Origin of the sequence: Paenibacillus sp. VTT E-133280, from assembly GCF_002264385.1 — a bacterium.
Classification (GTDB): Bacteria; Bacillota; Bacilli; order Paenibacillales; family Paenibacillaceae; genus Paenibacillus_AQ; species Paenibacillus_AQ nitricinens.
Genome location: NZ_NFUX01000010.1, coordinates 57,672 through 115,342, shown reverse-complemented (window position 1 = coordinate 115,342; position 57,671 = coordinate 57,672). Strand labels below are relative to the sequence as shown.

Here is a 57,671-nt window from a genome sequence, read left to right as displayed (position 1 = left end):
GGAAATAACATTCGAGTATACAGGACTCAAGGTCATAATACTCCTTTTCAGTGCTTGTATAATAACAAGTTCTAGAAGGGGGTTTTTATTATGGTTAGAATTAAACAAATTAAGAACAACAAAGCAGTGGTATAGACAGAAGCGTTGTCGCAATTTTTGTTCTGGAAGAAAGAACAGGAAGCCAGCGAACAAACAAGGATTATGAATAACATGTGCGGCTTTTCTTCAAGAGGTGCAGCAACTCATTCGAGACTGTAGAACATCTGAAAAACAATCTGTTTGAATATCTTGGACAAGAAGGCATCAAGCCATGCACCTATAACAATCGTCAAGTTACGAACCTGCCCTGCAGCGAAAGGAAATACGCCAGTGTTTGTCGAATCGGTAAGGGAAAAGCAATGGCTCTGCCGGCGTTTACTATTAGGCGGTACGCTGCTGCAGGTGATAGTTATTGTGACCGCTGTGTTATGATTACACTGCTCAAACCAGATATTTTCTGATTAAAGCCGATTTAATGAGGGGAATGTTGTATTTTGTGCAGGAATTTAAATCGAAATAGTGAATTTGCTTTCTTCCCGTTCCATCGCAGTTACATCATTGCCAAAAAGGGGAAATAAGAGTTCAAAAGTTCAATGTTATAGTTCAAATAGATAGCAAAGCGGAGTGATCGATATTCTGGAATTATCCATGGAACATCTTGATGATCTGGTGAAAGTGACACATGCGCTGTCTACGGAGCTTAGATTGAGAATGCTGGAGTTGTTGAACATCCGAAGAATGAATGTAGTGGAGCTGGCTGAAGCGCTGGAGATACCGGTATCCACCGCCGCTTCGAATGTGAAGGTGCTGGAACAAGCCAAGCTGATTGAGACCGAGCTGCTGCCTGCTTCGCGCGGAGCCATGAAGGTCTGTAGCCGCATCTATGATGATATCAAGATCGTCATAAATGTACCGGAACGTCGTGCGCCGGCGGATCAAGGCGATTATTGCTATGAAATTGAGATGCCGATCGGTAACTTCACAGCTTGTGAAGCAGCGCCAACCTGCGGCATGGTTAGTGAGACAGGGCCGATTATTGTGGAGGACTCGCCGGCGGGCTTTTTCCATCCTGACAAGGTTCATGCCCAGCTACTCTGGCTGCGCAAGGGCTATCTCGAGTACCGCTATCCGCTGGAAATTCCGCAAGGGGCTGCCATCCGCCTGATTCAGTTCTCGATGGAAATCTGTTCCGAGGCGCCGAATTATGAGAATGACTGGCCTTCGGATATTACGCTGTGGATCAATAATGTGGAGGTTGGTACCTGGACGTCGCCCGGTGATTTCGGCGGCAGACGCGGGAAGCTGAATCCTTCCTGGTGGCTCGATACGGGAACGCAATTCGGCTCGCTCAAGACCTGGAGTGTAGACAACACCCGCAGCACCATTGACCACCAAGAGATATCAACCGTCAATCTAAGCCAACTGAGGCTTACTAAGCAGAACCATGTGGATCTGCGGGTGGGTGTGAAGGAGAATGCGGTATTCAAGGGCGGAATGAATCTGTTCGGCAAAAAGTTCGGCGATTATGAACAGGATCTGGTGATGAAGATTTTTTATACCGTACAGTAATCAGGAGTGATTGATTCTGACAGCAAAGTGATGAACATGCGAAGAACCTGATGCCATAGGCAAAGGTTCTTTTTTCTATGCATTCTACGATTGACATTTCAGAAGATTCTGTAATAATTAATACATAATTATTGTAATAAAACAAAAATATTGTTCATAAGGAGCGTGTGCAGTTTAATGGCAACCCAGCACTATATCAAGGATTATCCGCGGCCGCAGTTCGTCCGTAACGACTGGCAGAGCCTTAACGGGGAATGGGATTTCCGGTTTGATGATGACAACATTGGCGAGCGGGACAAATGGAATGAGCATCTGCACGGGGATTTGAAGATACAGGTTCCTTTCACTTATGAGACGCAGGCCAGCGGAATCGGCGAGACCGCCTTCCATCCTTATGTATGGTATGAGCGGGAACTGAAGCTTCCTGCTGATTTGAACGGTAAGCGAGTGATACTCAATTTCCAGGCAGTCGATTATACCGCTAAGGTATGGGTTAATGGCTGCTTCGCCGGTGGGCATCAAGGCGGTTATGCGGCCTTTTCGCTGGATATTACCGATTATGTGAACACTGGTGCAGGAGTGTACAACCGGCTGATAGTCAAAGCGGAAGACAGCCAGAGCTGTACACAGCCGCGGGGCAAGCAGCGCTGGGTGGATGAGAACTTCGAGTGCTTCTATGTGCAGACAACGGGAATCTGGCAAAGTGCGTGGGTAGAGTATGTATCGCCCTCCTATCTCAAGGCTGTCAAAATCACGCCGGATCTTGATAACCGCTCGGTACGTTTTGAATATCAGACACAGGCAGCGGAGGATAATCTCCGCCTGGAGACCCGGATCAGCACGCAGCAGAAGACATTTAAGCAGGTCTCGCTGCATGTAGACCGGGCCTGGCTGCAGCTGGATGTGGAGCTGACCCATGAAGCGAATGGCCCGTGGAAGCTGCAGTCATGGTCACCTGCGGCACCGGCGCTGTACGAAGTGGAGTTTATTTTATATAAAGATGATCTGGTCATTGACCGGGTATATTCCTACTTCGGCCTCCGCAAAATTTCCATCGAACAAGGCAAGGTGCTGCTTAACAATACGCCTATGTATCAGCGGCTGATTCTGGATCAGGGCTATTGGCCGGAAAGCCACTTGACCCCGCCGTCAGAAGAGGCGCTGATTGCCGATATCGACGCAATTCTGGCTATGGGTTATAACGGCGTGCGTAAGCATATGAAGATCGAGGATGCCCGGTTCCTCTACTGGTGTGATGTGAAAGGCCTGTTGGTTTGGTCGGAGATGGCGGCGACTTTCGAGTTCAATGATGAGGCAGTGGAGAGCTTTACGAATGAATGGACAGAGATTGTGCGCCAGCAGTATAACCATCCTTCAATTATCACCTGGGTGCCTTTTAACGAATCCTGGGGTATTCCGCAAGTCTACACGAATAAGCAGCAGCAGAAATTTACGGAAGCCATTTATCATCTGACCAAAGCTATTGATCCTAATCGTCCGGTCATTGTGAATGACGGATGGGAGCATACAATCAGTGACATCATCACCCTGCATGATTATGAGCAGAGCGGAGATGCCTTGCTAGAGCGTTATGCTGACTCCGGCAGCGTACTAGGCGGAGGATTATCTTTCAACAACTGGAAATATGTGATGGCAAAAGGCTATGAATACCGCAGCCAGCCGGTGATGGTCAGTGAATTCGGGGGCATTGCTTTTAATTCCGACGAAGGCTGGGGCTACGGAGAGCAGGTAAGTAATGAGGAGGCGTTCATCGGGCGGTTCAGCAAGATTACGCAGGCAATCAAGGACACGCCTTATATTTGCGGATACTGCTACACGCAGATTACGGATGTCCAGCAGGAAGTGAACGGACTGCTAACAGCGGACCGGACGCCGAAAATTCCTCTGGAAGTGATCCGGAAGATCAATTTGTCAGCAGCAGAATAATCATAACTTTGTTGCCCAAAAAACGGTCAATTATCGGTTCAATGACAAGGTGAAGCAGATTAGAATCTTGTTTGAAAGCACTTACATGTGAGTGTGTTCAACAGGTTTCATAATTGAAGATCAAGAGGAGGGGCTTATTTGTTGAAAAAATTATTCACCTCGCTGTCTGCTTCCCTGTGTCTGCTTCTGGTCCTTACAGCCATCCCGGCTTTTGCAGCGAATGGCCCGGTAGTGTGGGGCACATCATCCACGATTACCGATATTAACACCTTCACGGATGCTGGCACCGATGCCCGCGGGCTCAGACCCGGAACCTTCGGGGCTGAATATGCTCGGATGATTAAGCTGGCGAACGGGGATTGGCTGGCGGTGGCCGCCATTTACGACAACAACGGCTACACCAAAGTCTCCTGGGGCGGCACCCGGCTACAGGTCTTCCGTAGTACAGACAACTGCCGCACCTGGTCGCTGATGTCCACTCTATGGGAGGACGGGCGTGACCTGGACAACGGGCAGTTTGTACAGTTGGCAAATGGCGACCTTCTGCTGGCGATGCGTTCTGTCCGCTGGCAGGAATCGTATAAGCTCAGAGTGTATAAGAGTGTGAATGGAGGCGCGAATTGGAGCTTCTTGAGTACAATCGACGAGAATAACGGCACCGCAGGTTCTCTTGGAAACCCGGATAAGGGTGTATATGAGCCGCATATGCAGCTACTAAATGACGGCTCGGTAGCTGTCATGTATGCGAGTGAGAAGCATGTAACTGAGAATCCTTCCTACAGCCAGATCCTCTCCGAGAAAATTTCCACCAATGGCGGAGCCAGCTGGGGGAATGAGATTTATGTAGCCTGGGACCCATCTAACGCCGGAGCGCGTCCAGGTATGCCGGTTTGGAGCAAGATGACAAACGGACAGTATATTGTCGCTTTTGAAGTCTGCGGAACGCAGAACTGCAAAATTTTCACTAAGAAAAGTACGGACGGCAAGACCTGGTCCAGCGGCATCGGCACCCAGGTACCGACCAATCAGCAGGGCGGGCCTTATCTCCTCTCCTTAACTGATGGCCGTCTGCTGCTCAGCTCCAACTCCAATGTGCTGTCTTTAAGCAACGATTACGGCAATACATGGGTGGATAACGATGTACCGGCATTCGGGAATTCGTGGTGGACTGCAATGTACCAGACGGGTGCAAATGAAATTGCGATGGTTGATTCTGTGGAGCGGAGTGTCGGCGGGCATAATGTCCAGGTCCGTTTCGGTACACTCAGCGGTGCGTACAGCAATGATTTTTCTGCGAATGACAGCGGATGGGTTCGTTATGGGGGAACGTGGGCTGTGAGCGGCGGAACCTACAACCTGAGCTCGGTCAATGCGGATAAATCGGTCCTTACCCCATACCCTTCCAAAATGAACTACACGTTGGAGGGCGACATCAGGCTGAATAATGCGGGCCAGGGCAGTCTGATCTTCAATCTGACCAATCCGGGCACTGGAGCCGATTTGCAGAAAGGCTACGCCGCAGGTATTGATTCCGCAGGCCAGGTCTGGCTGGGACGCTTCAACAACGGCTGGACACCGCTGCAGACGGTAGCAACACCTATTGCAGTAAACACCTGGTATCATATGAAGGTGGTTGTGAACAGCGGGAACATTAAGTTATACGTCGGAGATATGACCACGCCTAAGATCAACATGAACGATGCAGTATATACCTCTGGTACCATCGGGGTGCGGGGCGGCTTTAACAACAGCGTCAGCTTCGACAATATTACAGTGAACTAATCTGAAAATTTTGGAGCCCTTAAGGGCTTCTTTTTTTTGATAACGCAAGTCTATCTCTGCACCGTACGATTCTCCACCTGCCATACGATCGTCTACCTTCTGGGGTTCCCCTCGTTATTAATATCTTTCGTTTGTTCACCAATGAGCGGCGGTTTGTCGGTTCAACACATGCGGTATTCCCTGTAGAGTAAGAGTCGAGAAAGCCCTTACATAAACGCAGAGGGGCTCTCGCATACAAACTTTTTTGACGAGAGGGTTGTTCAAATGAGGATGAATAAGAAGTTCACAAGTTTGCTGTCGGCCGGGCTGACGCTGGCCCTGATCCTGCCGGGATGCTCATCCGGTAACAAAGAGAACGGTGAGCAGGCCAAGGCGGTAAATGAACCGGCAAAAACAGAGAATGCAGGCGGCAGTCCGGTAGAGATATCTTTCTGGAACATGTTCGGCGGCGGGGAAGGGGATTTCGTAGACCAGATCATCAAGGGCTTCAATGACTCCCAGCAGGAAGTAACGGTCAAGCAGCTCCGTCTGGAATCCAACGAGTATTATGCGAAGCTAAGTACAGCGCTGTCTTCCTCCAAAGGCCCTGATGTTGCCATTGCCCACGTGGATCGGATCTCCCCGTTCGTGAAAGCACAGCAGATTGTGTCTGTAGATGAGCTGGCTTCCAAGGTTGGCTTTGACCTGAAGGAGATCTCTGAATCCAATATTAAGAGTGTGACCTACGATGGTAAACCTTACGCTGTCCCGCTGGATACTCACTTCCATATGTTCTACTACAACAAGGATATTCTGCAGAAGGCCGATCTGCTGAACGAAGACGGCACCCCTAAGCTGGGCGAAATGACACCGGCGGGCTTCGAGCAGACGCTGGCGGATATTCAGGCCAAAGTGCCGGATGTTCAGGCGATGGCGATTAACACTCCTTATTTTCAAGAGCCGTTCCTGAATATGTACTATGAAGCCGGCGGGGATATCCTAAATTCGGATATGACCAAAGCAAGCATCAACAATCCGCAGGCACTGGATGTCCTCAAATTCTACCTGGACATCTATAACAACAAATACTCCGATCTTAATGATAAAACGCCTTGGGATACCTTCCATAACGGCAAAGCTGCCTTCTGGTTCGGAGGGGTATGGGAAGCGGGACTGTTACTAGGAGATGAGTCACTGCATATCGGCGCTATGCCGCTTCCTCCGATCTTCGGCAGCCAGACGCATTGGGCCAGCTCCCATACGCTTGTAATCCCGTCTTATGTAACTGCTGAGAAGCAGGAGGCCGCAGCCAAGTTCATGAAGTATTTCTCTGAAGTTGGTGGAGAGATCTGGGGACAGGCAGGACATGTGCCTGCGAATAGTAAAGTAACCACCGGCGATGCTTATAAGAGCCTGCCTTACCGCAGTGAATTCATCGAAGCGCAGAAGACCGTGAAATTTGCTCCGCCGACAGATAAATACACAACAATCATTACTACTATTTCCGAAGAACTGCAGAACATTATTTTCGGCAGCGAGACTCCCGAAGACGGGTTGGCAAAACTGGAGAAACAGATTAACGAAGTGCTGGAGAACTAACTCATTCTGCCGGAAAGGGGAGGTCCCTGCCTGTAAGGCGGGGGCTGACTCCAGGCATAAGCGCCATTTTGATTGAAGGAGAGTATGACCGATGGAGCGGACTTTAAGAGAGAATAAGGCTGCTGCGCCTCTTCGCAGGGCAGAGCCTATACACCTACTGAAGGAACTGAAAGCCATTTTGTACCTGATTCCGTTCCTGGTACCATTTGCGGTGTTCTATCTGTGGCCGGTAATCCGCGGAGCCTGGATGAGCCTGCATGTTTGGGGCATTCAAGGGATGCAGAAGTACGCCGGTTTGGCTAACTATAAGAAAATTCTGGGGAATTCGGATTTCTATTCGTATTTGTGGAACTCTTTCTACTTTGTATTGCTATGCGCACCTACCGTACTCGTACTGGGACTCATACTGGCACTGATTATCAATCAGAGAATTTGGCTGCGGACCCTGATACGCTCCGTGTTCTTCCTGCCGTATGTCCTGTCGGTCTCCGTGGTCAGCTTCATCTGGCTGAAACTGTTCGACGCGAAGAACGGTCCAGTGAACGCAGCTCTGGATGTACTGGGCATCCATGCAGATATCAACTGGCTCACCGATCACAGATTTGTGTGGTGGGCGATTACGATTGCGACAGACTGGTGGAGCGTGGGATTTGTGATGGTGCTGTTCCTTGCCGGACTGCAGGAAATCCCCACCGATCATTACGAAGCGGCGAAGATTGACGGCGCCAATGCCTGGCAGCGATTCTGGAGCATTACACTGCCGGGGCTGTCGAGCGTAATGAAGATCCAGATCTTTTATCAGATTATCAACTGCCTTAAGCTGTTCGGACAGGTGCAAATTATGACCGGCGGCGGGCCGGGAGATTCCACCAATACCATGATCCGGTATATTTACGTTACAGGGTTCAAGAAAGACATGTTCGGCCTGGCCGCAGCGCAGTCGATGATCTTCTGCTTCATCATGCTGTTGATCGCCGTGGTTCAATTTAAAATCACAGACCGGAAAGACGGATAGGAGGGAGATATTCATGAAAAAGCTCGCTTTAAATATCGCTGCTGTTCTGCTTGCGCTGCTGTTTATTTTCCCGCTAATCTGGATGTTCCTCACCTCCCTGAAGCCTGATGGTGTGAACGTATATACGCTGGCTGATTGGGTGAAATGGTCAGATCTGAATACCGATAACTATGTCAAAGTCATACGGGAATCGCAAATTCTGCACTGGACATGGAACAGTCTGGTCATTGGTGTCCTCACGACCGTAATCTCCCTTCTGCTTAGCTCGCTGGCTGCATTCTCGTTCTCCAAGCTGCCATTCCGGACACGGGGAATATTCTATGTGCTGATCGTTTCAGGTCTGCTGATTCCGACGGAAGCAATACTCATTCCGCTTTATGAAACTGCGCTGCATCTGCAGCTGATTGATAACATCTGGGCGATTGTCCTGCCTGGACTGACCAACCCTATCGGCATTCTGCTGCTGAAGCAATTCATGGACGGGGTACCCAAGGATTACATTGAAGCCGCGCAAATCGACGGTAGCCGCAGCTTCCGGTTATGGTGGAGCATCTGTCTGCCGCTTACACGCTCAGCCATGGTTTCTGTGGGAATCTTCTTCTTTATCCTCTCCTGGAATAATTTCCTGTGGCCTTATCTGGCCATTACTTCTGAGGAAAATATGATTCTTTCGGCAGGGCTGCCCACCTTTTTGTCGAATAATAACATGTCGCTCAATCTGATTATGACGGCAAGTACAATCGCGGCGGTTCCGACAATCATTGTCTTTATTCTGCTGCAGCGGCATATTGTCCAGGGCGTGGCGATGTCCGGCGTCAAGGGTTAATCTTTAAGATTTCCAGTCTCAAGACTCTACAACGAGAAAGGATATAGGGCATGCTTAAATCTCCAGAGAGTACTGCCAGGCCCTTGCGCTTCCGCTTGATATCCTGGATCAAAATAATGAAGAGCAGCATGCGCTATAAGTGGATGCTGCTTCTCGTTCTCTTCTCCTTGACACCGCTGGTGGTCATGGGGATTATTTCATTTTCGATCTCCAAATCAACGATTAATCACAAAGTAACGGAGTATTCCGAGCATCTGCTGTATCAAACCGCCGACAATCTGGATACGCGGCTGGGTGTCTACAAGGACATGATGATGCAGGTGCTGAACAACAACGAGATTGTGGGTATGCTGCGGACTCTTGATCGGACAGACGCGGCCAGCTATGATGTGGATAGTCTGTCGCTGACGACAAAGCTGTCCACGATTGTAGCGATTAATCAGGATGTGCAGTCCATTTCTTTTGTATCCGGGAAACATTATATCAAGGGAATCTACCGCTGGAACAAGCGAATCCCTGCCGAGGTGGAGCCGTTCCTGCAGACCCTTGAGGGCGGCAGTAATTTCCGCTGGTATCCGACCCGTTACGGGACCTATGTGGACAGTTTGAATTCCCAGAGTACACACGTCTTCTCGGTAGCCAAGCAATTGTATAAAATATCCGATGACAGCCCACTGGGAATTGTTGCTGTCCTGGATATTCGTGAAGATGTCATAAAGGAGCTGATCTCGAAGGCGGTGAGCAACAACCGGGATCTGCAAAGCTTTGTAATGGACGGGCGCGGTATGCTGGTCTCGTATCCGGACAGCCGGCTGATCGGCAAAAGTGTGACTGAGGTGCTGGGTCAGGCGGGTTACGAGAGGCTCATTCATTCTGGACCGGAGGAAACGAGATTCCCGCTCACTTACAACGGCGACAGCCTGATCGTGAATGCCAAGAAGCTTCACACCAATGATTGGGTAGTTGTGAATGTCATTTCTAAGGCTGCGCTGTACCAGGATTCGAACCGTCTGCTGCAGATCTTTATCTTCGTCGGGCTGCTTTGTATATTCTTCTCGGTTATTGCCGCGCTTGTGCTGGCGAATTCCATCACCAATCCGATTCTGAAGATGATCCGTTTGATGCGGCAGGTGATGTCCGGCGAACTCAGCGTCCGCTACAAAGCCAAAAGCCGGCATGACGAATTCGATATCCTTGGTGATAATTTCAACTATATGGTTGCGCGGATAGATGAACTATTGAAAGCGGTATATCTAGAGCAGGACCAGAAACGGATGGCCGAGCTCAAGGCACTGCAGGCGCAGATTAACCCGCATTTTCTCTACAACACGCTGGATATTATTAAATGGACGGCCCTGATTCAGAAAGCCAACAACGCGGCAGAGATGGTCAGCTTATTGTCACGGCTGCTGCGGATCAGTCTGGGCAAGGGTGAAGAAACCGTTACGCTGGAAGAGGAAATTGAGCATGTGCAGTGTTATCTGGGCATTCAGAGATTCCGCTTCAATTTCAATATTGAGACATTCGTTGAAATGGACGATGAAGTCCGCCACCTGCGGACGCCCAAGCTGATCTTGCAGCCGATTGTCGAGAACGCGATTATCCATGCTTTTGGGGATATGGGGTCCGGCGGCAGCATCCGCATATCCTGCCGCAAAGCGCCGGGAAACCTTGTATGGTTCGAGGTGGCAGATAACGGTAAGGGGATGGACCCCGCATTTGCCCGCAGTCTGCTGACCGAGCAAGCGCCGGATGAGGATAAATCGGGAGGCATAGGATTGGCGAATGTGGATGAACGAATTAAGCTCATTTGCGGAAAAATGTACGGTATCGAGATCCAAAGTGAGCCCGGCACAGGAACGTCAATACGGATCAAGCTGCCTTTGATGACAAATGACATAAGGGGGAATCGCTGAGATGCACCGGGTCATTATCGTAGAAGATGAATTTATCGTGAGATATGGTATCCGGTCGATGATTAATTGGGAGACCATCGGGATGGAGGTCACCGGTGAAGCGTCGAATGGCCGGGAAGCGCTGGCGTTGATGGCAACCGGACTGCCTGATATCCTGATTACCGATATTAAAATGCCGGTGATGGACGGCATTGAGCTGATAGCCGAGGTGCGGAGGCTCTCAGCGGATATTAAGATCATCATCCTCAGCAACCTCGAAGATTTCCAGTATGCGAAGGAAGCAATTAAACACAGTGTATCCGAATATATGATCAAATCGGATATGATGCCCCGTGACTTTGAGCTAGTATTGCTTAAGCTGAAGGAAAGTCTGGAGGTAGTGCAGAAGAACACGGCAGTCCATTCTCAGGGTGTTCACCCGGAGCCGGTACATAAGGAAAGTTTCCTGATGGATCTGATTGATCGGGGGCCGGTTCAGGGTCAGATAGACAGACATAAACTCACGCAGGCGGGACTCACTGATTCACGGCCGCTGTATTTGCTACATATCAGCCTGAGCAGCGGCGTTGAGCCAAGGTATGGGCAAGGACAGACCGTGGTCCGCAGTATGCTGGAGCAGATTTGGAATGAAAATACCCTCGGCTACGAAATTTTCTCTGACAGGCAGGGTGAACTCAATATTATAGTGACCACAGACCTCACGGCAAAGCCTGCAGTTGCTGATCGGATAGACCTCTTGCGCAGCCGCAGTGAAGAGCTTATTCAATGCTTATCCAGACGATGCGGCTGGACGGCGACTATAGGCATTAGTGGTGTAACCAGGCAGTGGACAGAGGTGAAGATTGCCTATGCTCAGGCCGTGGATGCAGCCAAGCAAAAGCTGTTTATGGGAAACGGGCGTGTCCTGATTCACGGGAGCGATGAGCTGCTGGCGCAGGTGGCGCCGCCTCATGCGCTCCAGATCAGCAGCCACCAGATTCAATCCATGGTGTACGCTTTCCAGTCCAGAGAGCTGACGGAATATCTGGAGCAGCTGTTCGGACAGCTTGCCGTGCGCAGGGATGCAGATCTTGTGCAGATTATTTCACTTGAGTTGCTGATGATATTAACGACCCTATGGCCCGATGTATCCAGGGATGCTGAGCAGGTTCTGGAGCTCAAGAAGCAGTATTTTGACGAGCTGGCGATGCTGGAAACGCTTGAACAGAGCCGGTTATGGTTCATGCAGGCGTTCGAAGCGCTGGTACAGCATATGAAAGATATGTATCATAGCGACCGGAACAGCATTATTAAGGCAACCCAGTATATCCAGCAGTATTACTATCAGGAAATCACGCTGCAGTCGATCAGCCGGCTTGTACATCTGAGCAAGAACTATTTCGCCAATCTGTTCAGGAAGGAGGTAGGGGAGAGCTTTCTGGAGTACCTGACCCGGATTCGGATTGAGAAAGCCAAGAACTTGCTTACTGGAGAACTGAAGGCAGGGGATGTTGGAACCTTAGTCGGGATTCAGGACCCAAAATATTTCTCCAAAGTGTTCAAAAAAATCACTGGCGTGTCCCCGTCGGAATATCGTGGGCTGGTTCGGAAGATCAGCAAATGAACTTCGTGGAAGCTTCTGTAAACGCTTACGTATATTAGCCGAACTGGATTTGAACTAAAGGGGGTGAGTGAGATGAAAAATATGGGTCGGATGGTACCGGTTCTGCTACTGTGTCTGATCCTGCTGCCGGGCTGTGCGGATCTCTCTCCCGGGAATCAAAGCCTGCGGGAAAGTCCGGTACCTGTTGAAGTGTCCTTCTGGAATCCTTTTGGAGGCGGAGAAGGTGAATTCGTAGAGAAAATCATCAAGGATTATAATTCTTCCCAGGAAGAAGTATTTGTGAAGCAGCTCAGACTGGAATCTAACGAATATTATGCCAGGCTCAGCACTGCTCTGTCCTTCGGCAAAGGGCCGGATGTAGCCGTAGTCCATGCGGACCGGTTGTCGCCGTTTATTAAAGCCAAGCAAATCGTACCACTGAATGCTCTGGCGGAACAGGGCAGGTTCCAATTCAATAAAATCGGTGAACAGAACCTTCAGAGCGTCAGTTACGGCGGACAATATTATGCGGTACCGCTGGATACCCATTTTCATATGCTCTATTACAACAAGGATATACTGGCCAAGGCCGGATTGCTAACTCCCGAAGGAACGCCGAAGCTCGAAATGAACACCCCCGAAGAGTTCATTCGCTTGCTGCGGCAGATTGCTGCGCGGGTTCCGGGAGTACAGCCTATGGCGGTCAATACCCCTTATTTTCAGGAATCTTTCCTGGATCTGTATTATGAGTCAGGCGGGGAGCTGTTCAGTCCCGACATGAAACAAGCGGTGATTTATAATGAGAAGTCGGTGCGAGTCCTGACCTTCTACCAACAGCTGTTCGAAGAGGGATTAAGCGATCTGAATGACAATACGCCATGGGATTCCTTTTATAACGGCCAGGCTGGTTTGTGGTTTGGCGGGGTATGGGAAGCCGGGCATCATCTGAGCAATAATGCGCTTGACATAGGAATTATACCTATCCCGCCGATCTTCGGCAGCTCAGCCCACTGGGGAAGCTCACATACACTGGTTATTCCGGCTTACGTCAGCGAAGAAGAGCAGGAAGGCGCCATGGACTTCGTGAAGTACTTCTCGGAGGTTGGCGGTAAAATCTGGGGGGAAGCAGGTCATGTTCCGGCGAATCTTGATATCGCAGAGAGCCGGGCTTACCGGGAGCTGCCTTATCGGGATCGGTTTATTCAATCTAGGGATCAGGTGAAGTTTGCCCCCAAAACCGATAAATACGCGACGCTGTTCACGGCAATGTCTGAGGAGCTTCAGAATATTGTCCGGAACCGGATCGAGCCGGAAGCAGGACTGAAAGTGCTGGAGAAGAGTCTGAATCTAATTTTGGCGAATTAATAGTTGGTGAATGGCGCCGTGCCTTCTTAGTCTCGATTCAGTATCTTTAGGTTTCCATTCTTTTATCTGTTTTTTCAGTATATGGTATATTGAATTAAATGAAAAAATAACTAAAGGAAGGTTCTCGAATAATGAATTCAGATATTAACAATTTGGTTATCGTAACAGAAAAATTAGAGCAATTCGGCATTAACTATTCCTTGGGTGGGAGTGGTTTATTACTAAGTTTGGGTCTAATCAATTCCGTTTATGACTGGGATATTATGACTGACGCACCTAAAGAAACTGTCATAGATGCTCTACGAAACTTCAAAGTTGAGGAACTAAAGAGTGGGGATTATCCTTTCGGAAGTGAGTATAAACTATTAATTCACAAAAGAAACCCTCCGGTTGAAATATTAGGAAACTTCTCGATTCATTCTACTAAAGGGCTTTGTAAAATGCCAACAGTTCCGACTTCGAGTTGGAATAATGTTCAAGTTTCTGCTCCTGAAGTATGGTTTGTTGCCTATGCTCTAATGAATCGTACGGATAAGGCAAACCTGCTATTCTCATTTTTGAAGAACAACGGAGCAAGGAATGAAATACTTAACAAACTAATGAAAGAGCCACTACCTGATGAATTATTGCACAACTTAAATTCTCTTTTACATTAAGCGCAATGAAGGATTCCAATATGGAAAAAACTATTTCTCGAAGTGAATTTACTCATATTTATATTGAGCCAAACTTTTTAAGATCTTCAATAATCACGTATGAAAATACTCTTTTTCAGTGCTTGTCAATTCTCAAGTTCTGGAGAAGAGTTTTTTAATATGTAATATTTCATGAATCATCGTATATCGAATGGGACGTACAGTGGTGTGAGAGATTGGAGATCACTGTCGAATAACATCTTAATTTGTTGTATTATTGATTGAGCTAGTTTTCAAGATTCAAGGAGGGTTATAGTTTGCTTACACTGAGAAGAGCCGAGCCGCGTCAAAGTAAAAAGCTCAGTCTCACATCGCTGCTTACGGGCTTGGTTACGCTGGTGGTTCTACTAACCTCAAGCATTCTTCTGATCGGTTCTTACGAGTCCAAGAAACAATCATTGATGGAGACTACGCTCCATTTGAATTACTACAATGCTGACCGAATGACCAAGACAATGGATTCCTTATTTCAGTCCATGCGCAGCAGTTTGGAATACAGCGCTGCCACACTTTCCGAAGACGGTGGCTCAACGCCGAAGCAAGTAGATGATAATTTGGAACTGATGCGCAATAGTAGCAATTACTTCAATTCTATCGCCGTGGTCGATGCCGACGGGCTGGTCCGCAACGTAGTACCGACTAGTTTGGGGACAACAGGCGACCATATTACTTCTAAAGTCGGTTTGGAAGCTCTGGCGTTCAAAAAACCTTACATATCCTCCCCCTATATGACCCAAACCACCAAGAGACTAATCGTTTTTATGAGTCAGCCTATCTTCAGCAACAAGGGTGCATATCGCGGTATTTTGAGCGGCACATTTTATTTGCAGGAGAACAATATTTTGTCTATGATTTTTGGCGACAACAACGTGGACGATTCTGGTTCTTATTATTATATTGTGGATGCAAGCGGGCATCTGTTGTACCACCCTGATAAACAGCTTATTGGGAAGGATGTCAGCAGTAATAAGGTTGTGCAGAAACTTATGAAAGGGGAAAGCGGAGAACAGCAAGCGCGCAACACCCGCAGCATTGAAATGCTTGCCGGGTACTCCAGCGTTCCGGCCAACGGATGGGGGATAGTAGTCGTTTCGCCGATTAGTGTCATCCATCATCAACTGATGGGCCACCTTCGGACAATTCTCGGGTATTCGTTATTTCCCTTCATTATACTCCTGATGGGCGTCATTCTCGTAGCGCGCAAGTTGGCCCGGCCTTTTGTCTACCTGGCAAACCTGGTTAGCAGGATGGGCAAGGAAAAAATTGTATTACCAGAAGCAAAGCCGCAATGGAGCCGAGAGGCAGATCTGCTGACCAAGGCTGTGTTGCTTGCCGTGACGGATATTCAGAAGCAGACGGATCAACTGACCCAAGAAGCAGTGACCGATGCTCTGACCGGTTTATTGAACCGTAGATCGTTAGAGTATACGATGAACCAGTGGATTGCCGCAGGTCAACCGTTTTCGCTCATTGTGCTGGATGTAGACAAATTTAAACTGGTGAACGATACCTACGGCCATCTCATTGGCGACGAAGTGCTGAAACATGTAGCCAAAGTTATCGTTGCCTCGTTTCGCCCAGACGATGTTTGCTACCGCTACGGCGGCGAAGAGTTCGTCATCTTACTGGCCCACACTAGACCTGAGGAAGCTTTCAACGTAGCTGAAAGAGTCCGGCGGGCACTGGAACAAAGCGGGGGTCCAATCCCGACACAGGTTACGATCTCCCAGGGAATCGCCCATTATCCTTTTCATGCATTGGAGCGGGAGGGGCTGCTGGAGAAGGCCGATCAGGCGTTATACCTGGCAAAGAGCAGGGGAAGAAACCAGACGATGGTCGCTGATGTTTGAAATAATTGCTTGGCAGCACAGTGAAAACCTTGAGAAATCAAGTTTTTTTGTTTTATATGGAGCATGTAGAAGTTGAAGTCCTGTAAAAAAATATTACTCTCAAGTATAGATTGAGGAGAAATTGACGAGATACAATAATAAAAGCTATAATTTCTTTAATGCGCAAAAAATTTCCTGAAGATAGGAGGGAGAGCAAATTAAACTAAAAGAAATTGCGAAAAAGGCAAACGTGTCAATTAGCACGGTGTCCAGGATCATGAACAATCAGGGGAATTTCAGCGAAGAGACACGCAGGAAAGTACTGGAAATTGTTAATGAACACCTAAAACCAGGTGTCGCTCCCTCCAAACTGGCAAACATATCTTATAATATAGTCGTCATCGTTCCAGGGAATAATGACTTCTTCGACAATGATCCGTCTACCTCTGCCGACTTAAATCATTTAAAGGAAGAATTTGAGGATTATGGTCATCAGATTCATATTGTGAAGCATAATACGGACTTGCAGTCCTCGCCAGCGTATAAGCTGTTAAGTGAGGAAAAAGTGGATGCAGCCATCATTTTTGATCCATTTGTTAATGACAAGGTGTTTGAAGAGTTTGAGAAACTCGGCATTCCGTATTTGCTTACGAATGGAAGAACCTATAAGATCGGTCATAACTATATTGACTATGATAACCGTAAAGGCGCTTATAATGTGATTCGATATCTGCATGAATTGGGGCATCAGAAAATTGGAATCATTGCCGGGCCTAAGCAACATCTGGTGAATTTAAACCGGCTGGACGGATGCAAAGATGCATTTCGCGATTTTAAAATGCCATGGTCCGACACTAATGTCCTAATGGGTGCATTTGATCCTGCACATGGATATGAGGCGGTGAAGCAATTGATGAGTGAGGATCCGTCCATAACCGCAATATTTACGTTTAACGACATCATTGCTTTTGGTGCGATGAAAGGATTGGCTGAGATGAACATCCGTATTCCAAAGGATGTCTCGTTAGTTGGTTTTGATGATTTAAAGCTATCGGAGTTTATGGTTCCGCCATTAACTACTGTCCGACGGTTTAGATACGATATTAGCTCTATCATTGTAAAAGTGCTGACCGAGCTGATTATGAACAAGAATATAGCGGAAGTCCAAATCAGCCTGAAGACAGAACTAATTGAGCGGGAATCATGCGCAAAAGTGGCAAATAGGGGGTAGAGGCAGGCACTCTACGCTCGATCTGAACTAGCCGTTCTTTAAATGACTACAATTTGAGGACGGCTATTTGGCGTGTCTAGAGCACACGAAAGTTGCGAAGTTGTTGCGCGAAAAATTGCCTTAAATTTTTATCCGAACGGAGGGGAACAAAGTTGGCGACGTGAAAGAAGACCGGCCTGCAGTTCTGCGAGCCGGTCTTCATAATATTACTTACTAGGATGTTTGAACATGTTGTGTGCCGTTTGGAGAGGTTGTTGTAAGAGATTGGCGGAAGAGCTTCATGTCTATAACGGCGCCCTCCCTTCGTCTCGATTCCTCAGCGGCGAAGGCCATGAGATGACTTTCCAGAGAGGCTTCCGCAGAAGTCAAGGTATTCATATATCTTTCATTTCGGAGGTCGGAAAGGAATTGTTGCATGATCCCATCGTCGCCTCCTTGATGACCACCGTCACTGGTTGGGGTATGAATGATAGACTGTGTCCCTGATGAAAATTCGAATAGATCGATACAGCCGCTTAGTAAATCACCGCGAATTTCCCCTTTGGTCCCCATGATTTGAATGGTGCGATTTATATCGCGCGTAAACCCGCACATGCTGAAAATCACGGTAACTCCATTCTCGAATTCCATATTTACCGTTTGATGATCCACTACATTATTATCCGTCCGATAGACACATTTGCCATAGGGACCATTCAATATCGCGTTCATTCTATTCGTTTCGGTAGGCGGATCTGTTATGAGTGCTGCAAAGTGATTTAATGTAGGGTCTTTCATATAAAAGCGTAATGCTGAATAAGGACAAGTGGATTCCACCTCGCACCCATCCGTACATCGGTTGGTTGATCCAGCAGGCGCATTTTCGACGCGAAAGTGGCCTAAAGAACCAAAGGAACTAACTCTCTTGCAATCTGCATCGGCAATCCAACGGATTAGATCCATGTCGTGACAAGACTTGGCCAGTATCATTGGACTTGAGTGTACATCATTCCTCCAATTACCTCTGACAAAGCTATGGGCATAATGGAGGTACCCCACGTTTTCGTTATGTTGAATGGACATTAGGTTTCCGATGAAACCTTCATGAATGAGTTGCTTTATTTTTTTCCAAAAAGGGATATACCTCGAGACATGACAGATTGAAAGCAACCGCCTTTCTTCACGTGCGATCCTCTCCATTTCAATGCACTCAATCGGGTTGTTGGACATAGGTTTTTCCAGAAGAACATGATATCCCTTCCTGAGAGCGGCAACTGTGGGCAGGTAATGATTCTGATCCTGTGTGCAGATAAGGAGCGCATCACAAAGCTTAGGCCCGTTCAATAGATCTTCCCATGTTGAATAAATTTGCTCCGGGGTTAGGTTGAATGCTTCCGCAAATCGCGTTCTTCTCTCGTCGTTTGGTTCGGCAACTGCGACTACCTCCGTCTCGTGGGGAAACCTCTGGACATAAGGCATGTAGGATAAAAAACCTCTTGCTCCTGCCCCTATTACAGCTAATTTGATTTTTTTCATAGAATTATCTCCTGAATGTAAGTATTTAGATTTTTCGATACCATGGCAATCGGGAAAGCGGGGCATTCACTTCGACCTGAGCCGGGCCTTCAACGATGCTTCCGTCATCACCCAGCCATTGTCCGTCCGGGAATTGTATCCTTCTAGCTGTTTGACCTTTATTCATAACTGGGGCTACCAGAATGGTCTCGCCAACCATGAATTGATCTTGAATCGTATGGAAGCCTTGATGCGGAAAGACGAATTCCAGACTACGCAGAATTGGAAGCCCATCCTCTGCAGCTTGGCTGGCAAGCTCGGATAGCAGAGGCCCTAACTCTGATCGTATCCGTACGGCGTCCATACACCAGGACAATTCATCACCATTCAAAACCCGCCAGGGCGCCATAGAAAACTGCATCACGGGAAATAAAGCGGAGCATTGAACAAAACGGATAAAAAGTTCAGCATCAAAACGGAAATCGGGTGAATTAATGTCCCCATCCATTCCTCCGCCTACCATATCAGGGCAGTTGTAGGCATATCCCATCAGGCCCTGGGCAATAGCATTAGGGATAAGTCCGCCCAGCCCGGTCGTAGCATTCCATGTGTGCGTTTTATCGCGTTGTCGCTGAATGAGCGCCTGTCCCCCGAGTTTCCAGCACATGCGCAGTTCACTAAGCGCGTATCCGATTCCTAATCTGGCATATGACTCACAATCTTCCATTGGGCGAACAGGACGTGACCAAGCGATCTCTTTTGTAATGTCATCCATTAGGTCAGGTAATAGAGGTTCTCCTGCATCGAGTTTGAATCCGTCAACTCCATAATCTTCAATCAGCCTGTCTAACTGCTGCCTGAACCATGCCGAGCCTTCTGTGCTTGTATAGTCAACGATTGCGCTGTACCCGTTCCACCATCTCCTCAGGACAGGGGCACCATCAGCATGCTTCATCAAGATGCCGAGTTCCAGTAATTGACGGAATTTAAGGCTATCGGGACTTACATACGGGCACACCCAAAGCATGATCTTAAACCCTAATTCGTGTAAGGATTTGATCATTCTAGCAGGATCGGGGAATCGGTGTTTATCAAAGTCCCATGTTCCATAGTCTTGCATCCAATTATCGTCAATGATTAACACACCAGGGGGCATGCCATTTTTAATAATGGATTTTGCGTAATTGAGGAGCTTTTCCTGTGTCGGTTCGTAAAACATTTCCACCCAGGTACAATATTGTGGTGCCGTGAAGGCTAGTTTGTCAGGTGTAACGCCGGAAGGGGGGAAATGGTTTTTAGAGGCATGCTGGTACGCACCTTGAAGGGTTTCGTGTCCATCTTCAAGGCATAGCTTCTGTTTGTGATCGATGGTAAGACTGCTCTCTTTAAACGAAAAGGCAAACGGCTCTTCGCACCAAATATACCTTCCAAGATTAGAAATTAATAAGGGAGAAGCTTGATTATCATCCGTCAAACGTAAGTCACGTGTATGTGGCCGGTCGCCAAATGGCATTAAATGCCCTTCGTTTATAACACCTCCCCACCAGAACTCTCCGGTTTTTTGAGGTAATACAGTAATTGTCATCGCAGACACTCCAATCTAAGTTATGAAATAATTTGCGCAATTATTTACTAACATTATGGATTAATCTATATTTCAATGCAAACCTTTTTTATCTTAATATTTAGGCATCAAATCTTTAAAATGAGGCATTTAAAGGGGAGGTAAAATTGAATTAAAATCAATATGTAGGGAGGCAAAGTGATTCGTAGTGAGAATTTACGCAAATATTTGCCTAAATAACTAATTAGGGGGATGTCATTATGAAGAAAAGAAACAAGTTTTCATTTCTGTTTCTAACTGTCTTAACTGTTTTTGCTCTGGTCACAGCTGCCTGCAGCAGCAATACTAACAATACAGCAGATAATAGTCCGAAAAGCAATGCTGGTAATGCTGAGAAAGCGACTGATAAGCCTCAAAAAAACGTAACGCTTACCTATTCCATATGGGATAAAATTCAGCAACCGGCAATGGAAGCCATTGCAAAGGAGTTTACGGCAGAAAATCCAAATATCAAGATCAAGGTCGAAGTTATTCCGTGGGGTGATTATTGGACAAAGATGTCCGCTGCCGCTCCTGCCGGTACACTGCCTGATGTTTTCTGGATGCATGGTGGTCAATTTGTCAAATATGCAACAGGTAAATTCATTGAACCGATCACAAGCAAGATACAGGCTGGAGAAATTGATCTAAATAATTATGCGGCAGACCTTGCTTCCATATATACACTGAAGGGTGAAAATTACGGCATACCGAAGGATTTTGATACGATCGGTTTGGCGTACAACAAAGAGCTCTTCGACCAAGCTAAGATTCCCTATCCAGACGATACTTGGGATTATGCCAAGCTTGCCGAGGTTGCCAAGCAATTAAGTCAGCCTGATAAAGGCATCTATGGCTTTGGGGCGAAAATGGACACTCAGACCGGGTATTGGAACGATATGTTGGCTAATGGCGGGAGTATTTTATCGGCTGATATGAGTAAGTCAGGCTACGATGATCCGGCTTCCATTGAAGCTTTACAGGCCCGTTATCAAATGACTCTCGACGGCGCTTCTCCAACTCATCAGCAAATGACAGATACGGAAGCCACCGAAATGTTCAAGTCCGGCAGATTAGCGATGATTTTCGACGGATCCTGGCGGATCAGCGACATTGACAGCAGCGAAATTATTAAGGGCAAATGGGATTGGGCTAAATTGCCAAAGGGTAAAGTGAAACGAGCTAATATCATTAATGGTCTGGGCAATGTCATGTCCGCAAGTGGTAAAAACAAAGATGAGGCTTGGTTATTCCTCAAGTTCCTTGGATCTGAAAGAGCAGCGCAAATTACGGCGGAAATGGGTGCGGCTATACCGGCATTCAATGGCACTCAGGATGCGTGGCTAACTTCGAGACCTCACTTGAATCTGAAAATATTCACGGAACAGGTGGCTGATGCGACTCCGTATCCGAGCGGTTCGTTAGCTTACCCGGTATGGTTCGCGAAAGAGCCTGAGATTATGTCGCAAGCGTGGGGCGGAGCAATTTCGGTTGAGGAAGCTGCGAAGAAGGTCGCTGAGATGATGAATCAAGCGATAGAAGAAACGAAATAAGCCATTTATTTAAAATAAAGTGATTCAGGGGACGTTCTTGGAGATCAGGAACGTTCCACGATGAATAGGGAGTGGTCAGATTGAATTCCAGAAGCAGATATGTATGGGCTTATTTCATGATCGCGCCGACTCTTCTAGGCACATTGGTTTTCTGGGGCTGGCCGGTTCTTCAATCGATTCTGCTGGGATTCCAGCAGTCGGAGAATTTCGGACTCGTTAATCATTGGGTTGGATTTGATAACTATGTGAAGTTATTTAGTGATGGAGAGTTTTGGCAGAATCTGCGCAACACTTTATACTATGTAGTTCTGTTTGTACCAATAACACTTGCCCTTTCTACTTTTTTTGCTGTATTGCTAAATACGAAGATTAAAGGATTATCCGTTTACCGGGTCGTTTTTTTCTTGCCTCAAGTCACAATGCCTGCAGCGGCAGCGATGGTTTGGGTCGTCTTGTTCGCTCAGGACTTCGGGCTCATCAACCATATATTGGGAACTCGTGTAGCCTGGTTGTCTAATCCCAATTATGCCATGTTTGTGTTGGTTATCGTTGGCGTGTGGGGGGCAATTGGCTTGAATATGTTGTTGATTCTTGCAGGTTTGCAAGGGATACCTAAATCACTCTATGAAGCTGCCGAGATTGATGGTGCCAAGAGAATGGGGAAGTTTCGCTATATTACACTTCCCATGCTGACACCAACACTTTTTTTCACGAGCATCATCCTTTTGATTGGAGCAACGCAAATTTTCGACTCCATCTATCTGATTATCGGGAAGACGAATGTAGCACTTCCATCCGTTCGTTCACTTGTTTATGCCTATTACCAAAACACTTTCGTTTATTTTAATCCTAATTATGGCGCAGCAATTATCAATGTATTGTTGTTTATTAACGTCATACTGACAGGGATCCAATTTGCTCTTCAAAAAAAATGGGTCGTCTACGACTAAGAAGGGGGGAAGACAGAAGTGCAGATCACATCAGCGCGGAAGATTAACTCGATTGTTCATGTCATTCTAATGATTAGCGCTATTGCTATGCTCGTTCCATTTATATGGATGGTGCTAACTTCGCTAAAGTCAACGACGGAAGCCACGCAAATTCCGATCCGTTATTTTCCGGAGGCCCCCAACTTAAGAGGATATATAGAGGCGATCAAGCAATCGGCATTTCCGCATTATTACTTAAATACAATTTTTACGGCATTAATGAAAACCGTGTTTCCAGTTATATTTAGTTCGATGGCGGCGTATGCCTTTGCACGGATTAGATTTCCAGGAAGTTCATTTCTTTTTGCATTGATTATATCGGTCATGATGGTACCTAATCCTGTTTTCTATACGCCGCAATACATGATGATGAGTGACTTGGGCTTAGTCAATACGGTGACTGCTCTTTGGATTACCTCGCTGATCAGTCCTTTCGCAACTTTTCTTTTAAGGCAATTTTTCCTAACTATTTCTAAGGAATTGGAAGAAGCGGCAGTATTGGACGGTTGCAATCCATTTCAAATTTATTGGCATATCATGCTTCCTTTAGTCAAGTCGGCTTTAGTTGCGATTGTTATTATTCAATTGCAGTGGGCATGGAATGAACTGCAATGGCCCCTTATCATTAACAGCTCACCTGAGAAGATGACTTTGTCATCGGGTATTGCGACGTTAGTCTCCATGTTCGGAACGGATTACCCGGTATTGATGGCAGGCGCCTTCATGGCAGTGGTTCCGATGATCGTCCTCTTTTTTATATTTCAAAAGCAGTTTATCGAAGGAATTGCATTTAGTGCGCACAAAGGATAAACCGACTGTTTCCATTTGGCATTCTGAAATCGTTCACACTGATTGATAACAGCGTTAACGAGGAGGTTCTATGAATCTATTATCTGTTCAATATACTAGGAAGGCATCATTTAAAGTATTGCTCATCGTATGCTTGTTACTGAGTACGTTCTTTGGGAATGCTGCCGGCACAGTCAATGCGGACCCGGAGCAGGCGCGTGTACCCTCTAATCCATATCCCAGCCCTGCAGTGGATAGTACACTAACCAAGCATGACTTGATGTATGCCCCAAGTCCGCTCGACAATCCGTTGAAAGGGTTCGCACCTTTCTATCCTTGGGAAACGGAGACCTCATTCCCCCACAGCCTGGAATGGTATTATGTCCCTCTGAAAGCAGTGATGAACGGCCCTGATTCATACACATTTGATACCGGTATAGAGCCAGCGCTGAATGCGATTGCAGCAAGAGGGAATCAGGCAGCGATCAGGGTATATCTTGAATATCCGGGCAAAGAGGATGCAATACCGGATTTCATTCATGACAGTGGAGTGACAATGCGTCATAACGATACCTTTAACCAGATCGAGCCTGATTACGATGACCCTGCTATGGTAACTTATTTGACGAACTTTATCCGGGCTTTCGGTGCAAAATATGACGGAGATCCGCGTATCGGATTTATTCATATGGGCCTCGTTGGGCTATGGGGAGAGTGGCATACTTACCCTTATGATGAGGATGAAACGGATGGTTTGCCGAACTATATGCCTAATGCTGAAACCATCGGAACAATCTTCAATGCCTATGATTCTGCTTTCAATCAAACCAAGCTTGAGGTCCGGTATCCCGGCTTGCCGGGCGCATCGGAGTTCAATATCGGATACCATGATGACTCTTTCGGGTATAAGGAAGGTGATCCGCTGCAGAGTGTAACCCAGCCGGAGAGTATGGGCGGAACCTATTACTCGTTTTTGACCAAAATGCTGGGAGCTGGTTCGGAGAATAAATGGATCACGCAATCTGTTGGCGGAGAAGTACGGCCGGAAATTCAGAACAACTTCTTCAGCGGCGGCACTAATGTGGATAATGCAATGGATGATATTGAACTGACTCATGCAACGTGGATGATTAACCAAGGCGGTATCAGCAACTATAATGCCAATGATCCGGCCGTAGCCGCAGGCGTGAGAAAGATGGGCTACGATCTAAATGTGACGAGTGCCTACTATAATAATGTTGCCCAAGGTGCTCCGCTTAAGGTCGGAGTAGCCATTCAGAATAATGGCGTTGCTCCCTTCGCATATCCTTGGAAAGTAGAACTGGGAGTAAAGAATTTATCCGGGAAGCTTATTAAAGAGTGGGATACCTCATGGGATATGACAAAGGTCATGCCATTGCAAATCAGGACATATCCTGAATGGAATCTTCCTGGTGATCCGCAGTACACCCCATTTGGTGAACCCTATTATTTCGATACTTCTATTTCTGCTCCGGATTTGAATGATGGCTATTATTATTTAGTGATGAAGGTCGTTAATCCGTTAGAGGCCATTAGCAATAAGGCTAAAAAGGTGAGATTTGCGAATACGGACCAAGACACAGAAGGCTGGCTCAATTTGGGTCCCGTATTAATCGGGGAGAGTCATTCAACAACACCTCCGACTTCACCACCGCTGCCGCCAAAACGTCTGCTTGTGGATGATTATGATGGTACCCGGACGTGGTCCGGAAGCACCCAAAATGATCTGAATCAATGGACAGGTTCGAGCGGTTTCGCCAACGGGAACGGCGCTGGTGTTATCGAAGATGGCGCACTGGTCCTGCAGTATAAGAATATGTCACGGCTAGAAACCAACATCGGCCGGAATCTTTCAGATACGGGGAAACTGGTCATCCGCGTGAAGGGAGCTGCTGGCGGCGAGGAGAATCAGGTTAGTATCAGTATCGGCGGCGTAACAAAGACACTCAGCCAATTCAGTGGAGATACGATAACAACCAGCTATAAAGATATCGTTATCGACTTGGCTGCCCATGGAGTGGATTTATCGCAGACGATCTGGAGTGTGGCGATAGCACAAGCTACTTGGGATACTACAGGTACCATATATATTGATGAAATCTACTTCACTGATAAGTATGACTCAGATGATGATCCCGGTACTGGACCTGGAACTGACCCTGGTACTAATCCGGGTAATGGTACAGAAACACCAGGACTGATTGAGAATTTCGAATCTTATGGGGATAATGCTGCTCTTGGGCAAGCTTGGACAGAAGCGTGGAGCGATATGCCAGGCTCGGTTACACGGGCGCTGGGCCAAGCGAGCGGAAGCAAAGGCCTCAAGCTTTCGGTCGCAATCCCGGATTCGGATTGGTCGAATATCATTCATGCCATCCCTGCGGAGCTAAGAGATTGGTCCGCTTATGACGGATTAAGCCTCTGGGTGGACAATACAACAACGGATAACAAGAATTTCAGCTTAAACGTTGCGCTGCAGACGCCTGTAGCGAATGGAGAGTTCGGGCTGAAAGATGGCGGGGCTGCCTTGAAGATGGCTGCGGATGGAAGCTGGCATTCAGCGGCATTTAATGGAGGCTCGCTTAATGTTCCGGCCGGATTCAAAGGCGTTGTAAGAATCCCGTGGGATCAATTCGTACAATCTGCTTGGCAGTGCGATGGTGTTCAGGCCGACTGCGCTGCTGTGCTGGATCCTAGTGAAGTAACCGGGCTTCAGTTCGGATATCCGCCAGCAGGATATGTTCATAACGTGATCACAATTGATGACATCAGACTCTATCGCGCTGATAAAGTATTGGAGGATTTCGAATCGTACACAGATGATGCCGCTCTGCAGAACGTTTGGAGAATAGACTGGGAATCCGGTGAACCTTCTACACTTCGCACGCTTGATAAGGTTAATTATTCGAATGGCAGTCAGGCGATGAAATTCTCTGTTAAGCCTCCACCGGGCAAAGCTGCCTCCGACTGGGTCAATATCAAACGCGCAGCGTTTACCGGAACGGATTCGGATTGGTCGGTCTTTGATGGACTTACCTTCTGGATCAACCATACATCATCAAGCAATAAAAATATGGATTTGAATATCTCGCTTGTAACAGATGCGCCGAAAGGTGAGTTCTCGTTAAAAGCAGGAGGCGTCGTCAAACTCTACAATGCAGCAGAAGGCTGGAAGGCATCCACTCTTGGTGGAGGTTCCCTGTCGATTCCCCCAGGCTACACAGGAATGGTGAGAATCCCATGGAGCGCGTTTGCCCAGTCCGAGTGGCAAGGCTGCGTTGCCTGCGATGCATCGTTCGACGCAAGCAAGGTGCTGCAAATTCAGTTTGGTTTCGGTCCTGGCAATCAGGCTGATAATGTCCTCAGCATCGACCAGATTGGATTATATGCATTAGCGGGCAGAACAGGCGGATCTGGAGAAGGGCCGGAGAACCCTCCAGTTGATCATCCAAGTCAGCCAGATTGGGTAACATCGGCCGGAACTCATATCTTAAAGTATGCGCAGGCACCGGTTGATAATCCGCTCAAGGGGTTTCTGCCATTCTACGATGCTTCGGAGGAGGCTTATTTCAAAGTAGGCGATGATTGGAGAGATCGTCCTACACAGCTGCCTTACAGCTTGGAGTTCTTCTATTTGCCGCTTAGCAAGCTGATGAACAATCTGAATGACTTTGATTGGTCTGAGCTGGATAAACGGCTAGCAGCGGTAGCCTCCAGAGGTAATCAATCCGTGTTCAGGGTGTATTTGGACTACCCGAACAAACCTTCAGGTATACCGAAATTCCTGCTGGACGAAGGGCTGAAGACTTATGCTTATGATGAATTCGACAATGGCAAAGATGCCACGAGCTTAGCGCCTGACTATAATGATGAGCGTTTACTGGGCGCTTTGGATAATTTCATTAACGCGCTTGGAAATCGTTATGACGGCGACCCGCGGATCGGATCTGTGATGATCGGATTAATTGGCTTCTGGGGCGAATGGCATACGTATCCGTATGACGGGAATCTGAAATCGCCTAACCTGATGCCAACCGATGCTAACCTGAAGCGTGTTCTTACCGCTATGGACAATGCCTTCGACCAAACACAGCTCGTCCTAAGATATCCGATGGACAACAGCACACTTAAGACCAGAAATTTCGATGTCGGTTATCATGATGATTCTTTTGCCTTCCAGACACTCCCGCCAAGCCTGGGCGGACAGGGCTGGCATTTCTGGGGCAGAGTGAATGACGCAGGAGTGACTGAGTTCTGGAAGAACAACGTTATGGGTGGCGAGATGAGACCGGAAATTCAGGTGAAGATGTGGAATAATGATCCGCCAAAATACAATGAACCGTCAACTCCGATCGAAGGGGCGCAGGGAGAGGATTATTACACCAGCCTGGGCTTGACCCATGCATCCTGGCTGATTGCCCAGGGGATATTCCAGACTCCGTTGGATGCTGCATCTTTGGCGAGAGCCACTGAAGGTTCACGCAGGATGGGATATGAATATTATGTGCCCACCGCTTATCTGGACGCTTCAGATGGAAAGCTGAAAGTGGGAGTAGAGCTTGAGAACAAAGGAATAGCGCCGTTCTACTACAACTGGAAGGTAGAGCTTGCAGCCAAATCAGGAAATGACATCATTAAAATCTGGAATCCGGATTGGGATCTGAAAGACATTCTTCCGAATACGAATGGATTTGATAACAACAAGCTGTTTGTATCGGCTGATAATCCGCAATTAGGTAATGGAAGCTATGAAATATTGTTACGCTATGTGAATCCACTTGAGGAAATTAATGCTGATGCCAAAACATTCCGCTTCGCAAATGCTGAGATGGGTGAAAGCGGCTGGCTGAGCTTGGGCAGCGTAGATGTAGCGAATAGTTCTGCCCAAACCCCAGTAAGGGTTACAGGCTTAACGGCGAATACGCCGGAGCAGTTGCAATTGGCTCCAGGTGCAAGCAAGAAGCTTGAGCTCAGTGTAGTTCCGGCAGAAGCTAGTAATTCAAGGGTCGTATGGTCATCGGCAGATCCTAAAGTTGCTTATGTATCCGCCGCAGGCCTGGTCACAGCAGTAGGTGTCGGCCAAACCGTTATTACGGCGAAGTCTTCCGACGGCAATTTAGAAAAGCAATTTAAGCTGACGGTTACAGCGGATACGAACCCGCCTGCTGGAGGCGAACCGACGCCGACACCTGAAACGACTTCGACACCAGCCACATCAACACCGCCGCCAGCAGCGACATCAGCAGTACCTGTATCTGCGACGCCAGTTCCTGCAACACCAGCACCCGTAATCCAGAATAATGGAATCATTCTGGAGCTGGATGGGGCAACGTTTAAACGGACAACGAATAAGGATGGTGTAAGCGAAACAATAGCAGCCATTGATGTGAAGAAGCTACAGGATGCCTTCCTAGCCCTTCAGAACAATCCGGCTGCAGCCAAATCAGGATCAGTAATCATTAAACTGAGGAGTGACGGCGGAAGTGTGAAGGTTAACATTCCATCCTCTGCGTTTGCAGGTGTGGTGGATGAATTGCCGGAAGCATCCGTTGTGATTCAGACGGATTTCGGAAGCTACAAGGTTCCGGTCAAAGTTCTGGGAGTAGCGGCATTAGCGGCGAAGCTTGGCGTTAGCCCGGCAGATATGACCATAAGTATAGTTATAGACCGGGTTTCAGGCAGCACGGCAGAGCTATTGTCTGAGCAGGCCGGCAAAGAAGGTCTGACCTTGCTCACTCCAGCATTCGATTACAAAATCATTGCGCAAGTAAACGGTCTGTCGACTGAGCTGGACAGCTTCGGCAGCACCTATGTCGAATGCACCCTTACTCTTCCGGGATCAATTGATGCGAAGAAAACCACTGCACTCCTGTTCAGTCCGGATACAACGGCATTCAGCTTTGTTCCAGCCCTACTGCTGGATAATGGCGGGATTACCGAAGCTGTAATCAAACGGAACGGGAATAGTATTTATACGGTAGCTTCGGGCACTAAGACGTTCGCTGATCTTCAAGGCCACTGGGCAAAAGCAGACATCGAACTAATGGCCTCCAAGCGGATTATAAACGGTGTTGGAGCTAACAGCTTTTCACCAGATAATCCGGTAACCCGCGCAGAGTTCGCGGCTATTCTCGTCCGTTCCTTGGGACTTAATTCTTTAGGTAAGGTAGCCGGCTTTAAGGACGTATCTACAGGAGACTGGTATGCGGGGGCACTTGCAGCCTCGGCTGAGGCAGGAATCATTGAAGGCTTTAGTGATGGTTCATTTAGACCGGGTGAAGAAATCACCCGTGAACAAATGGCTGTCATGCTGTCCAGAGCGCTGGATTATGTGAACAAATCCATCCCGGCAAGTGATGGGATTGACACTATTCTCAGGAAATATACAGATAACGGTTCAGTCAGTTCTTGGGCAAAACATCCGGTAGCCGCCCTGCTCACTGCCCAAATCATCCAGGGGAAATCTGCAACAATAATCGATCCAACTGCCCATGCAAGCCGGGCAGAAGCTGCTGTCATGATTAAACGGCTGCTGCAGTATGTCCAATTTATAAACTGAATAGTTGAGTGAAATACAGGAGCACATGATATGAAATTCATGTGCTCCTGTTCCAACTCAGAGGTATATACATATTGTATCCGCTTTCATATATTTAGTGTAGACTAGCAATGAGGCTCTATGGTGAAGGAGGTAGCGGTTCATGAAGAAGCCCGCTGTCACTATTATAATTGCGATCTTTTTTCTATCCATAATCTATATGTTGTACAGCGAATACTTCCGCCCGGACGTATCCGGTCCGCAAGGTTTACAGAATGCTATTGCAGTAAATGAGCTGACGTCAGATGCGCCGGCACCCTTCGTCACCTTAAAGGTGATTATGCCTGGCGATTTGTCGGCACGTATGGGTGATTTCGTTGAAAATGAATTGAATGAGAGGCTTAAAAAAGATTTAAATATGAAGCTTGAGTTGACTTATATTCCATGGTCTAATTATCAGCAAAAACTGGAGCTGGCCTTATCTACTGGAGAAAAATATGATCTGTTCTGGTATGGCGCACCCTTCGTCACTGTCTATAAAGGTTATATTCAACCTTTAGATGAGCTTCTGAATCGATATGGACAGGATCTTATTGAACATATTCCCGAAGAAAACTTCAAGCAGAACGTGATTGATGGCAAGCTTTGGGCGATACCGTCTCAGGCATTTACCTCTGCGGGGAAATTCTCTTCAGTCATGGTCCGCCAGGATTTACTGGAGAAGGTCGGCATGTCAGAAATTAAGACAATCGCTGATTTAGAACTGTTTTATGAAAGAATGCAGCTGATAGATCCAAGCTATTATGGCTATCTGGAAACAGACCGAGGACATGAAATGTTGTGGCGTGAATTGACAGATCGAAACTACTCTTCATTGGATGAGCGGCTGTTATTTATGGTTGATGAGGATTCTGGAGAAATTTTGAGTTATGTAGAGTCTGATTTATACAAAAAAGTAGTTCATTTACGAGAATCATGGGTGAAGATGGGGATCATCGATAAGAATTTGGTGGGTAATCCGGCAGCGAAGATCGATCAGGAGAATGCTGGTAAGCTTCTTTTCCGGGTAGGTGCAGTCTCGAGGGCGATGGAGAACCTGCAAACGGTACGGAATGCCGATCCAAATGCGAGGCTCCGCGAGTATTATCTTGCTAAGGAGAAACCAAAGTTTATCACTACCCCAAGTAACGAAGCCTTTATGATTACGGCCGCAGCGGAAAATCCTGAACGCGCAATGATGTTTATGAATTGGATTCTGCAAACCCAAGAGAATTATAATTTTATTATTTATGGAGTAGAGGGTAAGGATTATGAATTGGAAAAAGGTAAAATTAAGCAATTAACCAATGACCAGCTGATGTACGAATGGATGTGGCGAAATAAGGACTATTTTATCGCACCTGCCAGTGTAGAGGACGATATTATTCATGACCTGCTCAAAAATGACGAGAACTCCCGCATTTCCAAACTATTCGGATTTCATTTCAATGAGGCGTCTGTCAAGAATGAGATAGCGCAGGTAATGGCTGTCTATAAGGAAAAATTCGAGCCAATCAATTTTGGATTAGCCAATTATGAAGAATATTATCAAGATGCAATTACAGATCTTAAGAAGGCAGGTTTTGACATTGTCTTTACCGAATTAAAGAAGCAGTTCTCGGAATTTGAGCGTGGGCATCCAGATGCTGAACCCGGATTTGAGAGGACGATTGATCATGAGTAGATTCAGCATATTCACAAAACTAATTGCCACTTTGTTGATTTTACTTATCCCGATCCTGCTCCTGTTTGCAGTGTCGAATCGAACAAGCAAGGATGTACTGACGGAGGAGATTATTAAGGTAAAGCAATATCAGATTGAAACGTTCGCTAATCAGTTGGATCAGTTGTTTTTCCGGCTGGATACCTATAAGAAAATGCTGTATGAAAGTACAGATGTACGAAATTTGGCCTATCCTGATTTGCTTGATGATGTTCTGGATAAATACAGAACCAACCGAACTGTCTCTGAAGAGATAAACCGTCTTGCCGGTTATGGAGACTGGAAAGCAGTGATCGCAGTCCTCTATCCTCGTACCGGAATTGTCATCAAAAGTAACTCCAGCTTGAATGCACTCCCAAAAGTACTTCCTGCGCAGGATACATTTTGGCAATACTATTCCGATTCTAATGAGGATTATTTCCTAGGGATATTGTCTTATCCCGAAAAATCAGCGGAGTCAGGCGAGGCGCATATGAGAGTCGTGCTTAAATTTGGTGTAGCAGAATTGCGGAGAGCTCTATCTGAATTTAAAACGAATGGTTCGGGAGATCCGTTTCTGTACCATCCAGGAATGGATCCTATTTATAATTATTCCGTAAATGTTAATCAAATTGATGAATTTCTTCCCCGGCTTGGAGAGATCGACCACTCGTTGGAAAGTGGATACATGCTGCTAAAATCCGATAAGACGAGGTTTCAGGTTCATTATCAAAAACTGGAATCATTAGGGTGGTATCTTGTTGATTATGTACCTATCAGTGATATTATGGCACCTATCAGCCGGAACCAGACTATGTTTTATGTGATAAGCGGTATGCTTCTGTTTATGGGGGCATATCTTGCCTTTGTGATGTACCGGAATATTCAAATTCCATTCCGAAAACTGTTCAAGAACATGAACTTGATCGAGAAGGGCATCTATTCCGTAAGAATGTCGGACAAACCTGAAGGGGAATATCGGTTGTTGTATGAAAAATTCAACTCCATGGCGTCAAAAATAGAGGAACTGATCGAGGATGTGTACAAAGAGCAACTCCGGTCAAAGGATGCGACGCTTAAGCAGCTGCAATCGCAGATCAATCCGCACTTTCTATACAATACCCTTGCTTATATCAAAAGTATGATTGAGTTAAATGAAGACAAGGCAGCGGTTTCGATGACTATGAATTTGAGCAAGTACTATCGTTACACGACTAAAACGGGGAATAAGATGGTACGGCTGAAAGAAGAGCTGGATTTGATTCATTTTTATCTGGAAATACATTGTATGTTAAGAGATGATTTTGAATTTCATATTGAGGTTGAGCCGCAGATGGAAGACTTGGAAGTTCCGCGGTTAATTGTTCAGCCGCTTGTCGAAAATGTAATCCTTCATTCGTTCAATAATCATTCCGACTATGGAATGATTCATATCCGCGTGTGGAGAGAGGAAGGCATGAATCATGTATCCGTTGAGGATACGGGCACAGGAATTGATTATTTAGTGATCGAATCTATCAGAATGAAGATTCAGTCCACTAACGAAGAAATAGAATCCGGACTCAAAAATGTCCATCAACGCCTGCGTTTGATGTATGGCGGTGACTCAGGCGTGCTGCTCAGTCAATCGAAGCTAGGTGGACTTTGCGTAGAATTATGTTGGAGCAGTAGGGAAGGTGAGTCTTAACCTAAGGAGGGGGAAGGGATGTACCAAATATTAATCGTAGACGATCATACCCATTTGGTTGACAGCCTGGCGATAGGACTTCCGTGGGAGCAAATGGGGATCACCAATGTCTATAAGGCATATTCCGGCGAGGAGGCCCTGGAGCTGCTGAATTACCATTCCGTTGATATTGTGGTCACGGATATTCATATGAACGGAATGACAGGGCTCGAATTGATCGCCCGAATAAATCAGAAATGGAAAAATACGAAGGCCGTTATTATAACCGGCTATGATGAATTTCAATATGCGAAGGAAGCTATCCAACAGCAAGTAGCTGAATATCTGCTCAAACCAGTCTCGAACGAGGAACTGGAGCAAACTCTTCGCAATATTATCGTTAAAATTACAGAAGAAGGAAATGAATTGTTAAATCAGCAAAAATTTGTTTACCGTTTCCGGGAGAGTTTGCCCAAATTAAGAGAAATGTTATTGTTTGATTTGATCTCCGGTAAAAATTATCCCTTATCTGTTTTGAAGGACAAGATTCAACTATACGGACTTCCCTTTTCTGTTGAGAGAGAGACCATTCTCTTATGTATGAGGGTGGAGGAGGATTACTCAAATACGGATCTTTATAGCCTCTCATTGATTGAATATGCTATGTATAACATCGTAGAAGAAGTTTTTTCGGAGAAATTTAATATCATGCACTGTAAAGATTCACATGATTATTTGATTTTTCTGGTTCAAACCAATCTGGAGCAACCAGACAAAGCGGACTCTGCGATCATAGAAGACTTGGCCAGACTCTCCCAACATCAGATCAAATTGTATTTAAAATCGAAGGTTTCCCTGGTCATAAGCGATTGGGGAGGTTTCCCAAAAGATATTCTATCCATGTACCATTCTGCTTTATCGATATATACCGATTATATTGGCTATCAAACGGAAAGCTTTTTTCATGTGACGCAAAAGAAAGAAATGTTTGAAATCCAGCCGCTGGCAGAGCTTTATCGCCCCCAGACTTTAATGGAATTAATCGATATCGAGCAATGGACGGCATTTGAGAGTAAGCTGAAGCTGATATTCAGTGAACTTGAAGGGGCGGGAAGTGGAGCCCGTGAATACGGGATTGAAATATACGTTACCCTGCTGCAAGCATACGCTTATTATTTGCATAAGAAAGGTAAACGAATCTTTGAGGTGTTTGGAAGAGATATCGAAAAGATGCTGAAAATGGATGCCAGCTGGAGTGATGAACCGTTAAAAGAATGGGCCTTCAGCAGCTATGTCCAAATCAAAGCCTACAGTGACAGACGTTCGGACAATATACGCTCTGATCTGATGGAGCGAATCCGCCGGTTCATCCAAGGAAATATAAAAGATATAACTCTTCAAGCGGTAGCCGATAATGTTAATCTTCATCCCGTATACGTATCTAACCTGTTTAAACAGGAAACCGGAGAGAACTTTTCGAACTATGTGCTCCGCTTGCGAATGGAGAAGGCGGTTCAATTGTTGAAGTACAAGGATTTGAGAATCAGTCAAATTGCGCATGAAATCGGCTATCAGAAACCGCAGTATTTTATTAAGTTGTTTAAATCCCAATACGGGAAGACGCCGCAAGAGTATAAGAACAGTTTATAAAGAGGATTTATAGCGAGATAATCCTGCATGATTCTGAGGACTTTGAATTTTAGCTAATCTATCATGTTCATTTACAAACAAAGGAGCGACCATCCGGTTATTGGATGATCGCTCCTTTGTATAATCCACTTATAAAAATTCAATCAATGACCCATTCCGTGATTGTTAACGGTGTAAATGGTGGAACCCGAATCGACAGCAGAAGCACTTGCAGAGGCAATCATTAAGCTGGAACTAATCAAGACTACGACTGTCAGGAAGAACATTTTCATTTTCATTAGTAAACTCCCTCTCTATTATAGTTTTCATTATGTTGTGATGCACTTGAAGCTGTGATTGATTAGCCTTGTCTCTAAGGATCTCAAATAATGCCGCTGCTTTCTTAAAGCCTGTGTCATCTTTCAGCGTAATACTTAATAGTAAGGTTTCCAGAATTGTGTTTATCGCCTTACACATATTCTTCTGTTTGTAATGGTACATTGCCAGCAAGAATTTGTAATCCACAAAATATCTAATGCTCTCTTGAGTTCCTCGTGCTCCTATGTCATTAGCGTTTATTTCGAATTCTCTCAGAATCCAATCTACGGAATAGTTATATTTTATGGAGGATTCCAAGATGGTAATTAGTCCCGGTAGTAATTCTTCCTCAGCACTGTTTCTAATAAATTCAACATACTCCTCTAGGATTCCAGTCTCGCCTTCCAGAAGATCTAGCACGTAGGCATTGGCTTTTGCGATATTACGGTAATAGTTGACTTCATTATGTCCTTCTTCATCTAACCCTTTGATCCAGTCTAATTTAGAATATTCTAAGATACACATTCTAGCTTCAGAATACTTACCGAGCTTTTGCAGTGCGATTCCTTTTGAACATAAGCTAAATCCAAAATAATAAGGAACACTCCGCTTCAGGTTTTGTTCTCTCATTGTGTCACTGCTTGTCTCATATATAATTGCAATCTGTGTGATCAGCTTGTCCGCAACTTCAATCATAGCATCCCAATTTTCCAATGAAAAAGATGCCTTAAGCATACACGTTAAGGAATCGGCATTTAATCCATCCAAATCCAACTTCAATGCGATCTTCCTTTCTTCAGCATATCATTCATCGGTTATTACTGTGACGTTTGTATCTTTAAATTATTCTTTATTTTACCAATATAGTAAGTGATTTTCATCACTGGAGCAAGGAAACAAGAGTTTGTTTTAGGATTGTCCAAATATAACCAGGGTACAGTTACAGTGTTTTTACTAAGTTCCTTCGAATCGCAGGAATTATGTCTGTTATGCTGTTTATTTGCCCCTCTATTTTGGGGTTATTTGTACGTAAAATTCCGAAATGTACCTATCTTGGAAATCCATATTCAATTATGATCTTCCCGAAAGAAAGCGCTATCAAAGTAATTTTGACCACATTTCATGAGGGGGTAAGGATGATTTGAAGCGAATGGGAAAAAGATTGGGTATGAGTCTGCTAGTATTCATTATTGCAGCAGCACAGTTCGGATTTACAGGAATAAAAGGTAACGTGGCGCAAGCGGCGGAGAAGAGTATGGCTCAGAAGCCGTATATGGGCTGGAGCAGTTACAGTATGCAGGTGTATGATGGGGCAGGAAACTGGACATCGGCGGAGAGCGTTAAGAAGCAATCGGACGCGATGCATGAGAAGCTGCAGGCCCATGGATATGAATACATTAATATTGATGCAGGCTGGAATGGTGATATGGATGAATACGGTAGGCCTATTCCTAGTGACGTCCTTTATCCGAACGGATTTCAGGAGGTCATTGACTATGTTCATCATAATGGGCAAAAGATTGGGATCTATCTGATCCCGGGGGTATCTATCGATGCATATAACCGAAATCTTGAGGTGTATGGGACAGGCGGCGAATGTCGTATTCAGGATATTACAGCCAAGCCGCTTACCATTATGGATTATTGGAATTCCTACACCTATAAAATTGATTTCACGAATCCCTGTGCCCAGAAGTATGTGGATTCCATTGCAGACATGCTTGGCGAGTGGGGAATCGATTTCGTCAAATTCGACAGCGTAACCCCTGGGTCGGGGATTGACAACTTGAGCCGGGATGCACGCGGTGACGTAGAAGCTTGGTCCAAAGCCTTGGATAGAAATAACATCTGGTTTGAGCTGTCCTGGGCACTCGACCACAATTACGTAGAGTTCTGGAAAAAATATGCTAACGGTTGGCGAATTGACTGGGATGTTGAATCTTATGACGGCAGTGGGTTGACAGCATGGCCGAGTATTTCCCGATTATTCCCCAAAGCAGCACTTTGGTGGCGGGATGCAGGCCCTGGCGGTTGGAATGACTTCGATTCCCTGAATGTTGGTAACGGCTCCATGGATGGTCTGACCAAGGATGAGCGGAAGACTGCGATGACGTTTTGGTCCATTTCTTCCGTACCGCTCTATACAGGGAATGACATGACACGGCTGGATAGTTATGGACTAGAGCTGCTTACCAATGATGAGGTAATTGCCGTCAATCAGGCCGGACGTCCTGGACATCCAGTGTCGATGGATACCCAACAGCAGGTCTGGTACGCCAATAATGGAGATGGGACTTACAGCGTTGCTTTGTTCAATCTGGGTAGTCGGGGTGCGGAGGTTAAAGTCAAATGGAGTGATCTTGGCCTTGAGGGTCCGGCTTCAGTGCGCGACCTATGGAGCCATTCCGAGCTGGGAACCTTTGAGAAGGAATTCAGCGGTGGCATCCTTGAACCCCATGCCTCTCGTATGCTTAAAGTAACCGCATTAAGCGGCACATCAGCTGTCAATAACGATGATACAGGGATGCGCTACAGCGGCGATTGGAAGCGAAATGGAGGCAAGGAGCTGCTTGAAGGGAAGCAGGATCTAAGCATTACGATAAAGGATTCCTCGGCTACTGCTACCAGTACTCCTCAAGAGGATGCTCTCAACTCTGTGGCTGACCCTGCTACGGATTCAGCTTCGGCTTCGGCAAGCAATACCACCGTTACGGATGTGGTTTACATTAATGATAATGACAACGGCATTAAATACAACGGCACATGGCAGGTAAGCTCTGCCCGAGAACATGGAGATTATAATGGCGATGTGCATTATACCGAGAAAGACGGTGATTCTTTCGAGTACACCTTTACGGGAACGGGCATTGAGCTGCTGACGGAAAGGCATGAATCGCAAGGAGAAATGGTTGTTACATTGGATGATGAGACAGCACAGACTGTAAATGCGTATACAAGTGGACCGAGAGAGGTACAACAATCTCTTTATAGTGTATCAGGGCTTTCTAACGGTCCTCACACGCTTAAGGTGAGCAAGGGATCGGGAAATTATATGCTGCTCGACGCGCTGAAAGTGACAACAGAAAGTCCGGCTGGGGGTCAGAACAGTTCTATCACTCCGACTTCCGCTGGGTTTGATAAAGCAACGGAACAACAGAAGGATGTCACAGTCACGCTTAATCTGCAGGGAAATACGCTGAGTGCTATTGAAAATAATGGAGTGGCACTGCGCGAAGAAGATTATACGGTGACTAATGATAAATTGACCATCAAGAAGGAATATCTTGCGCAGCAACCTGCTGGCCTGGCAAGTCTGAACATCATCTTTAACGCCGGTGATCCACAGACGCTAGCGGTACAGATTAGCGACTCTACAGGCATCCGTTATGTGATGGTTAATAACGACGATCCGGCAATCAAATATAACGGTACTTGGTCCCGCAGTAGTGGAAGAGGAATGGGCGACTACAATGACGATGTGCAGTATGCGGAGCAGAACGGTGATTCTTTCGAATACACCTTCAGAGGAACAGGGATTCAACTGTTCACTGAGGTAGACGAATCGCAAGGGGATATGGATATCTATGTAGACGATCAATTCAAGGGAACGGTAAGCGCTTATCGAAACGGACGATTGTCACAGCAGATTCTGTACAGTATCTCTGGGCTTACAGATGGCCAGCACACACTTAAGGCTGTGAAAAAATCGGGCAGATTCATGCTGCTTGACATGCTCAAGGTAGAGATTCCGAATATGATCAATCCGATCGCAGCGAGCTTTGGTAAATCATCTTCTGCTCAGCAGGACATTGAGATTACACTTCTACAACAGCCGGAAAGCTTCATTGGCATTACGAACGGATCAAATCATCTGGTTCCAGGGACCGATTATACGGTAGCTGGTGAGCATGTTACATTGAACAAATCTTATCTCGCATCACAGCCAGTCGGAAAGTTGACCCTCAGCTTTATTATTGGTGGCGATTATCTTAATGATGTGCATTCAACGACAGTAGATGGCGATTCCTTTGAATATACCTTCAAGGGCACTGGAATCCGTCTGATTACACCTACGGGTCCAGATCAAGGTGAAGTAGATATTTATGTGGACGGCCAAAGGATTCAGACCGTGAATACTTATAGTCAGAGCCGACTGACACAACAGGAGATTTATAGTATTTCTGGATTGGTAAGCGGCTTACACACACTTAAAGCTGTGAAGAAATCAGGTAATCTCATGCTGACAGATCAATTGAAATTCACAGTCCCAACCAGTGATGGCGGAACAACGAACCCTACAGAACCTCCAACACCGACAGCAACACCCACACCGACTGATGCAGGGGGGCCGTCTATACCCGCTCAGCCTTCATCCGCACCTACCCTGACGCCAACGCCAACTCCGGCATCTGGAACTGATGGGAAGGAGGATGCCGAGACAATGCGACATTCGGCGTATATCAACGGATATCCGGGCGGCTTCTTTAAACCCGATGCTCCCATTACCCGTGCTGAGATGGCAACCATCCTAGCGAAGGTTGCTGAGAAAGAGGCCACTGGATCAGGCGTAATATTCAGTGATGTATCCTCCAGCTATTGGGGGGCAGATGCCATTACCAAAGTAGCTAAGATGGGACTAATGAACGGTTACATCGATGGTACTTTTAAACCTAATCAACCATTGACGCGTGCAGAAATGGCTAGTTTAACAGCCATGCTGAGCCCGGATTCTGCAACATCGGGCCGTGGCTTCTCTGACATTACCGGCCACTGGGCACAGGCGGCGATAAAGAAAGCCCAAGATATAGGCATAATGAAGGGCTACAGTGACGGAACTTTCCGCCCGAATTCCAAGCTTACTCGTGCGGAAGCCGTTACAGCTATCAACAGAGTTTTGGGCAGAGGCCCGCTTATGGGTGTCACACAGCCAGAGTGGAACGATGTTCCAGTCTCCCACTGGGCATTCGGTGATATTGAGGAGGCTTCGACCGACCATATCTCGAAGCCTAGTACGCAAGGCGGAGAACAGTGGACAGAATAAGTTGAGCGATGAATGAACGGAGGGGCCTTCTTTGGCCCCTTTTTTCTGAATGATATGAGATGAGAAAAAGAAGGGGAGAAGAGCATGAATCTTCTAATTACCGGAGCAAGTGGATTTATCGGAACGGCTCTAGTCAAGCATTTGGCGGATAAACATACAGTGATTTGTCTGTCACGCCAAGCTCCGGAAGGGGCTTTTGCCTATGTTCAGGGTTCTTTTGATTCAGCGGAGGATTTGAGCAGGCTGGACTCGTATGATATTCAGGCGGTGATTCATCTTGCTGCTGTTACTGGCGGCTCTACTGAGGAGGACAGCCTTGCTGTTAATGTATTGGGAACAAGGAGATTGTACCGTTATCTGCTGGACCGCGGTTGCCAAAAGTTCATCACAGCGAGCTCCATTGCCGTGGTGGGTGGACTCACTGAGGATTTTATACCGCTTGAGCTGCCTATCCCAGATGATCATCCCTGCTTAGCGGCGGATGCCTATGGGCTAAGCAAGGCTATGGTCGAGGAGTTGACCCGGTATTTTCATCGCAATCATAAAGATACCGACTTTATCAATCTTCGCTTTGGAGCTGTAGCCTCCCAGGGCTGGATTTCTCCTGTCTTGGAAACTGGATCCAAGCCGACGCTCCCGTTCATCACACTGGGGCATGTCCACGCAGAGGATGTAGTGAAGGGTATTACTGCGGCACTGGAATCTCCACTCAAGCCGGGGGTAAGAACTCTTAATCTGGTTGGGCCGGATGCTAGCAGCAACTTGCCAGTGGCTGAGCTCCTTACCCTGTTGGTGGGGAATGATTATAATTTGGATTATTATCATTTTTCGGGTCAAGAATATATGCCTTTATATGCCATGGATCGTTTCAAAGAGGAATTCGGTTTTGTGCCTTCACATTCTACCCGCCATACGAGGGGTAAAGCGTAGAAGGGTTTACATGCTGGAAAGATAAAAAAATTCGGATGGTGAATAAAAAGCAGTGATAACGGCGTATATCGCTGCTTTTTATCCAGTTCTGAAAGGTTTAACATCTGCAAAATTGGGTTTGCACACTTGACTATTAAGTAAAATGTTTTAATCTATGGTAATGATAGCGCTATCGAAATGATATTAGGGGAGGGGTCACTACGCTTAAATATTCCAATATCTTTCGTAAATTCTTAATCTCCTATGTAGTCATTTTGGTCATTCCCAGCATTGGCGGATATATGTCCTATCTGACTTCGATTTCTGTGACAGAGTCTATCTCTATTGAGAACGGGGTCACCCAGCTCCAGAAAAGTCAGGAAATATTGGAGCGCCGCATGGCGGAAGTAGAAGGGTTTACCAGGCAATTGGCAGTCAACCAGGAGCTAAATGTTCTGATGAATGAAAGAGACAATGAGACGAACGTGTATGGCATTTGGAGAACGATGCGGAATGTCCTGACTTTCGGTCAGACGAATGATTTTTTGCAAAACTATTATATTTACCTCGCCAATTATAATCTTATTCTAACCCCAGGTTCTTCTTACCGACCGGAACATTACTACTCTAATTTCAACTATAAGGATCTTCCGCTACAGGATTGGACCAAAGAAGTGCTTGAGAAAACCCATCGCAGTGAAATCAAGCCACTCAGTGACTATGTTAGCAGGGGCATGCAAACCTCCGTTATTACCTATATGCAGTCACTCCCTCTGGATAGTTTCAACGATTCCTCACCAGCTGTCGCGGTAGTGATCATAGACGAGAAAATCATTTCTAGTCTGTTATCTGGTTTAACTGAGCGATACGGAGGCTGGGTTCATATCAGCGATGCTGAAGGAAATACGATTGTCCTGCAGGGAAGTGATGAGCAGAAAATGGCCCATATGACCGCTGATTCGGATTTTGATAAAACCAAGGTTAGTCAGTTCTATGAAGACGATCTAGTGATCACGACTCGTTCTGATTCGAACGGATGGGTATACCAGACAGGGATTCCCCGGCCTATTTTGATGGATAATGCTAACAAGATCAAGCAAATGTCCATACAAATTACGGGAGGAACATTACTCATCGGCTTGATAGTCGGACTAATATTAGCTTACCGTAACAGCGCTCCAATCAACCGTATGCTTAGCGTCATGAAGGAGCAATTTGGCAAGGAAGAGGCCTCCGCCAAGAATGAATTTGACTTTTTAAGCGGAAATATTGCCAATATGATCACTAAGAACAAGTTGCTGGAAACCGAACTTAATCGTCAGCTTCCGTTGGTCAGGGATGCATTTCTGAAGCGGCTATTAGCAGGTGAATTCAAAACGCATGATGAGATTCTCACAGCGGCTGAGCAGGTGGGGATTAATTTGAAACAGAACACTGGGTATGTAGGAATTGTTCAGATTAACGGCTATGCCGGTATGGACAGCGTTGAGATTCTCAATGAGCTGAATGCTTCCCGGTTGCTGCTGAAGCAGTCCCTATCGGATCTCGGAGTGGAAGTACTAATGACGGATATGGGCTCCGACAAAGTGGTAACTCTGTTTTTCTCCAAGGAAGAAGAGACTGACAAAGCGTATGAGGCAGAGAATATCACCAGCATTCTGGAGAATTTGGCGCAGTACGTTTTTAATGAGTATCGTATTACTACTCAGGCGGGCTTCGGAGATCTTTTTACAGAAATAACGGAAATCGGCCTTTCCTTTGACCAAGCCAAGCAAGCTCTGGAATATGCCGTCTACATGAATAAAAAAGGAATTGTATGGAGTAGCGAAGCCCAAAATGAGAATACGACCTACTATTATCCGCTGGATACAGAGCAACGTCTGATCAGTACCATCCGGGCTGGAGAGTTAGAAGAGGCTAAACGGATTGTCCGTGCGATTGTTGCCCAGAACATGGAACAGCGTGAATTATCCATGGAAATGAAGCAACAGCTTGTTGGAGAAATAAAAGGGACGTTTCTTAAGCTTCTGGATCAAAAGGCTTTTACAGAATACCCGGACATCGAGAGTGTGAAGCGGAGGGTCATAGACATTGGTTCATCGGAACGACTCGAAATGATTCAGACCGAATTTTTTGTTATTATGGAAGAACTGTGCGGACTTATTGCAAATAAAAAGAAGGATGTTCATATTCAGATTATTAAGCAGATCAAGGAATATACAGCAGAGAATTATTCGGATACAGAGCTGAGTCTGTACCGGGTAGCCGAACAGGTCGAACGGCCTGAAAAATATATTTCTCAATTGTTTAAAGAGGTTACAGGTGTCAATTTCTCCGATCATCTGATAAAAGTGAGAATGGATCAGGCTGTGATTTTGCTCAAAGATAGTCGGTATACGGTTGATGAGATTGCTATTCGGGTGGGCTACAATAGTTCACATTCTTTCAGACGGGCCTTCAAGCGGTTAATCGGCGTTTCACCGAGCGCTTATAGACAGTCTATTGATGAGTAAACAGTTGTTTGGCAAAAATTAAGTATTAGACTGATCCAGTAAAAGAAGCAGCGGCGGACCAAGACTTGATAAATAAAGTCTTAGACTGCCGCTGTTGTCGTTCAAATAACGTTCCCGTTAGCTTGTCACCGACGGTCTATGCATCCTACTTTACTTTATTTAATAAGTTTGTCACCATTCTGCTCAATGTCCCTTGATCGACGAAAGGAGCAAGACTTGCCAGCAGATCTGGGCTAAGATGTTCAGCTTCGACTCCACTAATCAACTTCTCGAGATTTTTACTGTCCAGAAAAGGTGCAAGGCCTATGATCTGATCCGCATCGATAGTGCCGTCTTCAACCCGGTCTACCAAACGGTTTAATGTTTCTCTGCTAATAAAGGGTGCCAGCCCTTGAATGGAATGCCAGCTCAAGCTGCCCTCCTCTGCTTGTTGTACTAACCGATCTACATGTTCTCTTCCAAGAAACGGGGCAATCCCAACAAGATTGTGCACTTCTAAGGAACCGTCAATCGATTTATCTACCAGTCGGCTTAATGTGTCGCTGCTGACGAACGGAGCGAGTCCAGTAATGGTATTCCACACAATTTCGCCCTCTTCTGCCTGACGAACCAGTTCATCCAATGTGCCTGTTCCAAGGAACGGAGCCAGCCGCATGATCACGTCTAACTTAAGGACGCTGCTGTCTAATCGTTCTGTAACCTTATGCAGAGCGCTTGCTTTTACAAACGGCGCTACTTCTACAAGCTCCTCCACCTCCGCCTCTCCGGTATTGACCATCTCTGCAACTTGTTCCGGCCTGTTCTCTGCGATCTCCTCAACGATCGTTCCTAGGTGCGGGTACTCCCTATTTTCTGTATTGTCTCCTGCATTTAAAATGTCGTCTACCGTTTTGCCGAATAACCTTGCAAACTGCGGAAGCGTTCCGATATCCGGTAGCGATTCGCCCCGTTCCCATTTCGATACCGCTTGATGACTTACATTCAGTTGATCGGCAAGTTCCAATTGGGTAAGATCCTGGTCTTTGCGAAGCTTCGAAATATAAGCTCCAATTTTACGCAAGTCGAGCATTGTATACCTCCAATAAAACAAAATGTACAGTGCGCACTGTCAAAAACAGCATAGCATTTCTGCAAACGCAATCCTATCAAGAGTTGGTTGAATTGTCTCATGGGCTTTATTCAACTGCCGGTAGAATTGTCCTGATTGGAAATCTCCAGAGAGGGTCCTAGAAAGGTGAAAAAGGCTGCTGCTGATGCCTATCTATTGGAGAGTTGTACTACAGAGAAGGGAATTAAATCTGTGTGCGAGTTAAACATCTATGGAGAAGTTGACCGTTTTGATCATCCGAAGAAACTACTTTACTGGTAATCTTGACAAACTATTAGCTGGTATAGCTTAATGAAGCATCGTCAGTCTAATACTTTTTTCGGAGTCCGAACCCTGTTTCCGGAAAAATGGCCGTTCTACAGCTATTTTGTTCTCCCTGAACAGGGTTATTTGTACGCTGAAATGCCCAAGTGTACCTTTTCTTTGGGGATAAAAGTCAATTATGATCAACTCGTAGAAAGCGCTATCATAAACTAATGGCGGTTGCTTAGGGGGGATTGTTCTGGAGAAAGAAATAGTATTACACCACAAGTCGTTACCGAAGCGTAGGGGCTCTGTATTTTTACAAAATGCTCGCAGAAGTATGAAAAAGCACTGGCAGCTACATTTGCTCGTGATTCCACCTCTATTATTTTTCCTCATTTTTAAGTATTATCCAATGCTGAATGCGGTTCTAGCCTTCAAGGACTACAACGTGATTAAAGGAATATGGGGAAGTCCATGGGTTGGATTTCATAATTTTCGATTATTTTTTGATAATCCGCAGTTTTGGACGCTGCTCAAGAACACCATCATGCTTAGTGGTTACCTGCTGCTGGCGGGATTTCCAATTCCGATTATCCTTGCGCTCATGATTAATGAATTGCGCGGGGGAAGGTTCAAAAAGTTCGTCCAGCTGGTCTCTTTTGCGCCTTATTTCATCTCGACGGTTGTCATGGTGTCCATTATTATGCTATTTATGGCACCTCGTCTTGGATTTGCGAACATCGCTCTCAACTTTTTCGGTTTGGAGTCGATCAATTTCCTTGGAGAACCGGGAATGTTTCGTTCGATTTATGTCTGGTCTGATATTTGGCAGACTGCGGGCTACAGTGCCGTTATCTATTTAGCAGCGCTTGCCGGTATAGATCCTACGCTTTATGAGGCAGCCAAAGTCGATGGCGCTTCACGCTTTCAAAAAATTCGTTATATTGATCTGCCAGGTATTGTGCCTACCATCGTCATCATCCTGATTTTGAATGTTGGGAATGTCATGGCTATTGGCTTTGAGAAGGTTTATCTTCTGCAGAACCCGCTCAATCTGGCGAATTCCGAGATCATTGCCACTTATGTCTACCGGGTCGGTTTGCTGAACGCCAATTATAGCTTTGCCACTGCGGTTGGTCTATTCAACTCGGTAATCAACCTTATTTTGTTGCTTACGGTGAATGGCTTGGCTAAACGCATCACAAACAACAGCATCTGGTAGGAAAGGAGCAACCACATGGCAGCAGTTCAACAAAAAATTAAAGAATCAACTGGCGATAAGCTATTTCTGACCACTATTTATATCCTACTCAGCCTCGTGGTCATCGCGGTGATTTATCCGCTAATTTTTATCATCAGTAGCTCGATTAGCAGTCCGGCAGCCGTTACCTCCGGCCGAGTCTGGTTATGGCCTGTAGATATTTCCTTTAAAGGTTTCAAGGTTCTGCTAAATACACCTGAGATCATTACAGGCTACGGCAACTCCATTTTTTATACAGCCGCAGGGACGTTCATCAGTGTTGTGCTTACGATCATGATCGCGTACCCTTTATCACGCAGAGGTTTCTTCGGACGCAACACTTTGATGATGATCATCACCTTTACGATGATTTTCAGCGGCGGGCTGATTCCGACCTATATGGTCGTGAAGGAACTCCATTTGATTGATACCCGCTGGGCACTGCTGATACCAAACGCGATTTGGGTATGGCAGGTCATTATTGCCCGGTCATTCTTTCAATCCTCCATTCCGGAGGAGCTGCTGGAAGCCAGCGAAATCGACGGTTGCAGTGATATGCGGTTTGTCTGGAGCGTTGTTATTCCGTTATCGAAGCCTATTATTGCGGTGTTAGTCCTTATGTACGCGGTAGGACAGTGGAATGCCTACTTTGACGCTTTGATTTATTTGAAATCAGCGAATTTGTTTCCACTTCAGCTTGTCTTACGAAGCATCATTATCCAGAACAACAGCGCAGGTACTATGGATGCAATGAAAATGGTGGAGCGGCAGCAGCTTGCTGAGCTACTCAAATATGCACTTATAGTTATCGCTACGCTGCCTGTACTTGTTATCTATCCATTTGTTCAGCGTTATTTTGTCCAAGGAATGCTGGTCGGTTCAGTTAAAGGCTAATTCACAGCTTTCAGAATCTGGAGAGCGGGAGAGGCACGCAGTGAAATGACAGAAAGATATCGTACCTGCCTAAATTATAAAAGGGAGTGATCGGATTTGAAGAAAAGTATGATGACCTTGTCATTGGTGCTGGTATTAATTCTTACGGTGGTGTTAAGCGGATGTGCTAATAAAAATACAGATAACACATCCTCCGCACCTGCTGACTCAGGTAACTCGGAATCAGCAAGCAAACCGGTGGAAATCAGCGTGTTCTCGGTTCAGGAATCCGGGATCGATGTTCCTACCAATAAATTTTCGAAATTTGTGGAAGACAAATTCAATATTAAATTCAAATGGGAAATCAACCCTTCAGACGGAGCCAAGGAAAAGCGCCAAATCTCACTTGCTAGTGGCGATTACCCTGATGCTTACCTGCTCACTCACTATATCGATCAGTTCTCACAGGCAGATCTTCTGAAGTATGGCAAACAGGGCGTACTGATTCCTCTGAACGATCTAATTGATAAATATGCTCCAAATATTAAAGCGGCTATGGAAAAGAACGATAATTTGAGAACGCTTAACACAGCACCTGATGGTAATATCTACGGGCTTGTCGCTTACACAGAGTGCTTTCACTGCTCCTATCCGAGCAAAATGTGGCTCAATACCGAGTGGCTGAAGAAGCTGAATCTGGAAATGCCGAAGACAACCGAAGAATTCAAAAAAGTGCTGGAAGCTTTCAAAACACAAGATCCGAACGGGAATGGAAAAGCAGATGAAGTGCCGCTGAGTGGTTCCATTGAGGAGTTTGGTGTACGCATTGTACCATTCCTCATGAATGCATTTGTATATGATGATGACCGCAATTATCTGAATATGCTGGATGGAAAAGTTCAATCGGCGGCTGTCACACCGGAGTGGAAGGAAGGCCTGACCTATATCAAATCTCTGTTTGACGCAGGTTTGATTGATCCAGGGGCATTCACACAGAACGCGGAAGCCTTCAAGAAAATCGGTGAAAATGCCGATGCGGAAATTCTGGGCGCCGGTGCGGGCATGCACCCTGCGATTTTCGTCAATATTGATCCGGGCAATAGAAGCTCGGCACACTACAATCCTGTACCACCGATTAGCGGACCGGAAGGTATCTCCTATGCGACTCATGATGCAGGTGGCGTATCCCCGGGAGCGAAATTTGTCATCACCAACAAAGCTAGCGAGGAAGCACAGATCGCTTTAATTAAAATGGTAGACTATATGTTTACTTCTGAAGGACAGACCAATGGTGGCAGCGGTATGAAGGGCATAGATTGGACGGATCCAGAAGAAGGCGATGTAGCACTGGACAAAGATGTTAAACCAGTGATCAAGACCATTCCTATGGCGGAGGGCGAAGCGCCGCGCAATGCGGGCTGGAGCGGCATGGGTCACTTCTATATGCCAAAAGAGTACCGTGATACTTTCGTTCAAGCTACTGACATCTACGCTTCCAGCGGTTATGAACGCAGATTGTATGATGCGACTCTGCTGTATGAAGGACATGAGCCTAAAGAATTATTCCCAATCTGGTCGATTTGGATTGATCCAAGCGAAATCGATGAAGCGAGCTTACTGCAAACCAACATTAAGAATTATATTGAGCAAAATCAGCTTCAATTCATCACGGGCAACAAGGATCTTACTAAAGATTGGGATGCTTATATAAAAGGTCTGAAAGACTTGAAGCTAGATCGTTATCTCGAAATCTTGCAAAAGGCTTATGAAACTTCTAAAAAATAAAATATTGAAATCAGAATCAGGTGCTGTAAGATATACCCCAGCACCTGATTTCTTGATTTCAAGGAAAAATATACATTTTTATTTACGGAGGATCAGTCATGACAGAAGAGAAACATTGCAATCATCAATTTGTAGCTCCAAGACGAGGACTACCGAATACAAGTGTAAGACTTGCAGGAAAGGAGCGGGTGACGGTCGCTTTTTTGGGTGGTTCCATTACGGAGGGGGCGGGTGCTTCCGATGCGGACATATTTAGCTGGAGAGTGCTGACTGGTAAGTATCTGCAGGAGCGATTTGCGAATCATGAATTCCGCTTCATCAATGCGGGAGTGGGTGGAACGAATTCCACGCTGGGCGCTCACCGATTACAGTCACATGTCCTGCAATACGGCAAGATTGATCTACTATTCGTTGAATTTAGCGTCAATGACGGCAACGACCGGGAAGAATCCATTAGAGGTATGGAAGGCATTGTACGCCAGTGCAGACGGTTGTCGCCCGGTACTGACATTTGCTTCTTGTATACGGTAGCAGAGAAGAATCTGTCGGGGAGCAACCCCTTTAACATTGCCGTCCACGAAGAAGTAGCTGAGCATTACGATCTTCCATCAGTTAATTTTGCAGCTAGAGTTTATGCACAGACCCAGGCCGGACAAATGGAGTGGACTGAGCTGGCTCCGGATGGTTATCATCCCAATGATGATGGACATGCGCTGTATGCTTCTTTTTTACAGGAATATTTGGATGCAGCTCTTGTTCCTGACAACACACATTCAAATACTGGAAGCGCGTTAAGTATTGCTCCTCTGGGGGAGCGAAATTATGAATACGGTAAATTACTGGATTTCAGAAGCGCTGATCATGCAGATGGGTTCGAGCTACGCGAGCTTACCCCTGATGATCCACTGATGAACTGGCGATTTGGAACGGAGCATTTATATACAGACAGCAAAGAGGCATCTTTTTCTTACACAGTAACCGGACAGAGTGTGGGTCTGCTGCTGCTCTACGGCCCGGACAGTGGGATATTCGAATATTCACTCAATGACGGTCCCTTTCATGCGGTTCACTTATTCGATGAATGGTGTCCGCTTGCGTTTCGGCCTATTATTGCTATGTTCGGAATCGAGGAACAACGTCAGGAATTGCAAGTAACCGTGCGAATTACAGGGGAAAAGGATGAACAGAGTAAAGGCACCAGTCTGCGTATTTTGAAGCTAATGTACAATTAATTATTTTAACCGAAAGGATTATACTGCCTCTTATTAAGCGTTTACAATACTAAGAAAGTTGGTGTTGATCATTTCTTTTAAAGAACACAGCGTCGATTCTTCTCCTATCGTAATCCGCCTGACTGATTATGGTGTTCTGCCGGATTCCGGGTTGGATGCTCAGCCAGCCATGACAAGAGCTATTGAGGCAGCTGCCGAAATAACTGGGCCGGTCCTGCTGGATTGTCCAAAAGGCTGTTATCATTTCTATCCGGAAGAGGCCATCCGGAAACCCTACTACATCTCCAACACTACCAGTGAAGAAGAGAATCCTGATGTCACCAAGACTATAGGAATTCTCTTAAAAGGGCTGCACAATTTAATATTTGAGGGAAATGGCTCTCTATTTATCTTCCATGGCAAGCAGACGATGTTCTTGCTGGATGGCTGCAAAAATGTAGAGATTCGTAATTTGCATACCGACTACGCCCGGCCGACTGTGTCAGAGATGACGATTATTGAAAGCGGTACTCATTATTTCGATGTCCAGGTTCACCCCGATTCGCATTATGAGATCAGGGACGGCAAGCTGGTCTGGATCGGTGAGGGCTGGAGCTTCTCGGAAGGACCGATGCAGACCTATGATCCACTCAGCAATACGACTTGGCGGATGGACAACTGGTCGGAGCTGGCTGATTCGGTTGAAGAGCTGGAGCCGATGAAGCTCCGCTTGCATTTTGATCATCAGCCTGAGGTTGTCCCCGGGCATGTTCTGCAAAGCCGTGATGGTATTCGCGATCAGGTAGGTGTCTTCCTTGTGGAAAGCTCTAACATCACCTTCGGCGATGTGGGGCTGCATTTTTTACACGGACTTGGTGTTGTAGGGCAGTTCAGCGACAATCTCACCTTTCAACGCATGGATATTTCGCCGCGCCTGGAGACAGGCCGAACGGTTGCTGGCTTTGCGGATTTCATCCACATGTCCAGCTGCCGAGGTAAAATAACTGTTGTAGACAGCCGTTTTGCCGGTTCTCATGATGACGTCGTCAATGTCCATGGTACCTATCTACGGATCGTTGAGCAGCTGTCTGCGAATAGGGTGAAGGTTCGCTTCATGCATCCGCAGACCTACGGATTCCTGGCCTTTCATCCGGGAGACGAAATTGAATTTGTTCGTTCTGGCTCTCTGACTACCTATGCGGCTAATGAAGTGATAGAGGTTACGCGTCTCAATCCACGCGAGCTAATACTGACTTTAGCACATCCGATTCCTGAGGGGATTGGCAGCCATGATGTGATCGAGAATGTAACCTGGACACCGGAGGTTGAAGTCGTAAATAATCACCTCGCGCGGGTACCGACCCGCGGTATCCTTGTGACAACCCGGCGTAAAGTAGAGATTAAGGGGAATGTTTTTGATCGGATGCAAATGAGTGCAATTCTGGTTGCCCTGGATGCGGAGTCTTGGTATGAGTCTGGCAAGGTGGAGGATGTAACCATCGCCGAGAATCATTTTATTGAATGCGGGGGCATCGAGCATCCGGTTATTTTCATTTCGCCAGAGAACACAGAGGTTGGTGAGAGCACTCCTGTTCATCAGGGCATAGTTATTAAGAACAACAGGTTCGAGACTGGTAAAACGTTAGTCCTTAGTGCCAAGAGTACCCGCAGACTGGCCTTCAGTGCTAACGAAATTGTCATGGGTGGGGAAAGTATGAACTGTCTTTCCAGTGTTGAGGCTGCGATATGTTTAACCGCTTGTAGCGAGGTCGGCATTCAGGATAATTTGTTCAATGAGTTAGGGTAGGTTGTGTTAGATCGCGATATGGATCGGTAGATCGATGTATAGAAAACGCTTTATCTGATCTTTATAATGAGGGCAGACTTGGGGGAATACATTATTTGATTCATGACAGATCGTGAGGGAGAGAACCAATGAAACTTCAATATGACAAGCCAGCAAATGTATGGACCGAAGGGCTTCCGATTGGGAATGGCCGTCTGGGTGGTATGATCTTCGGCGGTGTGGAACAGGAGAAAGTCAGTCTAAACGAGGATACATTATGGTCAGGGTTCCCGAAGGATGGGAACAATCCCGGTGCTAAGGAAGCTCTGCCAAAGGTTCGAAAGCTGATTCAGGAGGGCCGGTATTCAGAAGCGGACACCCTGACTAGAGAGATGCTAGGTCCGTACACCCAATCGTATCTGCCTTTTGGAGATTTACTACTTCGTTTTGAGCATGGTGGTGTTTATCAATCTTATCGGCGGACATTAGATATTGAACATGCGGTTCACCGCATTGAATACAAGATTGGTAATGTTACTTATACCCGTGAGATGTTCGCTTCACATCCTGATCAGTTGCTCGTGCTGCGTCTGACTGCAAGTGCACCGGGAGCGCTGAATGTGCATGCTACGCTAGATAGTTCGCTTCGGCATAGCCTTCACGCTCTGGGTGATAACTTTGTACTCTCGGGAACTGCACCGGAGCATGTTGATCCAAGCTATTTTTGGAGTGACAATCCGATCCAATACGGAGAACCTGGCAAGAGCAAGGGCATGGCCTTTGAAGGACAACTCTCCGTAGTAGCAGAGGATGGGGAAGTTACCGTTGACGGTAGTGGAATTCATCTGTTGGGAGGAACGGCTGCAACCTTCTATTTCAGCGCGGCTACAGGCTTTAATGGTTTTGACAAAATCCCGGGAGCTGAGGGGAAAGATGCTTCTGCTATTGCAGCTTCTTACTTGGCAGATGTGAATGGAAAGTCTTACGATAGCTTGCTTCAAGCGCATGCCAAGGATTACCGATCGCTTTTTGACCGAGTGAAGCTCCAATTAGGTAAGACACTAGCCCCGGATTCGATGTCCACGGAGCAACGGATTACGACATACGCGGCACAAGACCCTGGACTTGTCGAGTTGCTGTTTCATTACGGGCGCTATTTGATGATCGCAAGCTCGCGCCCTGGAACGCAGGCTACTAATCTGCAGGGAATATGGAATGCGGTTACCCGTCCGCCGTGGAGCAGCAACTATACGCTGAACATCAATACAGAGATGAATTATTGGCCAGCTGAAATTTGTAATCTGGCGGAATGTCATGAGCCGCTGCTGGATATGATCGGAAACTTGGCGAAGATGGGTGCGGAGACTGCTCAAGTCAACTATGGTACCCGAGGCTGGGTGGCTCATCATAATACGGATCTTTGGGCACAGACAGCACCGGTGGGGGATTATGGTGACGGAGATCCAAGCTGGGCTTACTGGTCGATGAGCGGCGTTTGGCTGACACAACATCTCTGGGAGCATTATGCTTTTGGCGGCGACGAGGAATATTTGCGGACTTCCGCTTATCCTGTGATGAAGGAGGCGGCTCTGTTTGCACTGGACTGGCTTATTGACGATGGTAACGGAAGGCTTGTGACCTCTCCATCCACTTCACCAGAGCATAAATTCCGGACTGCGGAGGGCTTGGCTGCAGTCAGTGCAGGTGCTACTATGGATATTTCGCTCATCTGGGAGCTGTTTACGAATTGTATCGAGGCCTCGGAAACGCTTGGAACGGATGAGGATTTGCGTGCAGAATGGGTAAGCGCACGTGAACGTTTATTGCCGCTGCAGGTTGGTAAGTACGGACAATTGCAGGAATGGTCCTTAGACTTTGAGGATGAGGATATGTATCACAGACATACTTCACATTTGGTCGGTATCTATCCGGGCCGGCAGTTGTCAGAAGATGAGACCCCTGAGCTGTTCGCGGCCGCCAAAACTTCGCTTGAACGGCGTGGGGACGAGAGCACGGGCTGGAGTCTGGGCTGGAGAGTTGCGCTCTGGAGCCGCTTCCGGGACGGCAACCGCTCACTACGCCTGCTCTCAAACATGCTGCGGCTGGTGAAGGACGGGGAGTCCGAACAGTATAGTCACGGCGGGGTTTATGCCAATCTGCTTGGCGCACATCCACCGTTCCAAATTGATGGTAACTTCGCCGCTTCTGCCGGAATTGCTGAGATGCTACTGCAATCTCACCTCGGCTATCTCGATCTGCTGCCTGCACTGCCAGATGAATGGCAGGGGGGAAGTGTAGCAGGGCTACGTGCCCGCGGTGGCTTTGAAGTTAGCATTCAGTGGGATAGAGGCCATCTCGTGGAAGCACAGATTACCTCCCTTCAAGGCAATGAATGTGTGATCCGCACAGATGCTTCGCTTATGGTGAGTAATGGCGGTAATGAAATGAAGTGTGACCGTTCCGCAGATGGAATGGTGAGCTTTCCAACGACCGCAGGCCAAACCTACAAGCTTATAACTGGTAAGCAATAATAGTTAGTTTCATACGAATATGGACAGCAGCAGGGACCTGAAATACAGGCCCTGCTGCTGTTTTTTTGTACGAATATAAGAATTCACAAAATGATCTATAGCGGCAATGGAAATATGTGGACCCGTGTGGCAACTGAAAAACACTATTATCGCAGAGTGAGTAAGAGGGAAACGGAGTGTGGATACGAAAGATGCGAAATGGTTAAGCGTAAGCAGTATTTTTAGCATAGGCGCTTCTTCTTGTTCAGCCTGAATATTTCTTGAGTAAATGCTTACCGTCCTTATAAGGATACCGAAGGCGGTTATGCTTGAGATGTGTTAGATCGCGGTATGGATCGGAAGATCGTTGTATAGAAAACGCTTTATCTGATCTTTATAATGAGGGCATACTTGGGGGACACAGGTACAAAGCCTGCCGCCTTCAAGGTCCAAAATGCAGTAACAAGGAGGCAAATCATGCTAACTGATAGTGCTACAACGGTAAAAGTGAATACGGACACAGCATCTCTTATCCGTGTAACCAATGATGAGGTGAATCTAGAGATTGATCTCGGGACGGGTGAAGCATCCGTTGCCCGCGGAAACACTTCTCATATAAAAGGGATTCGCAGCGCATTCCGCTGGCAGGGCCGGGAATACAATACAGAACATTATCAGAGCCACACACTGAAGTCTCAGGAAGTAGTAGTTCGTGAGGGCTTTGGAAAAGGTGTTCACGTAGTCATTTTGCACGAAATGTCCCTGCTGCCACAGCTGGAGCAGCATTTCTATATTTATGAATCTTCATCATTTGTGTTGATGCAAATCGTAATCACAAGCGCAAGCGACAAGGAGATCAAGGCAAACCGGATGGCAGTCCTTCAGACCCAATCGGTGTCACTTGGCGGGGAGTCAGGGCAACCCGAAGAACCAAGCATTCTGCGTGTGCCGTACGACAACGACAAGTGGGTCAGATATACAGTAGTGAAGCCGCCGATGGATACGGAAAGCTATGAAGTAACTGCATTGTTCGCGCCGGAAAGCCGGCAGGGAATTATTATGGGTTCTATTACGCACAAGGTGTGGAAAACAGGGATTCATATCAAAAGCGAACGGAGCGGAGGGATCGAGGAGCTGGATCTTTACGGCGGCGCTGTAAGTGAAATGACCCGTGATTCCCAGCCACATGGTTATGTGAAAGGAACACGAGTAGAGTCACCGCTCGTTTTCGTAGGGTTCTATGATGATTATAGAAAAGGGCTTGAAGCATACGGTCAGGCTAATACCTGGATAGAGGCTCCTCTGTCATGGGATGGCGGGGTTCCTATCGGCTGGAATAGCTGGTCTGCGGCAATGGCTGAGCTTGATTACGATCTGTATACGTCCACCAGTAATTTTCTGAAAAATGAAGTGCAGCCGCTAGGATTCCAGAATGAGGACACACTGTACATCAACTTTGATGCTTTCTGGGACAATTTCACACCAGAAGAAATGAAGAATGCACTGGACCTGGTTCGGGAGAACGGTCATAGACCGGGAACTTACTGGACGCCTTTTGCCTTCTGGGGAAGTCCGGCTCAGTTTGGGGATCTCGTGGAAGGTACAAACGGCAAATACACTTATGGTGATATCTTGCTGCGAGACAGCGAAGGAGAAATTTTGCCGGATGTTGATGGAGGGCTGGCCATTGACCCGACACATCCAGGCAACCTGCAAAGAATAGATTGGTATACGAATAAATTCATCTCGGAAGGCTTCGAGTATGTCAAGCTAGACTTCTTGGCGCATGGTGCACTGGAAGGGCAACATTACAATCCGGAGATTACGACGGGAATTGCGGCATATCACTATGGGATGACTTACTTGCAGAACAAGCTCTCACCAGAGGTGATCGGTCGGCCGTTCTTTATCAATCTATCCATCGCGCCATTGTTCCCTTATGCCTTTGCGCATAGCCGCCGGGTATCCTGTGACGTCTTCGGTACACTGCACGATACAGAATATTTGCTGAATTCGTTGACACATGGCTGGTGGATGAGCCATACCTTATATCGTTACAATGACCCGGATCATTCCGTGCTGTACAAGAGCCATAACCAAGATGCCACGGGCTGGCATGAAGGTCGGAGTCGGCTGACCGCTTCAGTCATCGCTGGAACGGTGCTGCTGTTAGGAGATGATTTCCGAAAAGAAGAAGCAGCCACCCGGGCCAAAGCGTGGCTGGGCAATAAAGAGATTATGAATATCGCCCGCCTAGGGAAGACCTTCCGCCCTGTCGAAGGGGATCTTGGCAAGCAAGCTTCCAATGCTTTCGTACTTGAAGATGCGGAAGACAATGTATTCTATCTTGCGGTCTTCAACTATGATGCTGCGAATTCCGCTCATAAATCGATCTCTTTAGAGCGTGCAGGACTGAATAGTCAAGTAGCTTACCAACTGCTTGATCTATGGGAAGGCACACAAGGGGAAGCAGCGGGAGAGCTTGCGGTTACGCTCGAACCGGCAGAGTCCAAAATCTTCAAATTAACGGCAAAGTAGAACTGATTATACACATTGAAAAAAGAATACGCGCAACCGCTTCTCGCGGGTAGCGCGTATTCTTTTTATTGAAGTCTTACATTCGTATTCGGCTTTGTGGATGAAGGCGGTACTGTGTGGGATTAATGCCGTAGCAGGTACTGAAATGTCTGGAGAAGGGGTGGATGGAAGGATAGCCCAGCTTCTCAGCAATCGC

General features: G+C 46.5%; 34 protein-coding genes (1 of these 34 only partly in view). 29 read left to right on the top strand and 5 right to left on the bottom strand.

From position 1 onward, the window contains the following. Positions 1 to 663 precede the first annotated feature (663 nt). The 12 genes from CA600_RS06885 to CA600_RS06830 all read left to right on the top strand — a co-directional run bounded on the left by CA600_RS06885 (position 664) and on the right by CA600_RS06830 (position 17,374). Positions 664 to 1,608 (top strand): ArsR/SmtB family transcription factor, encoded by a 945-nt coding sequence (locus CA600_RS06885; protein ID WP_306440385.1) that lies wholly within the window; start codon positions 664 to 666, stop codon positions 1,606 to 1,608. A 177-nt stretch (positions 1,609 to 1,785) separates the two neighbouring features. Then, on the top strand, positions 1,786 to 3,555 hold the full coding sequence (locus CA600_RS06880; protein ID WP_094869516.1) for a glycoside hydrolase family 2 protein: 1,770 nt from the start codon (positions 1,786 to 1,788) through the stop codon (positions 3,553 to 3,555). A gap of 471 nt (positions 3,556 to 4,026) precedes the next feature. Beyond that, positions 4,027 to 5,337 carry a family 16 glycoside hydrolase gene (locus CA600_RS06875; protein ID WP_256989772.1) on the top strand — a complete coding sequence of 437 codons (1,311 nt, stop codon included), beginning with the start codon at positions 4,027 to 4,029 and terminating at the stop codon, positions 5,335 to 5,337. A gap of 264 nt (positions 5,338 to 5,601) precedes the next feature. Continuing rightward, on the top strand, positions 5,602 to 6,915 hold the full coding sequence (locus CA600_RS06870; protein ID WP_094869514.1) for an ABC transporter substrate-binding protein: 1,314 nt from the start codon (positions 5,602 to 5,604) through the stop codon (positions 6,913 to 6,915). 91 nt (positions 6,916 to 7,006) lie between these two features. Beyond that, positions 7,007 to 7,930 carry a carbohydrate ABC transporter permease gene (locus CA600_RS06865; RefSeq protein WP_094869513.1) on the top strand — a complete coding sequence of 308 codons (924 nt, stop codon included), beginning with the start codon at positions 7,007 to 7,009 and terminating at the stop codon, positions 7,928 to 7,930. A 13-nt stretch (positions 7,931 to 7,943) separates the two neighbouring features. Next, positions 7,944 to 8,756, top strand: a complete 813-nt coding sequence (locus tag CA600_RS06860; RefSeq protein WP_094869512.1) for a carbohydrate ABC transporter permease — start codon at positions 7,944 to 7,946, stop codon at positions 8,754 to 8,756. Positions 8,757 to 8,872: 116 nt separating this feature from the next. Then, a complete protein-coding gene (locus CA600_RS06855) occupies positions 8,873 to 10,672 on the top strand; it encodes a sensor histidine kinase (RefSeq protein WP_179281558.1) in 1,800 nt (599 codons plus the stop codon). Position 10,673: 1 nt separating this feature from the next. Beyond that, a complete protein-coding gene (locus CA600_RS06850; RefSeq protein ID WP_094869510.1) occupies positions 10,674 to 12,275 on the top strand; it encodes a response regulator in 1,602 nt (533 codons plus the stop codon). Positions 12,276 to 12,347: 72 nt separating this feature from the next. Then, positions 12,348 to 13,619 (top strand): extracellular solute-binding protein, encoded by a 1,272-nt coding sequence (locus tag CA600_RS06845; RefSeq protein WP_094869509.1) that lies wholly within the window; start codon positions 12,348 to 12,350, stop codon positions 13,617 to 13,619. 131 nt (positions 13,620 to 13,750) lie between these two features. After that, positions 13,751 to 14,275 carry a hypothetical protein gene (locus CA600_RS06840; RefSeq protein ID WP_094869508.1) on the top strand — a complete coding sequence of 175 codons (525 nt, stop codon included), beginning with the start codon at positions 13,751 to 13,753 and terminating at the stop codon, positions 14,273 to 14,275. A 296-nt stretch (positions 14,276 to 14,571) separates the two neighbouring features. Continuing rightward, complete coding sequence (locus tag CA600_RS06835; RefSeq protein WP_094869507.1) at positions 14,572 to 16,164, top strand: sensor domain-containing diguanylate cyclase; 1,593 nt, start codon at positions 14,572 to 14,574, stop codon at positions 16,162 to 16,164. Positions 16,165 to 16,360: 196 nt separating this feature from the next. Then, positions 16,361 to 17,374 carry a LacI family DNA-binding transcriptional regulator gene (locus CA600_RS06830; RefSeq protein WP_256989775.1) on the top strand — a complete coding sequence of 338 codons (1,014 nt, stop codon included), beginning with the start codon at positions 16,361 to 16,363 and terminating at the stop codon, positions 17,372 to 17,374. A gap of 213 nt (positions 17,375 to 17,587) precedes the next feature. Here the strand turns inward: CA600_RS06830 and CA600_RS06825 are convergent, their stop codons facing one another. After that, positions 17,588 to 18,889, bottom strand: coding sequence for a Gfo/Idh/MocA family protein (locus CA600_RS06825; protein ID WP_094869505.1), 1,302 nt, complete (start codon positions 18,887 to 18,889; stop codon positions 17,588 to 17,590). 25 nt (positions 18,890 to 18,914) lie between these two features. Beyond that, positions 18,915 to 20,453 (bottom strand): glycoside hydrolase family 31 protein, encoded by a 1,539-nt coding sequence (locus tag CA600_RS06820; protein ID WP_094869504.1) that lies wholly within the window; start codon positions 20,451 to 20,453, stop codon positions 18,915 to 18,917. A gap of 239 nt (positions 20,454 to 20,692) precedes the next feature. On the opposite strand from CA600_RS06820, the gene CA600_RS06815 reads away from it, so the two are divergent. The 7 genes from CA600_RS06815 to CA600_RS06785 all read left to right on the top strand — a co-directional run bounded on the left by CA600_RS06815 (position 20,693) and on the right by CA600_RS06785 (position 35,418). Continuing rightward, positions 20,693 to 22,024, top strand: coding sequence for an ABC transporter substrate-binding protein (locus CA600_RS06815; RefSeq protein ID WP_094869503.1), 1,332 nt, complete (start codon positions 20,693 to 20,695; stop codon positions 22,022 to 22,024). Between the two features lie 80 nt (positions 22,025 to 22,104). Further along, positions 22,105 to 22,974, top strand: coding sequence for a carbohydrate ABC transporter permease (locus CA600_RS06810; protein ID WP_094869502.1), 870 nt, complete (start codon positions 22,105 to 22,107; stop codon positions 22,972 to 22,974). Positions 22,975 to 22,992: 18 nt separating this feature from the next. After that, positions 22,993 to 23,823, top strand: a complete 831-nt coding sequence (locus CA600_RS06805; protein WP_373455836.1) for a carbohydrate ABC transporter permease — start codon at positions 22,993 to 22,995, stop codon at positions 23,821 to 23,823. Positions 23,824 to 23,893: 70 nt separating this feature from the next. Then, positions 23,894 to 30,382, top strand: coding sequence for an S-layer homology domain-containing protein (locus tag CA600_RS06800; RefSeq protein ID WP_094869501.1), 6,489 nt, complete (start codon positions 23,894 to 23,896; stop codon positions 30,380 to 30,382). Positions 30,383 to 30,524: 142 nt separating this feature from the next. Then, positions 30,525 to 32,084, top strand: a complete 1,560-nt coding sequence (locus CA600_RS06795) for an ABC transporter substrate-binding protein (protein WP_094869500.1) — start codon at positions 30,525 to 30,527, stop codon at positions 32,082 to 32,084. Further along, positions 32,077 to 33,789, top strand: a complete 1,713-nt coding sequence (locus CA600_RS06790) for a sensor histidine kinase (protein WP_179281557.1) — start codon at positions 32,077 to 32,079, stop codon at positions 33,787 to 33,789. The genes CA600_RS06795 and CA600_RS06790 overlap by 8 nt, the downstream gene beginning before the upstream one ends. Before the next feature lie 18 nt (positions 33,790 to 33,807). Further along, positions 33,808 to 35,418 (top strand): response regulator transcription factor, encoded by a 1,611-nt coding sequence (locus CA600_RS06785; RefSeq protein ID WP_094869498.1) that lies wholly within the window; start codon positions 33,808 to 33,810, stop codon positions 35,416 to 35,418. A gap of 234 nt (positions 35,419 to 35,652) precedes the next feature. On the opposite strand, the gene CA600_RS06780 is transcribed toward CA600_RS06785, so the two are convergent. After that, positions 35,653 to 36,495 carry a hypothetical protein gene (locus CA600_RS06780; protein WP_094869497.1) on the bottom strand — a complete coding sequence of 281 codons (843 nt, stop codon included), beginning with the start codon at positions 36,493 to 36,495 and terminating at the stop codon, positions 35,653 to 35,655. A gap of 370 nt (positions 36,496 to 36,865) precedes the next feature. Between CA600_RS06780 and CA600_RS06775 the strand changes: the two genes are divergently transcribed. From CA600_RS06775 to CA600_RS06765, 3 genes are all read left to right on the top strand, one after another. Further along, entirely contained in the window at positions 36,866 to 40,756 is a 3,891-nt protein-coding gene (locus CA600_RS06775; protein ID WP_256989774.1) for a X2-like carbohydrate binding domain-containing protein, read from the top strand. Positions 40,757 to 40,840: 84 nt separating this feature from the next. Then, positions 40,841 to 41,686 carry an NAD-dependent epimerase/dehydratase family protein gene (locus tag CA600_RS06770; RefSeq protein ID WP_094869495.1) on the top strand — a complete coding sequence of 282 codons (846 nt, stop codon included), beginning with the start codon at positions 40,841 to 40,843 and terminating at the stop codon, positions 41,684 to 41,686. A 281-nt stretch (positions 41,687 to 41,967) separates the two neighbouring features. Then, complete coding sequence (locus CA600_RS06765) at positions 41,968 to 44,178, top strand: helix-turn-helix domain-containing protein (RefSeq protein WP_094869494.1); 2,211 nt, start codon at positions 41,968 to 41,970, stop codon at positions 44,176 to 44,178. A 145-nt stretch (positions 44,179 to 44,323) separates the two neighbouring features. On the opposite strand, the gene CA600_RS06760 is transcribed toward CA600_RS06765, so the two are convergent. Next, positions 44,324 to 45,247 (bottom strand): helix-turn-helix transcriptional regulator, encoded by a 924-nt coding sequence (locus CA600_RS06760; protein WP_094869493.1) that lies wholly within the window; start codon positions 45,245 to 45,247, stop codon positions 44,324 to 44,326. Between the two features lie 622 nt (positions 45,248 to 45,869). On the opposite strand from CA600_RS06760, the gene CA600_RS06755 reads away from it, so the two are divergent. The 7 genes from CA600_RS06755 (at position 45,870) to CA600_RS06725 (ending at position 57,475) form a co-directional block, all read left to right on the top strand. Next, positions 45,870 to 46,754, top strand: a complete 885-nt coding sequence (locus tag CA600_RS06755; RefSeq protein ID WP_143759569.1) for an ABC transporter permease — start codon at positions 45,870 to 45,872, stop codon at positions 46,752 to 46,754. 15 nt (positions 46,755 to 46,769) lie between these two features. Further along, complete coding sequence (locus CA600_RS06750) at positions 46,770 to 47,666, top strand: carbohydrate ABC transporter permease (protein WP_042190759.1); 897 nt, start codon at positions 46,770 to 46,772, stop codon at positions 47,664 to 47,666. 108 nt (positions 47,667 to 47,774) lie between these two features. Then, complete coding sequence (locus CA600_RS06745) at positions 47,775 to 49,430, top strand: extracellular solute-binding protein (protein ID WP_094869527.1); 1,656 nt, start codon at positions 47,775 to 47,777, stop codon at positions 49,428 to 49,430. A gap of 98 nt (positions 49,431 to 49,528) precedes the next feature. Then, positions 49,529 to 50,662, top strand: a complete 1,134-nt coding sequence (locus tag CA600_RS06740; protein ID WP_094869492.1) for an SGNH/GDSL hydrolase family protein — start codon at positions 49,529 to 49,531, stop codon at positions 50,660 to 50,662. A gap of 64 nt (positions 50,663 to 50,726) precedes the next feature. Beyond that, positions 50,727 to 52,448, top strand: coding sequence for an alpha-1,3-galactosidase-related protein (locus CA600_RS06735; protein ID WP_094869491.1), 1,722 nt, complete (start codon positions 50,727 to 50,729; stop codon positions 52,446 to 52,448). Between the two features lie 128 nt (positions 52,449 to 52,576). Further along, complete coding sequence (locus CA600_RS06730) at positions 52,577 to 54,958, top strand: glycoside hydrolase family 95 protein (RefSeq protein WP_094869490.1); 2,382 nt, start codon at positions 52,577 to 52,579, stop codon at positions 54,956 to 54,958. A gap of 456 nt (positions 54,959 to 55,414) precedes the next feature. Continuing rightward, positions 55,415 to 57,475 (top strand): alpha-galactosidase, encoded by a 2,061-nt coding sequence (locus CA600_RS06725; RefSeq protein WP_094869489.1) that lies wholly within the window; start codon positions 55,415 to 55,417, stop codon positions 57,473 to 57,475. A gap of 76 nt (positions 57,476 to 57,551) precedes the next feature. Here CA600_RS06725 and CA600_RS06720 read toward each other — a convergent pair whose 3' ends face one another. Continuing rightward, positions 57,552 to 57,671 carry the 3' end of a helix-turn-helix domain-containing protein gene (locus CA600_RS06720; RefSeq protein ID WP_094869488.1) on the bottom strand. It continues 750 nt past the right edge of the window, so only the last 120 of its 870 coding nucleotides appear in the window; its start codon lies beyond the right edge, outside the window; its stop codon occupies positions 57,552 to 57,554.

What these genes read in the sequence shown, in the direction of transcription:
- CA600_RS06880 (WP_094869516.1), top strand. Translation starts at nt 1,786, where the DNA reads ATGGCAACCCAGCACTATATCAAGGATTATCCGCGGCCGCAGTTCGTC.
- CA600_RS06875 (WP_256989772.1), top strand. Translation starts at nt 4,027, where the DNA reads ATGTCCACTCTATGGGAGGACGGGCGTGACCTGGACAACGGGCAGTTT.
- CA600_RS06870 (WP_094869514.1), top strand. Translation starts at nt 5,602, where the DNA reads ATGAGGATGAATAAGAAGTTCACAAGTTTGCTGTCGGCCGGGCTGACG.
- CA600_RS06865 (WP_094869513.1), top strand. Translation starts at nt 7,007, where the DNA reads ATGGAGCGGACTTTAAGAGAGAATAAGGCTGCTGCGCCTCTTCGCAGG.
- CA600_RS06860 (WP_094869512.1), top strand. Translation starts at nt 7,944, where the DNA reads ATGAAAAAGCTCGCTTTAAATATCGCTGCTGTTCTGCTTGCGCTGCTG.
- CA600_RS06855 (WP_179281558.1), top strand. Translation starts at nt 8,873, where the DNA reads ATGAAGAGCAGCATGCGCTATAAGTGGATGCTGCTTCTCGTTCTCTTC.
- CA600_RS06850 (WP_094869510.1), top strand. Translation starts at nt 10,674, where the DNA reads ATGCACCGGGTCATTATCGTAGAAGATGAATTTATCGTGAGATATGGT.
- CA600_RS06845 (WP_094869509.1), top strand. Translation starts at nt 12,348, where the DNA reads ATGAAAAATATGGGTCGGATGGTACCGGTTCTGCTACTGTGTCTGATC.
- CA600_RS06840 (WP_094869508.1), top strand. Translation starts at nt 13,751, where the DNA reads ATGAATTCAGATATTAACAATTTGGTTATCGTAACAGAAAAATTAGAG.
- CA600_RS06825 (WP_094869505.1), bottom strand. Translation starts at nt 18,889, where the DNA reads ATGAAAAAAATCAAATTAGCTGTAATAGGGGCAGGAGCAAGAGGTTTT.
- CA600_RS06820 (WP_094869504.1), bottom strand. Translation starts at nt 20,453, where the DNA reads ATGACAATTACTGTATTACCTCAAAAAACCGGAGAGTTCTGGTGGGGA.
- CA600_RS06815 (WP_094869503.1), top strand. Translation starts at nt 20,693, where the DNA reads ATGAAGAAAAGAAACAAGTTTTCATTTCTGTTTCTAACTGTCTTAACT.
- CA600_RS06800 (WP_094869501.1), top strand. Translation starts at nt 23,894, where the DNA reads ATGAATCTATTATCTGTTCAATATACTAGGAAGGCATCATTTAAAGTA.
- CA600_RS06795 (WP_094869500.1), top strand. Translation starts at nt 30,525, where the DNA reads ATGAAGAAGCCCGCTGTCACTATTATAATTGCGATCTTTTTTCTATCC.
- CA600_RS06790 (WP_179281557.1), top strand. Translation starts at nt 32,077, where the DNA reads ATGAGTAGATTCAGCATATTCACAAAACTAATTGCCACTTTGTTGATT.
- CA600_RS06785 (WP_094869498.1), top strand. Translation starts at nt 33,808, where the DNA reads ATGTACCAAATATTAATCGTAGACGATCATACCCATTTGGTTGACAGC.
- CA600_RS06775 (WP_256989774.1), top strand. Translation starts at nt 36,866, where the DNA reads ATGGGAAAAAGATTGGGTATGAGTCTGCTAGTATTCATTATTGCAGCA.
- CA600_RS06770 (WP_094869495.1), top strand. Translation starts at nt 40,841, where the DNA reads ATGAATCTTCTAATTACCGGAGCAAGTGGATTTATCGGAACGGCTCTA.
- CA600_RS06765 (WP_094869494.1), top strand. Translation starts at nt 41,968, where the DNA reads ATGTCCTATCTGACTTCGATTTCTGTGACAGAGTCTATCTCTATTGAG.
- CA600_RS06760 (WP_094869493.1), bottom strand. Translation starts at nt 45,247, where the DNA reads ATGCTCGACTTGCGTAAAATTGGAGCTTATATTTCGAAGCTTCGCAAA.
- CA600_RS06755 (WP_143759569.1), top strand. Translation starts at nt 45,870, where the DNA reads ATGAAAAAGCACTGGCAGCTACATTTGCTCGTGATTCCACCTCTATTA.
- CA600_RS06750 (WP_042190759.1), top strand. Translation starts at nt 46,770, where the DNA reads ATGGCAGCAGTTCAACAAAAAATTAAAGAATCAACTGGCGATAAGCTA.
- CA600_RS06745 (WP_094869527.1), top strand. Translation starts at nt 47,775, where the DNA reads ATGATGACCTTGTCATTGGTGCTGGTATTAATTCTTACGGTGGTGTTA.
- CA600_RS06740 (WP_094869492.1), top strand. Translation starts at nt 49,529, where the DNA reads ATGACAGAAGAGAAACATTGCAATCATCAATTTGTAGCTCCAAGACGA.
- CA600_RS06730 (WP_094869490.1), top strand. Translation starts at nt 52,577, where the DNA reads ATGAAACTTCAATATGACAAGCCAGCAAATGTATGGACCGAAGGGCTT.
- CA600_RS06725 (WP_094869489.1), top strand. Translation starts at nt 55,415, where the DNA reads ATGCTAACTGATAGTGCTACAACGGTAAAAGTGAATACGGACACAGCA.